Origin of the sequence: Micromonospora sp. NPDC005299, assembly GCF_042872345.1 — a bacterium.
In the GTDB taxonomy this organism is placed as follows: Bacteria; Actinomycetota; Actinomycetes; order Mycobacteriales; family Micromonosporaceae; genus Micromonospora.
In genome coordinates this window covers 306082-363476 of the sequence record NZ_JBIAKG010000005.1, presented here as the reverse complement: position 1 = coordinate 363476, position 57395 = coordinate 306082, and the positions used below count along the sequence as shown (strand labels likewise).

At 71.5% G+C, this 57395-nt stretch carries 47 protein-coding genes and 1 pseudogene; 22 read left to right on the top strand and 26 right to left on the bottom strand.

All coding sequences use genetic code 11. From position 1 onward, the window contains the following. Positions 1 to 52 precede the first annotated feature (52 nt). From ACFYPD_RS17500 to ACFYPD_RS17450, 11 genes are all read left to right on the top strand, one after another. A complete protein-coding gene (locus tag ACFYPD_RS17500) occupies positions 53 to 1240 on the top strand; it encodes a PucR family transcriptional regulator (RefSeq protein WP_387114023.1) in 1188 nt (395 codons plus the stop codon). A gap of 163 nt (positions 1241 to 1403) precedes the next feature. Continuing rightward, on the top strand, positions 1404 to 1784 hold the full coding sequence (locus ACFYPD_RS17495; protein ID WP_387114021.1) for a YccF domain-containing protein: 381 nt from the start codon (positions 1404 to 1406) through the stop codon (positions 1782 to 1784). A 637-nt stretch (positions 1785 to 2421) separates the two neighbouring features. Further along, the gene (locus ACFYPD_RS17490; protein ID WP_387114019.1) at positions 2422 to 3234 is read left to right on the top strand and encodes an FkbM family methyltransferase; all 813 of its coding nucleotides are present in this window, start codon (positions 2422 to 2424) and stop codon (positions 3232 to 3234) included. A 273-nt stretch (positions 3235 to 3507) separates the two neighbouring features. Further along, positions 3508 to 4509, top strand: coding sequence for a LacI family DNA-binding transcriptional regulator (locus ACFYPD_RS17485; protein ID WP_387114017.1), 1002 nt, complete (start codon positions 3508 to 3510; stop codon positions 4507 to 4509). Between the two features lie 120 nt (positions 4510 to 4629). Continuing rightward, the gene (locus tag ACFYPD_RS17480; RefSeq protein WP_387114015.1) at positions 4630 to 6306 is read left to right on the top strand and encodes an ABC transporter substrate-binding protein; all 1677 of its coding nucleotides are present in this window, start codon (positions 4630 to 4632) and stop codon (positions 6304 to 6306) included. Between the two features lie 71 nt (positions 6307 to 6377). Next, positions 6378 to 7538 carry an ABC transporter ATP-binding protein gene (locus tag ACFYPD_RS17475; RefSeq protein ID WP_387114013.1) on the top strand — a complete coding sequence of 387 codons (1161 nt, stop codon included), beginning with the start codon at positions 6378 to 6380 and terminating at the stop codon, positions 7536 to 7538. Next, a complete protein-coding gene (locus ACFYPD_RS17470) occupies positions 7535 to 8512 on the top strand; it encodes an ABC transporter permease (protein WP_387114011.1) in 978 nt (325 codons plus the stop codon). Before ACFYPD_RS17475 ends, ACFYPD_RS17470 begins: the two co-directional genes overlap by 4 nt. 3 nt (positions 8513 to 8515) lie before the next feature. Further along, positions 8516 to 9553 (top strand): ABC transporter permease, encoded by a 1038-nt coding sequence (locus tag ACFYPD_RS17465; protein ID WP_387114009.1) that lies wholly within the window; start codon positions 8516 to 8518, stop codon positions 9551 to 9553. Beyond that, on the top strand, positions 9550 to 10548 hold the full coding sequence (locus ACFYPD_RS17460) for an ABC transporter ATP-binding protein (RefSeq protein WP_387114007.1): 999 nt from the start codon (positions 9550 to 9552) through the stop codon (positions 10546 to 10548). Before ACFYPD_RS17465 ends, ACFYPD_RS17460 begins: the two co-directional genes overlap by 4 nt. Positions 10549 to 10594: 46 nt before the next feature. Next, on the top strand, positions 10595 to 12007 hold the full coding sequence (locus tag ACFYPD_RS17455; RefSeq protein ID WP_387114005.1) for a GH1 family beta-glucosidase: 1413 nt from the start codon (positions 10595 to 10597) through the stop codon (positions 12005 to 12007). A 180-nt stretch (positions 12008 to 12187) separates the two neighbouring features. Beyond that, positions 12188 to 14083, top strand: a complete 1896-nt coding sequence (locus tag ACFYPD_RS17450) for a ricin-type beta-trefoil lectin domain protein (protein ID WP_387114003.1) — start codon at positions 12188 to 12190, stop codon at positions 14081 to 14083. Between the two features lie 43 nt (positions 14084 to 14126). Here the strand turns inward: ACFYPD_RS17450 and ACFYPD_RS17445 are convergent, their stop codons facing one another. After that, positions 14127 to 15434 carry an ROK family protein gene (locus ACFYPD_RS17445; RefSeq protein WP_387114001.1) on the bottom strand — a complete coding sequence of 436 codons (1308 nt, stop codon included), beginning with the start codon at positions 15432 to 15434 and terminating at the stop codon, positions 14127 to 14129. A gap of 89 nt (positions 15435 to 15523) precedes the next feature. Between ACFYPD_RS17445 and ACFYPD_RS17440 the strand changes: the two genes are divergently transcribed. Together ACFYPD_RS17440 and ACFYPD_RS17435 are read left to right on the top strand one after the other, a co-directional pair. Next, on the top strand, positions 15524 to 16882 hold the full coding sequence (locus ACFYPD_RS17440) for a glycosyl hydrolase family 18 protein (RefSeq protein ID WP_387113999.1): 1359 nt from the start codon (positions 15524 to 15526) through the stop codon (positions 16880 to 16882). A gap of 266 nt (positions 16883 to 17148) precedes the next feature. After that, the gene (locus ACFYPD_RS17435; protein WP_387113997.1) at positions 17149 to 17748 is read left to right on the top strand and encodes a hypothetical protein; all 600 of its coding nucleotides are present in this window, start codon (positions 17149 to 17151) and stop codon (positions 17746 to 17748) included. Between the two features lie 22 nt (positions 17749 to 17770). On the opposite strand, the gene ACFYPD_RS17430 is transcribed toward ACFYPD_RS17435, so the two are convergent. The 4 genes from ACFYPD_RS17430 to ACFYPD_RS17415 all read right to left on the bottom strand — a co-directional run bounded on the left by ACFYPD_RS17430 (position 17771) and on the right by ACFYPD_RS17415 (position 22393). After that, positions 17771 to 18397 (bottom strand): DUF4304 domain-containing protein, encoded by a 627-nt coding sequence (locus tag ACFYPD_RS17430; protein WP_387113995.1) that lies wholly within the window; start codon positions 18395 to 18397, stop codon positions 17771 to 17773. Positions 18398 to 18932: 535 nt separating this feature from the next. After that, positions 18933 to 20726: a glycoside hydrolase family 15 protein gene (locus ACFYPD_RS17425; RefSeq protein WP_387113993.1), complete on the bottom strand. Its 1794-nt coding sequence runs from the start codon at positions 20724 to 20726 to the stop codon at positions 18933 to 18935. Positions 20727 to 20793: 67 nt separating this feature from the next. Then, entirely contained in the window at positions 20794 to 21249 is a 456-nt protein-coding gene (locus ACFYPD_RS17420; RefSeq protein ID WP_387113991.1) for a hypothetical protein, read from the bottom strand. Positions 21250 to 21655: 406 nt separating this feature from the next. Then, positions 21656 to 22393, bottom strand: a complete 738-nt coding sequence (locus tag ACFYPD_RS17415) for a TioE family transcriptional regulator (RefSeq protein WP_387113989.1) — start codon at positions 22391 to 22393, stop codon at positions 21656 to 21658. Positions 22394 to 22451: 58 nt separating this feature from the next. On the opposite strand from ACFYPD_RS17415, the gene ACFYPD_RS17410 reads away from it, so the two are divergent. Next, positions 22452 to 23681, top strand: coding sequence for an erythromycin esterase family protein (locus tag ACFYPD_RS17410; protein ID WP_387113987.1), 1230 nt, complete (start codon positions 22452 to 22454; stop codon positions 23679 to 23681). Positions 23682 to 23753: 72 nt separating this feature from the next. On the opposite strand, the gene ACFYPD_RS17405 is transcribed toward ACFYPD_RS17410, so the two are convergent. The 4 genes from ACFYPD_RS17405 to ACFYPD_RS17390 all read right to left on the bottom strand — a co-directional run bounded on the left by ACFYPD_RS17405 (position 23754) and on the right by ACFYPD_RS17390 (position 27026). After that, the gene (locus ACFYPD_RS17405; protein ID WP_387113985.1) at positions 23754 to 24587 is read right to left on the bottom strand and encodes an ABC transporter permease; all 834 of its coding nucleotides are present in this window, start codon (positions 24585 to 24587) and stop codon (positions 23754 to 23756) included. Continuing rightward, a complete protein-coding gene (locus ACFYPD_RS17400; RefSeq protein WP_387113983.1) occupies positions 24584 to 25543 on the bottom strand; it encodes an ATP-binding cassette domain-containing protein in 960 nt (319 codons plus the stop codon). The genes ACFYPD_RS17405 and ACFYPD_RS17400 overlap by 4 nt, the downstream gene beginning before the upstream one ends. A gap of 28 nt (positions 25544 to 25571) precedes the next feature. Next, positions 25572 to 26417, bottom strand: a complete 846-nt coding sequence (locus ACFYPD_RS17395) for a DUF4097 domain-containing protein (protein ID WP_387113981.1) — start codon at positions 26415 to 26417, stop codon at positions 25572 to 25574. 75 nt (positions 26418 to 26492) lie between these two features. Further along, positions 26493 to 27026: a YlcI/YnfO family protein gene (locus ACFYPD_RS17390; protein WP_387113979.1), complete on the bottom strand. Its 534-nt coding sequence runs from the start codon at positions 27024 to 27026 to the stop codon at positions 26493 to 26495. Between the two features lie 193 nt (positions 27027 to 27219). On the opposite strand from ACFYPD_RS17390, the gene ACFYPD_RS17385 reads away from it, so the two are divergent. Further along, on the top strand, positions 27220 to 27687 hold the full coding sequence (locus tag ACFYPD_RS17385; RefSeq protein WP_387113977.1) for a hypothetical protein: 468 nt from the start codon (positions 27220 to 27222) through the stop codon (positions 27685 to 27687). Positions 27688 to 28036: 349 nt separating this feature from the next. On the opposite strand, the gene ACFYPD_RS17380 is transcribed toward ACFYPD_RS17385, so the two are convergent. Continuing rightward, the gene (locus ACFYPD_RS17380; RefSeq protein ID WP_387113975.1) at positions 28037 to 29023 is read right to left on the bottom strand and encodes a 1-aminocyclopropane-1-carboxylate deaminase/D-cysteine desulfhydrase; all 987 of its coding nucleotides are present in this window, start codon (positions 29021 to 29023) and stop codon (positions 28037 to 28039) included. Between the two features lie 110 nt (positions 29024 to 29133). On the opposite strand from ACFYPD_RS17380, the gene ACFYPD_RS17375 reads away from it, so the two are divergent. After that, the gene (locus ACFYPD_RS17375; protein ID WP_387113973.1) at positions 29134 to 30468 is read left to right on the top strand and encodes a phospholipase; all 1335 of its coding nucleotides are present in this window, start codon (positions 29134 to 29136) and stop codon (positions 30466 to 30468) included. Between the two features lie 105 nt (positions 30469 to 30573). Here ACFYPD_RS17375 and ACFYPD_RS17370 read toward each other — a convergent pair whose 3' ends face one another. From ACFYPD_RS17370 to ACFYPD_RS17330, 9 genes and pseudogenes are all read right to left on the bottom strand, one after another. Then, on the bottom strand, positions 30574 to 30750 hold the full coding sequence (locus ACFYPD_RS17370) for a hypothetical protein (RefSeq protein ID WP_387114395.1): 177 nt from the start codon (positions 30748 to 30750) through the stop codon (positions 30574 to 30576). A gap of 183 nt (positions 30751 to 30933) precedes the next feature. Next, positions 30934 to 32325, bottom strand: coding sequence for a pyridoxal phosphate-dependent decarboxylase family protein (locus ACFYPD_RS17365; protein ID WP_387113971.1), 1392 nt, complete (start codon positions 32323 to 32325; stop codon positions 30934 to 30936). A 57-nt stretch (positions 32326 to 32382) separates the two neighbouring features. After that, positions 32383 to 33255 carry an alpha/beta fold hydrolase gene (locus ACFYPD_RS17360; RefSeq protein ID WP_387113969.1) on the bottom strand — a complete coding sequence of 291 codons (873 nt, stop codon included), beginning with the start codon at positions 33253 to 33255 and terminating at the stop codon, positions 32383 to 32385. Positions 33256 to 33375: 120 nt separating this feature from the next. Further along, the gene (locus ACFYPD_RS17355) at positions 33376 to 34371 is read right to left on the bottom strand and encodes a glycoside hydrolase family 11 protein (RefSeq protein ID WP_387113968.1); all 996 of its coding nucleotides are present in this window, start codon (positions 34369 to 34371) and stop codon (positions 33376 to 33378) included. 284 nt (positions 34372 to 34655) lie between these two features. Further along, a pseudogene (locus tag ACFYPD_RS17350) lies at positions 34656 to 35622 on the bottom strand (acetylxylan esterase). A 150-nt stretch (positions 35623 to 35772) separates the two neighbouring features. After that, positions 35773 to 38097 (bottom strand): beta-glucosidase, encoded by a 2325-nt coding sequence (locus tag ACFYPD_RS17345; RefSeq protein ID WP_387113967.1) that lies wholly within the window; start codon positions 38095 to 38097, stop codon positions 35773 to 35775. 39 nt (positions 38098 to 38136) lie between these two features. Continuing rightward, complete coding sequence (locus ACFYPD_RS17340) at positions 38137 to 38952, bottom strand: carbohydrate ABC transporter permease (protein WP_387114392.1); 816 nt, start codon at positions 38950 to 38952, stop codon at positions 38137 to 38139. A 46-nt stretch (positions 38953 to 38998) separates the two neighbouring features. Continuing rightward, positions 38999 to 39997 carry a carbohydrate ABC transporter permease gene (locus ACFYPD_RS17335; RefSeq protein ID WP_387113965.1) on the bottom strand — a complete coding sequence of 333 codons (999 nt, stop codon included), beginning with the start codon at positions 39995 to 39997 and terminating at the stop codon, positions 38999 to 39001. Then, positions 39994 to 41304, bottom strand: coding sequence for an extracellular solute-binding protein (locus tag ACFYPD_RS17330; RefSeq protein ID WP_387113963.1), 1311 nt, complete (start codon positions 41302 to 41304; stop codon positions 39994 to 39996). The genes ACFYPD_RS17335 and ACFYPD_RS17330 overlap by 4 nt, the downstream gene beginning before the upstream one ends. Before the next feature lie 66 nt (positions 41305 to 41370). Between ACFYPD_RS17330 and ACFYPD_RS17325 the strand changes: the two genes are divergently transcribed. Then, positions 41371 to 42447, top strand: coding sequence for a LacI family DNA-binding transcriptional regulator (locus ACFYPD_RS17325; RefSeq protein ID WP_387113961.1), 1077 nt, complete (start codon positions 41371 to 41373; stop codon positions 42445 to 42447). Between the two features lie 57 nt (positions 42448 to 42504). On the opposite strand, the gene ACFYPD_RS17320 is transcribed toward ACFYPD_RS17325, so the two are convergent. Continuing rightward, a complete protein-coding gene (locus ACFYPD_RS17320; protein ID WP_387113959.1) occupies positions 42505 to 43542 on the bottom strand; it encodes a LacI family DNA-binding transcriptional regulator in 1038 nt (345 codons plus the stop codon). Between the two features lie 394 nt (positions 43543 to 43936). Between ACFYPD_RS17320 and ACFYPD_RS17315 the strand changes: the two genes are divergently transcribed. Next, positions 43937 to 45130 carry an endo-1,4-beta-xylanase gene (locus ACFYPD_RS17315; RefSeq protein WP_387113957.1) on the top strand — a complete coding sequence of 398 codons (1194 nt, stop codon included), beginning with the start codon at positions 43937 to 43939 and terminating at the stop codon, positions 45128 to 45130. 70 nt (positions 45131 to 45200) lie between these two features. On the opposite strand, the gene ACFYPD_RS17310 is transcribed toward ACFYPD_RS17315, so the two are convergent. Then, entirely contained in the window at positions 45201 to 45662 is a 462-nt protein-coding gene (locus ACFYPD_RS17310; RefSeq protein ID WP_387113955.1) for a YdeI/OmpD-associated family protein, read from the bottom strand. A gap of 127 nt (positions 45663 to 45789) precedes the next feature. Here ACFYPD_RS17310 and ACFYPD_RS17305 point away from each other — a divergent pair, with 127 nt between their 5' ends. Then, on the top strand, positions 45790 to 47385 hold the full coding sequence (locus ACFYPD_RS17305) for an FAD-binding oxidoreductase (protein WP_387113953.1): 1596 nt from the start codon (positions 45790 to 45792) through the stop codon (positions 47383 to 47385). 9 nt (positions 47386 to 47394) lie between these two features. Here ACFYPD_RS17305 and ACFYPD_RS17300 read toward each other — a convergent pair whose 3' ends face one another. Next, positions 47395 to 48312 (bottom strand): AraC family transcriptional regulator, encoded by a 918-nt coding sequence (locus ACFYPD_RS17300; protein ID WP_387113951.1) that lies wholly within the window; start codon positions 48310 to 48312, stop codon positions 47395 to 47397. An 84-nt stretch (positions 48313 to 48396) separates the two neighbouring features. On the opposite strand from ACFYPD_RS17300, the gene ACFYPD_RS17295 reads away from it, so the two are divergent. The 3 genes from ACFYPD_RS17295 to ACFYPD_RS17285 all read left to right on the top strand — a co-directional run bounded on the left by ACFYPD_RS17295 (position 48397) and on the right by ACFYPD_RS17285 (position 52039). Next, a complete protein-coding gene (locus ACFYPD_RS17295) occupies positions 48397 to 49371 on the top strand; it encodes an SDR family NAD(P)-dependent oxidoreductase (protein ID WP_387113949.1) in 975 nt (324 codons plus the stop codon). A 43-nt stretch (positions 49372 to 49414) separates the two neighbouring features. Further along, positions 49415 to 50212, top strand: coding sequence for an inositol monophosphatase family protein (locus ACFYPD_RS17290; RefSeq protein WP_387113947.1), 798 nt, complete (start codon positions 49415 to 49417; stop codon positions 50210 to 50212). A 393-nt stretch (positions 50213 to 50605) separates the two neighbouring features. Continuing rightward, positions 50606 to 52039, top strand: a complete 1434-nt coding sequence (locus ACFYPD_RS17285) for a non-reducing end alpha-L-arabinofuranosidase family hydrolase (RefSeq protein ID WP_387113945.1) — start codon at positions 50606 to 50608, stop codon at positions 52037 to 52039. A 79-nt stretch (positions 52040 to 52118) separates the two neighbouring features. On the opposite strand, the gene araA is transcribed toward ACFYPD_RS17285, so the two are convergent. Genes araA through ACFYPD_RS17265 form a run of 4 tightly spaced genes read right to left on the bottom strand, consistent with a single transcriptional unit; the run spans position 52119 to position 57239 of the window. Beyond that, positions 52119 to 53621 carry an L-arabinose isomerase gene (gene araA / locus ACFYPD_RS17280; RefSeq protein ID WP_387113943.1) on the bottom strand — a complete coding sequence of 501 codons (1503 nt, stop codon included), beginning with the start codon at positions 53619 to 53621 and terminating at the stop codon, positions 52119 to 52121. Between the two features lie 26 nt (positions 53622 to 53647). Beyond that, positions 53648 to 54637, bottom strand: a complete 990-nt coding sequence (gene yjfF, locus ACFYPD_RS17275; RefSeq protein WP_387113941.1) for a galactofuranose ABC transporter, permease protein YjfF — start codon at positions 54635 to 54637, stop codon at positions 53648 to 53650. After that, the gene (locus ACFYPD_RS17270) at positions 54634 to 55704 is read right to left on the bottom strand and encodes an ABC transporter permease (protein ID WP_387113939.1); all 1071 of its coding nucleotides are present in this window, start codon (positions 55702 to 55704) and stop codon (positions 54634 to 54636) included. The genes yjfF and ACFYPD_RS17270 overlap by 4 nt, the downstream gene beginning before the upstream one ends. Continuing rightward, entirely contained in the window at positions 55701 to 57239 is a 1539-nt protein-coding gene (locus ACFYPD_RS17265) for a sugar ABC transporter ATP-binding protein (RefSeq protein ID WP_387113937.1), read from the bottom strand. The genes ACFYPD_RS17270 and ACFYPD_RS17265 overlap by 4 nt, the downstream gene beginning before the upstream one ends. Between the last annotated feature and the right edge of the window lie 156 nt (positions 57240 to 57395).

Sequence of the window (57395 nt, the reverse complement as noted above, 5' to 3'; positions counted from 1 at the left end):
GCGCATGATCCGCCACCGAGTTTGTCACCGCGATGACAAAAGGGAGCCGACCATGGCGGACACGCTGCTCGACATCGAGCGCGGCCTGGCGCACCTCGCGCCGGCGGTCGGCGAGCAGCTGCGCGGGCTGCGCGCCCCCCTGCACGGGCGGATCCTGGAGACCGTCCGCACCGCCATGCGGGCGCAGGGCCGCTCGCTGACCGGCGGGCAGGGTCGCGGCCTGGCCCTCGGCGTGCGGACCGCGGTGGACGCCTTCGTCGACGCGGTCGCCGACCCGGCCCGGGACCTGGCCGCCACCCGGGCGGTCTTCCACGCGCTGGGCCGCACCGAGTACCGCGAGGGGCACCGGGTCGACGCGCTGCGCGCCGTGCTCACCCTCGGCGGCCGGGAGATCTGGGCCTTCCTCGTCGCGCACACCACGCCCGTCGGCCCCGCCCCGGCGGACCTGTACGTGGTCGCCGGCGCGCTCTTCGGCTACGTCGACGCGCTGGCCGGCGCCGCCGCCGAGGGATACCTGGACGAGCAGCGCGACGCCGCGCAGGACTGGGCCACCACCCGGCGGCGGCTGATCACCCTGCTCGTGCAGCCGGAACCGCCGGCCGAGGCCGCGCTGCGCGCCGCCGCCGACGCGGCCCGCTGGCCGCTGCCCCGGACGGTCGCCGTGCTCAGCGTCGACGGCGACGACGCCGACCACCTGGGCCGCACCATCGGCGGCGGCGCGATCGCCACGGTCATCGACGACGTGGTACGGATCGTGCTGCCCGACCCGGCCATCCCGGGACGGCTCGACCGGGCCCGCCAGGCGCTCGCGGGCCGGCGGGCGGCGCTCGGCCCCAGCGTGGCGCTGGCCCGGGCCCGGCTGTCGTACCGGATCTCCGGGCGGGCCCTCGCGTTGCGCCGCGACGGGGTGCTGCGGAACGACCCGGTCACCGGCGACGAGCACCTGCTCACCCTGCTGCTGCGCTGGGAGCCGGGGCTGGCCGACCACCTCGCCGACGCCTGCCTCGCACCGCTGGGCGACCTGCGGCCGGCCGCCCGGCGGGCCCTGGCCGAGACCCTGCACGGCTGGCTGCGCCGGCAGGGGCAGGTCGTCGCCGTGGCCGAGGACCTGCACACCCACCCGCAGACGGTGCGCTACCGGATGCGCCGGTTGCGGGAGCTGTTCGGCGCGGCCCTCGACGACCCCGACCAGCGGCTGGTGCTCCACCTCGCGCTGCGCCACCGGCTGGGCAGCGGCTAGGGATTGTCGTACCGGTGGCCCGGGCGATCGCCGCGCGCTGCTTGCTCGCCGCCGCAGAGCTGGGTCGGTGGATGCGCGGGCGCTCGGGAGGCGCGAGATCGTGGAAAGTTCCCGTTCGACACGAGTGGGCGGTGGTGTTGCGGGGTGCGGCCACGATGGGAGCGTGCTTCGGTTTCTGCTGAACCTGTTGTGGCTCGTCTTCGGCGGCGGTTTCGTCCTGGCCCTGGGCTACGGCGTGGCGGCCCTGATCTGCTTCGCGCTGGTGATCACCATCCCGTTCGGGGTGGCCTCGCTCCGCCTCGCCTCGTACGCGCTGTGGCCGTTCGGCCGCACCCTCGTGCCGAAGCCCGGCGCCGGCGTCGCCTCCGGCCTGGCGAACGTGCTCTGGGTGCTGCTCGCGGGTTGGTGGCTGGCCCTGTCGCACATCCTCGCCGGCGTCGCGCTCTGCGTGACGGTCATCGGCATCCCGTTCGGGGTGGCCAACTTCAAGCTCGTCCCCGCGGCGCTCTGGCCCCTCGGCCAGGAGGTCGTCGAGACGCCGTGAGTCCGTCCGACCGTGCCGCGCGAATGCTCGGGGCCGGACCAGGGCCGCCCCCGAGCTGCTACCTCCAGCGACGCGCCGCCGTCCCTTCCCGCCCTCACCGCCCCGGGCCGCCGGCCGACGCGCGACCTCCGGCCAGGCACGGCCGCCCGGCTGAAGCCGACCCGCACGGTGGTGAGTGGAACGCCACGGGTGTCACCGGAGCGCTGAGGCACCATGGGGCGTTCCACTGACGCTTGAGACGCCGGGTGTCCGCGCGGCAAACCCTCGCAGCCGGCCTGCAGCGGCAACCAGTCGCGAAAGGTGTCGGACCCGTCCGCCAGCCGGCTGGCGGCATTCGGACTCGAAGTGCGGGGCGAAACAGTCCGTCCGCTCCCCCAGCCGGACGCCTGGTCCGGACGGCCCGATCCACGCGGAGCGGCGCGGTGTGTGGTGTGCCCCCTGTCCGCGGAGAGGGACGCTTCCTGGGCTGGCGCTGCTCGGCGCCGGCCAGGCCGGGAGATCGTTGCAACGGCAACGCCACAACGGCTGGCTCGCCGTTGCGCACACCGCCGGCGACAGCCAGAGACCGGACCCACGTCCCCTAAAGCGTCCTAGGAGGCTGGGTGGTGGGCACCCGCGGTTCATCCGAAAGAGGCTCATGACCAGGGCCGGCGCGGCTAGCGTCGGCATGGTGGGCGGTCATATCGGGGTGATCGAGGCACTCAAGGCAGACCCCACCATGTCGGGCCTGCGCCGGTCCCTGGAGGCGTACTACGGCGACCCGGCCCGCGACGCGGCGATGGACGCGTTCTACGCGCCCCTGGTCCGCCCCGGCGACCTGGTCTTCGACGTCGGGGCGCACGTGGGCGACCGGCTCGGCAGCTTCCGGCGACTGGGCGCCCGCGTGGTGGCCGTCGAGCCCCAACCACTCTGCACCCGGGCCCTGCGCGCCCTGTACGCGGGCGACGACCGGGTGACCGTGGTGGAGGCGGCGTGCGGGGCGCGTACCGGGCCGGTGCGGCTGCACGTGAACTCGGCGAACCCGACGATCTCCACCGCGTCGGCGGGGTTCCTGCAGGCCGCGCACGGGGCCGGCGGCTGGGCGCACGAGGTCTGGGACGCCGAGATCGAGGTGGCCGGCACGACGCTGGACACCCTGGTGGCGGCGCACGGCGTGCCGGCGTTCGTGAAGATCGACGTGGAGGGCTTCGAGGACGCCGTACTGGCCGGGCTGAGCCGGCCGCTGCCGGCGCTGTCGTTCGAGTTCACCACCATCGAACGCGACCTGGCCGCGCGCTGCCTGGACCGGCTCACCGGGCTGGGGTTCACCTCGTTCACCGTGGCGCTCGGCGACGAGATGGCGTTCGCCCTGCCCGGCTGGCGGCCGGCGGACGAGGTCGCGGCGTACCTGCGGTCGCTGCCGCACGAGGCCAACTCGGGTGACGTCTACGCCCGCGGCCGCCCGTCCTGACCGGCCCGCCCTGAGCCGGTGGGACCGTCGATTGCCACCGTGCAGGCCGCACGCTGCCACGGCCGCGGCCACCCGGTCCGGAGCATCGACGCTGCTCACACCCTCGATCGCCCGCGCTGTCCAGGGCCACTTTTTTCAGGTTTCGAACTTAGCCATGTTTCGTTACTCGCCCGTTATTGACGTGACCGCCGCCACTTCGGTTGACTGCGACGGAACCGCTTCCGCAACCGGTTCCGAAACATCCGCCTCACCCCTCCGACCCGGGAGCGTCACGTGCCGATCACCATCGCCGACGTCGCCACCCGCGCCGGCGTGAGCAAGACGACGGTGTCGCGGGTGCTCAACGGCAAGGGCGAGGTGCACGTGCGCACGGCCGACCGGGTCCGCGCCGTCATCAACGCCCTCGGGTACGTGCCGAGCGCCCGCGCGGTCGGCCTGGCCCGCGGGCGTACCCGGGTGGTCGGCATGCTGGTGCCCGCCCTGACCTGGCCCTGGATGGGCGAGGTGCTCCAGGGCGCGGCCGACGTGGTCGAGGCCGAGGGCTACGGCATGCTGCTGTTCACCTGCACCCAGGGCGACGAGTCGATGCGGCGGTTCGCCTCCCAGGTCTCCGCGAAGTCCTTCGACGGCCTGCTCGTGGTCGAGCCGGAGGGCACCCTCGACTACATCACCGAGCTGCACGAGCGCGGCCTGCCGGTCATCCTCATCGACGACCGCGGCCACCAGCCCGGCTTCCCGTCGGTGCGGACCACCAACGAGTCCGGCGCGCGGGCGGCCGCGGCGCACCTGCTGGCGCACGGTCGGAAGCGGCCGCTGGTCGTCACCGGCCTGCGCCGCTTCGGCTGCACGCGGGAACGGCTCGCCGGCTTCGCGGACGGCTACGCCGACGCGGGCCTGCCCATCGACCCCGCCCTCGTCGTGGAGGGCGACTTCACCTTCGAGTGCGGGCGGGTCGCGGTGGAACGCCTGCTCGCCGACGGCGTGCCGTTCGACGCCGTCTTCGCCCACAACGACCTCTCGGCCGCCGGGGCGCTGCAGGCGCTGCGGGACGCCGGCCGGCGCGTCCCGGAGGACGTGGCGGTGGTCGGCTTCGACGACCTGCCGCTGGCCGGGCACACCCACCCACCGCTGAGCTCGGTCCGCCAGCCGTTGCGGGAGATGGGGGCGGCTGCCGCCCGTACCCTCATCGCCCACCTCGCCGGCACGCCGCTGCCGCACACACCGACCGTCATTCCCACGAGCTTCACCGTCCGCGCCTCGACCGGCACCACCTGACCTCGCCACCGCTGAATCTCCACCCGCACCGGCGGGCGCCCCGCCCGCCGGTGGTAACACCGCACACCCTTATCCACCACATCCCGCTCGAGGATTGCGGGAGCACCGAGGGAGACCTCCATGAGAAGAAGGCAACTCCTCGCCGTCGCGCTGGCCGGCGCGATGGCCACGGGCGTCGCAGCCTGCGGCGACAGCCCGAACGCCAACAAGAAGAACGGCCAGGCGGCCACGGTGCTGAACGTCGGCATGCCGAACGGCCCGCAGGCCGAGAACAACAACCCGTTCCTCACCACGTCCGCCGCGGCCTCGCTGGGCTACCGCTGGCAGATCTACGAGCCGCTGATGATGTGGAACCCGGTGAAGCCGGCCGACCCGTTCAAGCCGTGGCTGGCGACCAAGGCCGAGTGGTCGGCGGACTACACCTCGGTGAAGGTCACCATCCGCGACAACGCCACCTGGTCGGACGGGCAGAAGGTCACCGCCGAGGACGTCGCCTTCACCTACAACCTGGTGAAGAAGTACCCGGCGCTCAACGACCAGGGCGTGCCCTACACGGACGCGACCGCCAGCGGCAACGACGTCACCATCAAGATGGAGAGCCCGCAGTTCGTCAACCAGCAGAAGGTGCTGTGGCGGGTGCCGATCGTGCCCAAGCACATCTGGGAGAAGATCAGCGACCCGACGACCGACACCGTCAAGCAGCCGGTCGGCAGCGGCCCGTACACCCTGAAGTCGTTCACCCCGGCCAGCATGACCCTGTCGGTGCGCGACAAGGGCTACTGGCAGGACCTGCCGAAGGTCAAGGAACTGCGCTACACCTCCTACACGGACAACAGCGCGCAGACCACCGCCCTGGCCAACGGCGAGTCGGAGTGGAGCTTCGTCTTCATCCCCAACTACCAGGCCGTCTTCGTGGCCAAGGACCAGGAGCACCACAAGGTGTGGGCGCCGGCGATCCTCGGCATCCACGGCCTCTACCTCAACACCACGAAGAAGCCGTTCGACGACCCGGCGCTGCGCCGCGCCATGAACATGGTCATCGACCGTGCCGACATCTTCACCACGGCCGAGGCCGGCTACTTCCACCCGCAGGTGAAGAGCGTGACCGGCCTGCCCAGCCCGGCCGGTGACTCGTTCGTCGCGCCCGACTTCAAGGGCCAGGAGCACAAGGTCGACATCGACGGCGCCAAGGCGCTGCTGACCGGCGCCGGCTACAAGCTGGAGGGCAACACCCTCAAGGACAAGACCGGCAAGGCCGTCACCATCAAGCTGACCGACCCGGCGGGCTGGTCCGACTACCAGACCAGCCTGGAGATCGTGAAGGACAACCTGTCGAAGATCGGCATCGCGGCCACGGTCGACAAGGCCAACCAGGACGCCTGGTTCCGCAACGTCGAGCAGGGCAACTTCGAGGCGACCTTCCGGTGGACCGAGGGCGGCGCCACGCCGTACGACATCTACCGGACCATCATGGACGGCCGGCAGCTCAAGCCGATCGGCACCGCCTCCCCCGCCGGTAACTTCGGCCGCTTCAACAACAAGGAGGCGACCGACGCTCTGGTCGCCTACGCGAACGCGACCGACGAGGCCGCGCGCACCACCGCCATGAACGCGCTGCAGAAGATCTTCGTCGAGCAGATGCCGATGATCCCGGTCGGCGCGGACAACATCGGCGGCGCGTACAGCACGAAGAACTGGACCGGCTGGCCGGACGACTCGAACCCGTACGGCGCCATGCAGCCCACCCAGCCCAACGCGCTGGACGTGGTCCTGCACCTCAAGCCCGCCAACGGCTGACCTCTCGACCGCCTCCCCGGCCGGCTTTCCGGCCGGGGAGGCGCACCCCCACGCTCAGACAGGAACTCGGCATGACGTTGAGCGAGAGCGCGGCGGCGCCGGCCGACGAGGTGGTGCTGGAGGCCGTCGGCCTGACCAAGCACTTCTCCGTCCGCAGGCGGCTGCGTGACCTCTTCTCCCGGACGCCGGCCGTCGTGCACGCCGTCGACGACGTATCGTTCGCGCTGCGTCGCGGCCGGGTGACCGCGCTGGTCGGGGAATCCGGCTCCGGCAAGTCCACGGTGGCCCGGCTGCTGGCCCAGATCTATCCCCGCACCGCCGGCGACGTCCGCCTGCACGGCACCTCGACCAGGGTGCGCGGCGGCCGGCCGTTCCGGTCCTACGTGCGGCGGGTCCAACTGATCCTGCAGGACCCGTTCGCCTCGTTGAACCCGGTGCACACCGTGCGCTACCACCTCACCCGGTCGCTGCGGATCCACGGCAACGCCGGGCGCGGCGCCGAGGACCTGGAGGCGGCCCTCGGTAAGCTGCTCACCCGGGTCAGCCTCACCCCGCCCGAGCGCTACCTGGACGCCTTCCCGCACGAGCTCTCCGGCGGCCAGCGGCAGCGCGTCGCCATCGCCCGGGCGCTCGGCGCGGACCCGGAGGTGCTCCTCGCCGACGAGCCGGTCTCCATGCTCGACGTCTCGATCCGCCTCGGCGTGCTGAACCTGCTGCAGGACCTCAAGCAGCGGCTCAACATCGCGATCCTCTACATCACCCACGACATCGCCTCGGCCCGCTACTTCGCCGACGAGACGATCGTGATGTACGCCGGGCGGATGGTCGAGGGTGGCGACAGCGAGACCGTCACCCAGAACCCGGCCCACCCCTACACCCGGTTGCTGACCGATTCGGCGCCGGATCCCGAGCGGATCACCGGCGACGCCGCCGACACGGCCGCCGGTGCGGACCGCGGCCGGGGCGAGCCGCCGAGCCTGATCGCCCCGCCCGCCGGCTGCCGGTTCCACCCCCGCTGCCCGCACGCCATGCGGCGCTGCACCGTGGACCTGCCGCCGCGGCTGGACATCGGCGACCGGCCCGACCACTGGGCGGCGTGCTGGCTCTACGACCCGGACACCGTCGCGGCCGACGCCCCCGGCTCGGCCGCGCCCGACGCCGACCCGGCCGTGCCACCGCCACCGGCGGCGGTCGACCGGGCCGGCACCGCGACCTCCGGGGAGGCACGATGAGGTTCCTCCTGCAGCGCACGGCCTTCTACCTGTTCACGGCGTGGGCGGCCATCACGCTCAACTTCTTCATTCCGCGGCTGGTGCCGGGCGACCCGGTGCAGTCCCTCATCTCGCGCAACCAGGGCCGGATCAGCGCCGACGCCATCCAGTCACTGCGCGTGCTGTTCGGGCTGGACGCGCACGAGAACATCTGGCAGCAGTACCTCGACTACTGGCGGCAACTGCTCCACGGCGACCTGGGCCTGTCGTTCACCTTCTTCCCCACGCCGGTGTCGACGGTGATCGGCGACAGCCTGCCGTGGACGGTCGGCCTGGTCGGCATCACCACGATCATCAGCTTCCTCCTCGGCACCGCGCTCGGCGTCGGCGCCGGCTGGCGGCGCGGCTCCTGGGTCGACGGGCTGCTGCCGGCCACGACGTTCCTGTCCTCGATCCCGTACTTCTGGCTGGGCCTCGTCGCCATCGCCGTGTTCACCGGGCCGGGGAGCTTCTTCCCCTCCTCCGGCGGCTACGAGGCGGGCCTCGTGCCGGCGTTCGACGGGTACTTCATCCCGAGCGCGATCAAGCACAGCGTCCTGCCCGCCGCCACCATCCTGGTCTCCTCGATGAGCGGCTGGATCCTCAGCATGCGCAACATGATGGTCACCGTCTCGTCGGAGGACTACATCACCGTCGCCCACGCGAAGGGCCTGTCGGAGCGCCGGGTCGCCCTGAGCTACGCCGCCCGCAACGCGCTGCTGCCGAACGTCTCGGGCTTCGCGCTGTCGCTCGGGTTCATCGTCGGCGGCACGTTGCTCGTGGAGATCGTGTTCTCCTACCCGGGCCTCGGTTACCAGCTCTTCCAGGCGGTCGGCTACAAGGACTATCCGCTGATGCAGGGGATCTTCCTGATCATCACGATCTCCGTGCTGGTGGCGAACCTGCTCGCCGACGTCGCGTACCTCCTTCTCGACCCGCGGACCCGAAAGAGCTGAGCGATGACCATCTCACCGTCGAGCATCGAGCAGGTCATCCCCGGTCAGGGAGCGATGGCCCAGCCATCGGCCGCGCCGGGCCGGGCGAAGCGGCGCCGGTTCCGGTTCGTCGCCAACGCCAAGGCCGCCACCGGCCTGGTCATCCTGGGCATCTACTGCCTCTTCGCGGTGATCGGGCCCTGGGTGGCGCCGTACGACCCGGACGCGCGCAGCGCCGACGTGCTCCAGGCGCCGTCGGCGCGGCACTGGTTCGGCACCACCCACCTCGGTCAGGACATCTTCAGCCAGATCCTGGTCGGCGCGCGCAGCGTCATGCTGGTGGGCCTGCTCGCCGGCGTGCTGGCCACGATCCTGTCCATCCTCATCGGCGTGACCGCCGGCTACATCGGCGGGGCGGCCGACGAGGGCCTGTCGGCGCTGTCCAACGTGTTCCTCGTCATCCCCGCCCTGCCGCTGATCATCATCGTGACGTCGATCGTCGAGCAGGCCAGCGACACGCTGGTCGCGCTCATCATCGGCTTCACCTCGTGGGCGTGGGGCGCCCGCGTGCTGCGCGCCCAGACGCTGTCGTTGCGCCGCCGCGACTACGTCGAGGCGGCCCGGGCCACCGGCGAGCGGACCTGGCGCATCATCCTGTTCGAGATCCTGCCCAACCTCACCGCGATCATCGCCTCCGGCTTCGTCGGCACGGTCATCTTCGCGGTCATGTCGGAGATCACCCTGGCGTTCATCGGCATCTCGTCGATCTCGTCGTGGAACTGGGGCACCATCCTGTTCTGGGCGCAGGGCCAGCAGGCCCTCGCGCAGGGCGCCTGGTGGTGGTTCGTGCCGGCGGGGCTGGCCATCGCGGTGCTCGGCACCGCCCTCGCCCTCATCAACTTCGGCATCGACGAGTTCGTCAGCCCGCGGCTGCGCAGCGCCGGCAAGACCCGGATCCGCACCGCCGACGGCCGCACCGTCCGGATGCGAGTCGGCTTCACCCCCGTGCTGGCCCCGGCCTCCCGCCCGGTGCCGGCCCCCCGAGAGGAGGTCGCACCATGACTGATCCGGTGCTGGAGATCCGTGGGCTGCGGGTCGACTACGGGCTCGGTGACGCGGCGGTGCACGCCGTCCGGGACGTGGACCTGACTCTGCACCGCGGCGAGGTGCTGGGGCTGGCTGGCGAGAGCGGCAGCGGCAAGTCCACCCTGGCGTACGGGCTGACCCGGCTGCTGCCGCCGCCCGGCGTGGTCAGCGGCGGCCAGGTGATCTACCACCCGACCGACGGCCCGCCGGTCGACGTGCTGGCCCTCAGCCCGGCGCAGCTGCGGCAGTTCCGCTGGGCGGAGACCTCGATCGTCTTCCAGGGCGCCATGAACTCGCTGAACCCGGTGCACAAGGTCTCCACCCAGCTGCTCGACGTGATCAAGGCGCACGAGCCGACGAGCACGCCGGCGGGCCGGCTGGCCCGGGCCCGGGACCTGCTCCGCCTGGTCGGCATCGCCGGGGACCGGCTGGACAGCTACCCGCACCAGCTCAGCGGTGGCATGCGGCAGCGCGTGATGATCGCCATGGCGCTGGCGCTGGAGCCCCAGGTGGTCATCATGGACGAGCCGACCACCGCGCTGGACGTGGTGATGCAGCGGCAGATCCTCGGGCAGCTCGCCGAGCTGCGGGAGCGCCTCGGCTTCGCGGTGCTGTTCATCACCCACGACCTGTCGCTGCTGGTCGAGTTCTCCGACCGGATCGCCATCATGTACGGCGGCCGGATCGTCGAGGAGGCGCCCGCCGCCCAGCTGTACCGGCGGGCGCTGCACCCGTACACCGAGGGGTTGCTGCACTCCTTCCCGGCGCTGCGCGGACCGCGCCGGGAGCTGACCGGCATCCCCGGCTCACCGCCGGACCTGCGGGCCATGCCGAAGGGCTGCGCGTTCCACCCGCGCTGTCCGAAGGCGTTCGACCCGTGCGACAAGGAGGTGCCGGCACTGGGCGCCGCCGAACCGGACCGGGACGTCGCCTGCTGGCTGCACCCGGTCGCCGCCCCGGTCCCCCACTGACCCCGCTCTCCGTCCGACCGAACGACCCGCTACCGCGAGGAGAACCATGGACACCGACCTCACCCGCCCCGTCGCCACCGGGCAGGCCGACCCGATCGACACCCTCCCGCCGACCTTCCGGTGGGGGGTGGCGACCTCGTCGTACCAGATCGAGGGCGCGGTGGCCGAGGACGGCCGGACGCCGTCGATCTGGGACACCTTCTGCCGGGTGCCGGGCGCGGTGGCCAACGGCGACCACGGCGACGTGGCCTGCGACCACTACCACCGGATGCCGCAGGACGTCGCGCTCATCGCCGACCTGGGCCTGGACACCTACCGGTTCTCGGTGGCGTGGCCGCGGGTGCAGCCGGGCGGGCGCGGGCCGGCGAACCCGGCCGGGCTGGCCTTTTACGACCGGCTCGTGGACGAGCTGCTGGGCCGCGGGGTCGACCCGTGGGTGACCCTCTACCACTGGGACCTGCCGCAGGAGCTGGAGGACGCGGGCGGCTGGCCGAACCGCGACACCGCCCACCGCTTCGCCGACTACGCCGAGCTGGTCTTCGGCGCCCTCGGCGACCGGGTGAAGACCTGGACCACGCTGAACGAGCCGTGGTGCTCGGCGATGCTCGGGTACGCCTACGGCCTGCACGCGCCGGGCCGGCGGGACCTGGGCGCCGGGATCGCCGCCGCGCACCACCTGATGCTCGGGCATGGGCTGGCGACGCAGCGGCTGCGCGCCGCGGCGGGCAGCCCGATCGAGCTGGGCATCACCCTCAACATGGCCACCGCCGACCCCGCCACCGACAGCCCCGCCGACCGGGACGCCGCCCGGGCGGCGGACGGCCTGGGCAACCGGATCTACCTGGACCCGCTCTTCCGCGGCCGGTACCCGGAGGACGTGGTGGCCGACCTGGCCGCCGAGGGGGTGCGCATCCCGGTCGAGGACGGCGACCTGGAGGTCATCTCGTCGCCGATCGACGTGCTCGGGGTGAACTTCTACTTCGGGCAGCTGCACTCCGGGGTGGACGAGCAGGGCCGCGAGCGGGACGACGACGGCCGGCCGGTGCGCCGGGTGATTCGCCGGGACCTGCCGCGCACCGCGATGGACTGGGAGATCGTGCCGGACTCCTTCACCGAGCTGCTGGTCCGGCTGCACCGGGACTACCCGGGCGTGCCCATGGTGATCACCGAGAACGGCGCGGCCTTCGACGACGAGCCGGACGCCGACGGGTTCGTGGCCGACGACGACCGGGTGGCGTACCTGACCGAGCACCTGCGGGCGGTGGCCCGGGCCCGGCAGGCCGGCGCGGATGTGCGCGGCTACTTCGCCTGGTCGCTGCTGGACAACTTCGAGTGGGCGTACGGCTACGACAAGCGGTTCGGCATCGTGCGGGTGGACTACGACACCCAGCGGCGTACGCCGAAGCGCAGCGCGCAGTGGTACCGCGACACGATCCGGCGGGTGCGCGGGGAGCGCTGACCGGGCCGCTCGGGGCAACCGCGCCGGAACCTTCCTGGCGGTTGCCCCGACCTGTCCATATACGCAGGTGGCGAGGGTTTTTCGCCACTTGACACAAGCGTGCCTCTATGCCTTGACGAAAGGGGGTGTGAGGCGTTCTCTCCTTCGCGGATGTCGAGAAAGCTCCGAAGGGAGGCATCCATGTCCTCCACCCGATCCCCCACCACCGCCAGCCGCGCCAGCCGCGCCGCGCTGGCGCTCTGCCTGTCGGCCGGCGCCCTCGCCCTGTCCCCACCGTCGGCCGCGCATGCCGCCGGCGAGACCGTCAACGTCTGGCTCACCACCACCTCCGACAGCGGCGGGCGGACGGTCACCCGCGGCCTGCAACCGCAGAACCCGCTCAGCTTCGCCGCCAGCAGCCCCGCCGCCACGTACACCATCACCGTCAACGAGAACACCAGCTACCAGCCATTCGAGGGTGGCGGCGCGTCGATCACCGACACCACCGCGTACCTGCTGCGCGGCGGGCCGGTCACCGCCGCCACCCGGGACGACGTGATGCGCAAGCTGTTCAGCCCCACCGACGGCATCGGCCTGTCGTTCGTGCGCAACCCGGTCGGCGCCTCCGACCTGTCCCGCCCCGGCATGATCTCCCTCGACGACACCTGCTGCGATCTGAGCGACTTCGGCATCAACGGCTACAACACCGACGTGGAGCTGCTCACTGCGCAGGCCAAGCAGCTCAACCCGGCGCTGCGAGTGAAGGTGGTGCCGTGGAGCGCGCCCGGCTGGATGAAGACCAACGGCCGGATGGACCAGATGGGCTCGCTCAGGTCGCAGTACTACGCCACCTACGCCCAGTACCTCGTCAAGACCATTCAGGCGTACGCGGCCCGCGGCGTGCCGGTCGACTACGTCTCGGTGCAGAACGAACCGAACTGCTGCCAGGCGAGCAACCCCACCGCGATGAACTACCCGGGCATGGCCTGGACCTCCGCCAACCTGGTGAACCTGACCAAGAACTTCGTCTACCCGGCGTTCCGCACCGCCGGCATCCCAAGCAAGGTGATGGTGCACGACTTCAACTACGGCGACTACGGCAACTTCGGCGCCGTGCTGCTCGCCGACAGCGGCGTCCGCACCGACCCGCTCTTCGGCGGCATCGCCTGGCACGGCTACTTCGGCAGCCCCACCGTGGGCACCCAGGTCCACAACGAGTACCCGACCGTGCCGCAGTTCAGCACCGAGCACTCTGGCGGCACCTGGATCACCAACCAGCACAACGAGGACATGGCCGACATAGTGAACTACGCCCGCAACTGGAGCCGGAGCCTGGTCAAGTGGAGCCTCGCGCTCAACCAGAACCACGGCCCGCACAACGGCGGCTGCGGCACCTGCACCGGGCTCATCACCGTCCATGAGGGAGACTCGCGGACCGGGCAGGTCGACTACACCATCGAGTACTACACCACCGGACACCTGACGAAGTTCGTCCAGCCCGGTGCGTTCCGGATCGACTCCACCGCCAACAGCACCGTGCCGAACGTCGCGTACCGCAACCCGGACGGCTCGAAGGCGCTCATCGCGCACAACGGCGGCACGTCGTCGCGGTCGGTGAAGGTGGTGTGGGGCGGGCAGTCGTTCACCTACACCCTGCCGGCCCGAACGACCGCGACCTTCACCTGGTCCGGCTCCCAGTCCGGTGGCGGCGCGCCGAGCGGGTGGATCACCGGCATCGGCGGCAAGTGCCTCGACGTCACGAACAGCGCCACCTCCGACGGCACGCCGATCCAGATCTGGACCTGCCACGGCGGCTCGAACCAGCAATGGACCCGGGCAACCGACGGGACACTCCGGTCGCTGGGCAAGTGCCTCGACGTCTCCGGCGGCGGGACCGCCAACGGCACGAGGGTGCAGCTGTGGACGTGCAACGGCACCGGCGCACAGCAGTGGGTGTGGACGGCCGTACGGGACCTGGTGAACCCGCAGGCGAACAAGTGCCTGGACGTCACCGGCAACACGTCCGCCGACGGCACGAAGACGCAAATCTGGAGCTGCACAGGCGGCGCCAACCAGAAGTGGACGCTCCCGTCCTGAGCCGGGGCCGGGCCGGCGGCGCTCCCGCCGCCGGCCCGGTGGCTCAGCGGGTCCGCGAGCGCGGCCGCCGCGCCGGCCGCGCCGGCGCCGGCACCATCCGGGCGACCGGTTCGCGCGGCACGCCGCCGTCGCGCAGCAGCCGGGCCATGGGCAGGGTGGCGGCGCCCATCGCGACCGCGTCCGGTCCGAGCCGGCACAGCTCGATCGAGGTCTGGGCGTACGGCTGGCGCAGCGCGTGCCGCGCGGTGACCTCGCGGATCTGCGGCAGGTAGCGCTCGCCCAGGGCCAGGCCGGCCCAGCCGCCCAGCACCACCCGCTCGGGGTTGAACAGGTTCACCAGGTTCGCCACCCCGGCGCCGAGGTAGCCGACCGTCTCGTCGAGCACCTTCGCGGCGGTGCGGCTGCTGGCGCGCAGCAGCTCGCCGAAGGCGCTCTCCTCGTCGCTGCCGGCCGCCGGGCGGCCCCGGTTGGCCTGCCGGAACCGGTCAAGCACCCCTTCGGCCCCGACGTACGCCTCCAGGCAGCCGAGGTTGCCGCAGCGGCAGCGGCGGCCCCCGTACACGATGGTGGTGTGCCCCCACTCGCCGGCGCTGCTGTGCGCGCCGCGGTAGCCCACGCCGTCGGCCACCACACAGGCCCCGACGCCGGAGCCGACCAGGGCGACCACCGCGTGCCGGACGCCGCGGCCGGCGCCGAACCACATCTCGGCCTGGCCGAGGGTCTTCGCCCCGTTGTCGATGTGCACCGGGATGTCGGTGCCGGCGCGCAGCATGGCGCCGAGCGGCACGCCGTCCCAGCCGAGGGTCTGCGCGTGCACCACGGCGTCGGCGGCGCGCTCGACGGTGCCGGAAACGGCGACGCCGAAGCCGAGCACCGCCGTCGGGTCGACGCCGGCCTGCGCGATCACCGCGGCGAGACCGTGCAGCAGGTGGTCGGTGACCTGCCGGGGGTCGGGCTCGGCGGCGGCGATCGGGTACTCCGCCTTGGCGAGCGCGGTCATCGCCAGGTCGAAGAGTTCGACCTGCACGCGGGTCTCGCCGACGTCGGCGCCGACCAGGTAGCCGTAGGCGGGGGCGACGCGGAGCAGCACCCGGGGGCGGCCGCCGTCGGACTCGACCGAGCCGGCCTCCTCGACCAGGCCCTCGGCGATCATCTCGCCGACCAGGTTGCTCACGCTGGCCAGGCTGAGCGCGGTGGACTGCCCCAGCTCGTGCCGGCTCAGCGGGCCGTCCAGCCAGATCCGGGTGAGCAGGACCGACCGGTTGGCACGACGCATGTCGCGCACGGTGGTGCGTCTGGCGTCCACGTCCGCCGCCGTCCTCTCCCGGCCGCCGCCGGCGGCCTGCTTCACGCCGTGAACCAAGTGCTGACAGACTACTGCGCATTTACATTTAACAAAGTTAACTGCTAGCCTCCGGCGCATCGATGAGGAGGTATGTCATGCGACTTCGACGTCGGCTGACCGCCGTGCTCGGCGGCGCCCTGCTGCTCGCCGTACCCACCGCCCTGCCGGCCGCCACCGGGCTGGCCGCCTCCGCCGCGGAGACCGCGCTGGTCTCCTGCGCGGGCGTACCGGCCTGGGCCGAGGGGGTGACCTGGACCGCGGGTAGCCGGGCCACCTACGCCAACCGGCTCTACCAGGCGCTGGTCACCCACACCCCGCCGGCGGGCGCGGGCTGGACGCCGGCGGCCACGCCGGCGCTCTGGACCGACCTCGGCGCCTGCGGCGGCGGCACCCCGTCACCCACCCCCACCACCAAGCCGCCCTCGCCCACTCCCACGCCCACCCCCTCCCCCACGGCGACGCCCACCCCGACCCCGACCACGCCGCCGCCCGGCGGGACCACCTGCGCGCTGCGGTCGCGCCCGGCCGGCAAGGTGCTCCAGGGCTACTGGGAGAACTGGGACGGCGCGGCCAACGGCGTGCACCCCGGCATGGGCTGGATCCCGGTCACCGACTCCCGGATCACCGCCCACGGCTACAACGTGGTCACCGCCGCGTTCCCGGTGATCCGCTCCGACGGCACCGTGCTCTGGGAGAACGGCATGGACGCCGGCGTGAAGGTGCCCACCCCCGCCGAGGTGTGCCAGGCCAAGGCTGCCGGACTGACCGTGCTGCTGTCGATCGGCGGCGCCACCGCCGGCATCGACCTCGGCTCCAGCGCGGTCGCCGACCGGTTCGTCGCCACCGTCGTGCCGATCCTCAAGCGCTACAACTTCGACGGCATCGACATCGACATCGAGACCGGGCTCACCGGCAGCGGGAACATCAACCAGCTCTCCACCTCGCAGGCCAACCTCGTGCGCATCATCGACGGGGTGCTGGCCCAGATGCCCGCCGGCTTCGGCCTCACCATGGCACCGGAGACCGCGTACGTCACCGGCGGCAGCGTCACCTACGGCTCGATCTGGGGCGCGTACCTGCCGATCGTCAAGCGGTACGCGGACAACGGCCGGCTCTGGTGGCTGAACATGCAGTACTACAACGGCTCGATGTACGGCTGCGCCGGCGACTCGTACCCGGCCGGCACCGTGCAGGGCTTCGTGGTCCAGACCGACTGCCTCAACACCGGCCTGGTCGTGCAGGGCACCACCATCCGCGTCCCGTACGACAAGCAGGTCCCCGGGCTGCCCGCGCAGACCGGCGCCGGCGGCGGATACCTGAGCCCGGCGCTGGTGGCGCAGGCGTGGAACACCTACCGGGGCGGCCTCAAGGGGCTGATGACCTGGTCGGTCAACTGGGACGGCTCGAAGGGCTGGACCTTCGGCGACAACGTCAAGGCTCTCCAGGGCCGCTGAGGCCGCGCGGGGCCCCGCAGGCGCGCGGGGCCCCGCCGTGCGGTTCACTCCTGCCGCTGCGGGGCGCACAAAGCGGACCCGGCCTCCGCTCCCACCGTCGGGTCTCGTCTCCTGCCGACTGCGGCGGAAGGAGTGCGCAGGCGGAGAAGGGCGGAAGTTGGTTGCCGTCTACGCTCGCCGCCATGATCCGACGCCTGCCCGCTCCGGTGGCATTCCTCGTCGTGCTCGCCTCCGCAGCCGCCTGCGCCCCGGCTCCAGCCACAGGTATGTCGACACCTACCGCGTCCGCCACGCCCCTGGTCGCTCCCTCACCCACCGACGGCGGCGCCGCGCGGGACCTCCGAGACCGGTACGCCGCCAACGGGAGTCTGGCCGGACTGGCCGAGGATCCTGCCCACCGGGACGAGAAGCTCGATTCCGACGGGGTGGCCTGCGGCCGTCCACTGCCGCTGCTGGACCGGCGCCTGGTCGCGGTGACGCACGTCTTCGGCACCCCCGACGGCACCGAGCCGGAGGAGTTCGTCGAGCTCGCCCAGGAGACCGTGGTCTACCCGACCGACGCGGTGGCGGCCCAGGCCGTGCGGCGGCTCTTCGACCTCTTCGACACGTGCGACCGGGACATGGAGGCGGGCCAGGTGACCGACGGGCATGCCGCCGCCGACCTGCCGGCCGGGACCGGCATGCCCGGCCGCGCGGTGACCGCCACCATGAGGCTCCCGGACGGCACGCTATTCCCCCACCGCTACGGCTGCCTGCACCATGGCCGGGTGGTGCAGTGCGTGGCCGTCTGGACCCGGTCGAAAGGACACACCGCAGCCTGGTTCGAGAAGGCGATCATTGCCACCGGGCAGGGCCTGCGCGGCTGACGCCCTCCCTGCCTCCCCAGAATCAGCGGATGCTGACACTCCCGGCACGTGGGTCATCGGTCTCCCCCGCGCGCTGTGATGCCAGCTCGCGCATGGCGTGGAAGAGGGGATGCTCCTCATCCTCATCCTCATCCTCGTCCTCGTCGTCGTCCACCAAGGACTGAAGAAGCGCCTCCAGCTCCCCGGTTCTGCCGTCCTCGGCCAGCAGCCATGCCCGTACCTGCCATGCCGCATATCCCATGCGGACGTCCTGATCGTTGAGATCGCGCAGCTGACGGCGATCGAGCAGTTGCAGGAGGCCGGGTACCTCCTGGTGGAGAACCTGGGTCATCTCGTCGACAACGATGCGGAGCGCCGCTTCGGAATCGATCACCCACCGCTTGGACCGGTCGCCACGTGGAGGGTCGATCCGCTCCCTCCAGAGGCAGTCTGGCACCGACGGCCCGGCCTGCCTGTTCGTCAGCGCGCTGCGGACCCAGTCCCATCGGGCGCCGATGGTGAAACCTACGTTGATGAAATAGAGGAAGCTGGAACCGCTCGACGCATCCGAGATCTGCACATCGAGGACGATCCAGTCACCGTGCGGCGACCGGAGCCTGAATTCGGTGCCGTCAGCGTCGAATTCGTATGCGGCAAGGACTCGACCCATCTCACCGAGGACAACGCCGACAGGCGAATGAGAACCCACGCGACCCAACCCCTTTCGGCAGCTCGTCAGCTCAGACCCACCAGGGGCGCTCCCAGCAGAATCGCATCAGGAGGTCCTTGGGTTCGGCCCCGTGGCTTCGCCGGCATCAACGGCACCGGGGCTGGGGAGCTGAGCGTTGTCCGTCTCCGCCGCCCGTCGTCGCAGCGCCGCTCGCCCATTCAGGTTCCCGAGGGCCAGAGCGCAGAAGATCAGGGCCGTCACCGCAGCGGTACGAGGAGCGGTCTCGGCGCGTCCGCGGCTGGTCACCCCTTCGAGCCCGACCCGCCGGCTCCCGATCAGCCGGACCACCAGAGACGGCGGTCCTGAGCGGGTTCACGCACCACGGGCTCTCCGCGCGCCTGCGGGACCGGCGCGTCGACCGCGTGCACCACCCGCTCGACCCGGTCATCGTCGCCGCGCCCTGGGTGCTGGCCGGAGGCGTCGCCCACCTGGCCCTCCGGCGGATCGCCGGACGCGGACGCCGGTAGAGGCAACCTCAACGAGGGCTGTCCCGAATCGCGAGTGCGGCCTGGACGAGCGCGGCGTGGGTCAGCGTCTGCGGATAGTTCCCGAGGTGGGCACCGGTCGTGGGGTCGAGCTCTTCGGCGTAGAGGCCCAGCGGGCTGGCGTGGTCGAGCAGCGCCTGGAACAGCTCCTCCGCCTCGCGGCGTCGCCCGGTGCTGGCGAGGGCCTGGACGAGCCAGAACGAGCAGGGCAGGAAGGCGCCTTCGGTGCCGGGGAGGCCGTCGCGTCCCGGCGGGTAGCGGTAGAGCAGCGGGCCGCCGGCGGAAAGCCGCTCCCGGACGGCGTCGATGGTGCCGCGCACGCGGGAGGACTCGATGCCGTCGATGCCGAGCAGAGGAAGAACGAGCAGAGCCGAATCCAGGTCCTGGACGCCGTAGCTGCGCACGTAGCTGGCCTGCGCCGGGTCGAAGCCACGCGTCCGCACTTCGGCGGCGATGGCATCCCGGGCGTCCCGCCAGCGCCGACGTTGCCGGTCGGAAAGCCGGTGGGTTTCGGCGATGCGCAGAGCCCGGTCCAGGGCGAGCCAGCCCATGAGCTTGGAATGCACGTGCTGACCGGGTTCGCGCACCTCCCAGATGCCGGCATCGGCCTCCCCCCATCGGCCGGCGACGACGTCGGCGAAGCCGCGCACGGCCCGCCACGTCTCGGAGTAGAGGCGGTGCCCGGCCTGGACGAACACCCATGCGGCGTCGACCACCCAGCCGTAGCCGTCGAGCTGGTGCTGGTCGGCGGCGCCGTTGCCGAGCCGCACCGGCACGCTGTCGAGATAGCCGGGCCAGCCGGCCAACTCCCGTTCCCGTGGCACGCGGCGGCCGGTCAGGGTGAACAGTGCCGGCAGGCGCGGCCGATCCAGCCGGCTGGCGTGCAGCAGCCAGGCGAGGAAGCCGTGGGCCTCGTCGAGTTTGCCGACGCCGAGGAACGCGTTGACGCCGATGCTCGCGTCCCGGGGCCAGACATAGCGGTAGTCCCAGTTCCGCCCCCCTCCGGGATCCTCGGGCAACGACGTCGTCGGTGCGGCGACCGGAGCCTGCGACGGGGAGTAGGTCAACAACCGCAAGGTCAACAAGCTGCGTACGACGTCCCCCCGGAACGGCAGCGAACCGTCGATTCCGGCCGCCCAGTCCCGCCAGCGGGCCTCGTCTCCGAGGACGAGCTCCCAGGCCGCCTCGGGCTCGACGTGGATCAGCGGTTCGCGGAAGGCCACGCCGAGGGCGAGGGTGACCGGACGGCCCGGCGCCACCTCGACGGCGGTGGGTCGGCCCGGTTCGACCGTGACCTCGGGTGTGCAGCTCAGGGACACGGCCAGCGCCCCCCACTCACACACCAGGATTCCGGCGCGGTGGCGGATCCGGGGTCGGCGGTGCCGCACGCCGAGGCGGGGGTCGAACTCGACGACCGCGTCCACCGCTCCACCCTCGGCCGAGAGACGCCGCACGAGCAGCGTCGCGGGCAGCAGCCGCCCCGTGACCTCGGCCACCATGGACTCGGCGAGGGTGAGCCGGCGGTCGCCCACCGCCCACGTCGTCTGGAGCGTCGCGGTGTCCTGCCGGTAGCGCCGCTCGACCACCGTGGCGGGCGGGACCGGGCCGACCCGGAACGTGCCCGCCGCCGAGCCGCCCACGAGGCGTCCGAACAGAGGTTCACCGTCGAAACGGGGTACGCAGAGCCAGTCGATCGCGCCCTCACCGCTCACGAGGGCAGCGGTGCGGGTGTCGCCCAGCAGCCCGTAGTCGCTGATCGGTGCCGGAGGACGGGGGCCGGTCATGGCGGGCTCACCGGTCGCCGGGATCCCGTCTCGGCGGGTCGCACCCGATGCCGAAGGCCGGTGAAGCTCAACTGGCCCGGAGGAGCAGTCCGAGGACGACCCCATAGATGACGTGGACGACAGCCGCGACGGCGGGCGTCTGGACGCCGTAGTTGAGGGCGAACAGACCGGGTGGCTCCAACACGGCCGTGCTGGACGGGCCGGCCCGCTGCGAGGCCATCCGCGGATGGACACCCGGGAGCAGCGGTAGGAGCACCGTCAGCGCGATCGCGACGTGGAGGCTGCCGAACAGCGCACCGATCCACCAGGTGGAGCGGTGCAGCAGGGCGAACGCGGCCGCGTACCCCAGGGCGAAGCCCTGACCGGCGATGAGGTGGATGAAGAACCCGACGACCCGGGCCCGGTCGGGGTCCTCGGTGACGAGGGTCCCCAGCACCAGGGGAAGGTCGAGGCGGGTGAACCCGGCCATCTGTGCCGTGATCATCGCCGCCGTGAGTGCGGCGGTGGCGACCAACCCGAACACTGCCCATCCGGCCCAGTCCATCTCAGCGGTGGCCGCCGGGGCACACCCTGGCGGTCGGGGTGGAGGGCACCCGGTGCCGGGACCCGGCGGCCCTCCCGCCGGATGACCGACCGGGTGCAGCCGGCCGGAACTCCCTCAGGCACGCCGGCGCGCGCAGGCGACCGTGTTCGGACCTGTCGAGCAGTGGCCGTCCGGCTTTCGGTACGCGGCCCGGCGCGGTTGTCTCGGCCATCGCTGCCTTCCGGCTGTCCGCACGAGGCCGTGTGCGGCCCCGGACCGGGAGCCCGCCTCGCAACGGTCTCCACCCTAGGCGTACCAGACCTCGACGCCGATGGCTTGCCGGAACAAACTGTGCAAACAGACCGACCGGGTGAGCCACAGCGCCGCAGGGTGGCGTCCGGGAGGCTCAACAGTCGTCCTCGTCTGCGGGCGGGGCCGGTCGGCAGTCGAGGTAGGCGTCCAGTGCGGCGGCGCCGGTGAGCATGGCGCGGCTTCTGGCCGAGAGGCGGGCGCGCCAGTCGCGCAGCATCGCCTCGAGCGGCGCGACGCCTCCGGCGGAGCGGACCTGGGCGATCAGCGGGGCGATCTGCTCCAGCAGGTAGCCGCCCCGTCTGAGCTGGTGGGCCAGCCGGGCGTCGCGTACGTCGGCCGCGCTGTAGACCCGGTAGCCCGTCTGCGGGTCGCGGCGCGGCTGGACCACGCCGGCGCGTTCCCACTTGCGGAGGGTGGCCGGGCGGATGCCGAGCCTTCTCGCCAGGGCGCCGACGAACGTGTCGCCGCGCTCCTGCGGCACCGGCTCCAGGTCGCGAAGCGCGGCTTCGACGGCCTGGAGGGTGCGGCGGTCGTCGAGAAGCTGGGCGTGGCTCTCGTCGATGAGTCGGAGCGCGTCCTCGGTCGCGTCCCGGTTGATCGCCTGCATGATCGACGTGGCCGTCTGGTGGCCGTGCCCGGGCACGAGGGCGAGGAACGCGCGCAGGGCTTGAGCGTGCCGCGGCGTGTAGGTGCGGTAACCATGCGGGCTGCGTTCGGCGCCCGGAAGGATGCCGGCCGCCTCGTAGTTCCTGATCGCCTGCGTGGACAGACCGTGCCCCCGCGCCAGGTCAACCGGCCTGAGCCGTCCACCGTCTTGAAGGTTTCGCCTCATCACCCTGCCAATGTCGTGCAGAAGTCTCAACCGATGGTTCAACGATAGCGTTCAGGGCATGACTGCTGGCATCCCAGACACCGCCCACGCCGTTGACGCCGCTACCGCGCTGAGGCTGCTCCCGACCAGGCCACGGCTGCTCGCCCTCGGCGAGCCCACCCACGGCGAGGACGTTCTGCTCGACCTGCGCAACGAGCTCTTCCGGCAACTCGTCGAGCAGGAGGGCTACCGGACGATCGCGATCGAGAGCGACTGCATGATGGGCCTGGTCGTGGACGACTACGTCACCTCGGGCGCCGGCACCCTCGACGAGGTCATGGAGCGCGGCTTCAGCCACGAGTGGGGCGCCTTCGCGGGCAACCGCGAGCTGGTGCGCTGGATGCGTGCGTACAACGACGGTCGACCCGCGTCACAGCAGCTCCGCTTCGCCGGTTTCGACGGCCCGCTGGAGATCACCGGCGCCGCGAGCCCCCGGCAGGCCCTCGCCGCACTCCACGCCTACCTCACCGCCTGGGTCGGCGCCGACCTGCTCCCCTGCACCGCCGAAACGCTCGACCGCCTCCTCGGGGCCGACGACCGCTGGCCGAACCCTGCCGCCATGATGGACCCGTCGCAGTCCGTGGGGCAGACGCCCGAGGCCAGGCAGCTGCGGCTGCTCGCCGACGACCTGGTGGCCCTGCTCGACGCGCAGACACCCCACCTGATCGCGGCCTCCCCGTCGGAGGACTGGCACCGGGCACGCCTGTACGGGCGTACCGCCACCGGGCTGCTGCGCTACCACTTCTGGATGGCCGACACGTCACCGAACCGCATGGCGTGGCTGCTCGGCGTACGGGACTCGATGATGGCCGCCAACCTGTTCGCCCTCGCCGAACGCGGGCCGACGCTGGTGAACGCCCACAACGGCCACCTCCAGCGGAACCGGAGCACGATGCGCATGGGCAACCTGCCGGTGGAATGGTGGAGCGCCGGCGCGATCGTGAGCGCCCACCTGGGCGACGGGTACGCCTTCCTCGCCACCGCCCTCGGCACGATCCGCCACCAGGGAGTCGACACCCCGCCCCCGGACACCGTCGAAGGGCTGCTGTACGCGCTGCCGGAGGACCGTTACCTCGTCGACGCCCACCGACTGGCCACCGCCCTCGCCGACATGACGCCCGCTGCCCGGGTGTCCCCCTGGTTCGGTTACGCCCCGCTCGATCCGGCGCACGTGGCCAGCACCGACGGGATCGTCTTCGTCAAGGACGCCCGGGGCAGCCAGCCTCCCCCGCCGTTCGGCAACGACTGACAGCGCCTGCCGGGCGCCGTCGGCTACTCGCCGACGGCGCCCGGGCTACGCGGCCTCCGATGTCTCCCAGGTTCAGGACTCGCGGTTGAACAGTCGCTTCGACCAGAGGTATCCGACCAGCGCGATGGCGGCACACCAGGCGAGCGCGATCCACGCGTTGTTCCCGATCGGTTCGTCCATCAGCAGGCCACGCAGGGTTTCGATGATCGGCGTGAACGGCTGGTACTCGGCGAACCACCGCAGACCGGCCGGCATGGAGTCGGTGGGGACGAACCCGCTGCCGAGGAAGGGCAGCAGAACAAGGGGCATGGGCAGGTTGCTCGCGGTCTCGACGCTCTTGCTCACCTGGCCGAGCGCGACGGACAACCACACGAGCGCGAAGGTCACCGCCAGCAGGAAACCGGCCGCGGCCAGCCACGCGCCGAGCCCGGCGGTGGGCCGGAAGCCCACCAGCACGGCCACGCCGATCACGATCGCCAGGCTGAACACCGCCTGGATCATGCTGCCCAGGACGTGCCCGGTCAGCACCGAGACGCGGGCGATGTGCATGGTGCGGAACCGGGTGATGATGCCTTCGGTCATGTCCATGGCGATCGAGATCGCGGTGCCCTGGACCGTGGCCGCCACGGTCATCAGGATGATCGCGGGCGCGACGTAGTTGGCGTACGCGGCGCGCCCGCCGGCCGCGCCGCTGTGCACCGTCCCGCCGAGCCCGGCGCCCAACGTGCCGCCGAGCACGTAGACGAACAGCAGCAGGAAGACGACGGGCATGCCCACGAGCATCAAGGTCATCGACGGATACCGCAGCATGCGCTTGAGGTTGCGGCGCAGCATCGTCGCCGAGTCGCGCAGCGGATGGAAGCGGAGGTCGGCCGGACGGGAGCCGGTGAGGGCGGTGGTGCTCATCGGGTGGTCACCTTCTCGTTGGCGGAGTTGCCGGTGAGAGCGAGGAAGACGTCGTCGAGATCGGGGGTGTGCACGGACAGCTCGTCGACCTCGATGGCCTGGTCGTCGAGCCGGCCGATCAGGGTCTTCAGCGAGCGCAGACTGCCGTCGCTGGGCACCCGCAGGGCGAGCGCGTCGTTGTCGCGCGAAGCCTGGTCCAGCACGCGCCTGGCCGCGTCGAGGCCCTGCGGGTCGGCGAACCGCAGGCGTACGTGTCCACCGGGGATGCGCCGCTTCAGTTCCTCCGCGGTTCCCTCGGCGACCACCCGGCCGCGGTCGAGGACCGCGATGCGGTCGGCCAACTCGTCGGCCTCCTCCAGGTACTGCGTGGTCAGGAAGATGGTGACGCCGCCGGCCACCAGGTCCCGGACGATCTGCCACATGGCCCGGCGGCTGCGCGGGTCCAGTCCGGTGGTCGGCTCGTCGAGGAAGATCACCTGAGGGCTGCCGACCAGCGTCATCGCCAGGTCGAGCCGGCGCAGCATGCCCCCGGAGTAGGTGGACGCCGGCTTCCTGGCCGCCTCGGTCAGGTCGAACTGCTCCAGCAGCTGGGCGGCGCGCCGCCGGCCTTCGCCCCGGGCGAGCTGGTGCAGATCCGCCATCAGCCGCAGGTTCTCCTCGCCGGTGAGCAGCTTGTCCACCGCGGAGAACTGACCGGTGACACCGATCGCGGCGCGCACCGCGTCCGGCTCGCGGGCGAGGTCGTGTCCGGCAACCTGGACGTCACCGGCGTCGGCGCGGAGCAGAGTGGACAGAATCTTGACCGTGGTGGTCTTCCCGGCGCCGTTCGCGCCGAGCAGCGAGAAGACCGTTCCCCGTGGCACGTACAGATCGAGACCGTCGAGCACGACATGGTCACCGAACGATCTCCGTAGCCCGGTGGCGGCGATCGCCGGCGGGGGTTGCGTGATGGTCATGGTGTGCCTTTCCGGGGCCGGAAGCGGATCAGGAGCGGTGGATGATGATGTCTCCGCAGGAGGTCCGGCCACGGACCTCGACGGTTTCGTCGGCGCGGTCGGGTCCGGTGGCGTCGTCCAACTGGTTGCGCACCTGTCCGAATCCGGTGTTCACCTCCAGCCAGGCGGCGGTGCCTGCGGCGATGCCGACGTCCAGGTCACCGAGGGCGGTGCCGAGGACGACCGCGCCACGGACCACCTCGCCGAGGCGGACGCTGCCGTTGGAGGTCTTCGCGTCGACACCCGCGCCGGCCCGTTGGATGTGGATGTCGCCGTTGGCCGCGCGCACCCGCACGTCGCCGGTGACCGTGTCGACCGTGGTGTCGCCGTTGGAGTTCTTGACCACCGCGGTGCCCTGGATCTCGCCGATCCGGACCTTGCCGGAGCCGGTGGAGATCTCGGCGTGGCCCGAGATGGTGTCGGCGGTGACGTGGCCGGCCGACGTGCTCACGTGCAGCGGGCCGGTTCGTTCGAGCCAGATCTTGCCGACGGAGGTCTTGAGGCGGCACTGCCCGAGCCGGCCGGCACAACGGTAGTCGCCCACCTGCATCTCGGCGGACACCTGGGAGCCGCTGGGCAGTTCGATGGACACGTTGACCGACCTGGTCTTGCGGGAGAAGTCGAAGGCACGCGACTTCGGACCGGTGATCCGCAGCGTGCCGCTGGTGTAGTCGACGCGGACCTGCTGAGCGGCTTTCACGTCGGACTCGTCGGCTTCGTCGCTCGGGCGGACCTCGACGACGGTGTCGGTCCGGTCGCTCGCGACGATGCGCACGTCGCCGACGCCGAGTTCGAGCGTGACGGAAATCGGTTCGGGAGTCTCGAAATTGGGCATGGTCGTCCCCGCATCATGGGTAGGTGAGCCGTCCCCGCAGGTCGGGGACGTGAGTGAGGAGAGCGTGCGGTGCGGCTAGCGCACCCAACCGGTGAAGTGCTGCTTGGCCCTTCTCCCGCCGGCGGGTGACGCGGCACGCTGATCGCGGTCGGACCGCTGCAGGCCGGCGGCGGCCGCCCGGACCAGCCAGGCGTTGACCGAGCGCCCCTCCTTGGCCGCGGCCTCCTCGACCGCGGCCTTGAGCTGCTCGGGCAGGCGTACGTTGATCCGCGCGGCGGGGCCGTCCTCGGCGATCAGCAGCTCGCTGGCCGGCGTGCTGCCGGCCGTCGCCGCAGCGTGCTGGGCCGCGAGTTCGAGCGGCTCGGCGGGTGGCGAGGTCACGACGAAGTTCGGATCGCGTCCCCGCAGGCGCAGCTCCACCGAACCCGGAGCCAGGTCCCGGGTGATCTCGTCGGCGGCGGCCGACAGCGCGTCCAGCAGCGTCATCCGGATCGCCGACTCGAGCGACCCGGTCAGGCGCTCGACCAGCGCACGTGCCTCCTCGCCGCCGGCTTCGGCGAGCGTGGCGAACTCACGTCCGAGGTTGTTCACATACGGGGTCAAGTCCATGGTGCCAGTCTGGCACACCGATGGCACACACACAAGCCACGATGGCTCAGCAAGGCGTCATGCCGGCATCACCTGGTGCCGGCGGCCAATGAGCAGCGGGAGCGCTGAACGGGGTTGCGCAGGTAGACGATCTTCGTGACACTCCCCCTGCCGCTCCGCCGACAACGGCGGGCCTGACCGCGCAGGGGATCCCATGCAGCCGTTGCACCCGGAGCCGACCTCACGGCGCCCGGTCTGGATGTGGGCCGGCGCGGCTGCGGGGCTCGGCCTCGCCCTCACGATGTTCGTCAACAACAGCGGACCGAGCATCCGTGCCGCGGCGAGCCGGCCGACCACCAGCGCCTTCGTGGTGTCCGGCGCGGTGGTGCTCGGCGACGGAGCATCCTTCAGCAGGGACGACCACGGCGGCTGCGCCGGCACCGGCGCCCGCGCCGACGTCATCGACGGCGCCCCGGTGCTCATCATGACCACAGCCGGGTTGGCCGCCGGGAAGTTGACCGGCGCGCGGGCGCTCACCGACGGCACCTGCCGATTCTGGTTCTCCGTCCCCGGGGTGCCCACCGGGCAGGACGGCTACCTGGTCATGATCGCCGACCGGGACCCACGCCAGTACGCCGAACCGGAGCTGACCGGTGCGCTGGTGAGCCTGCGCGTCGACTGAAACCGTGCCCGGCGTACCCCTGGGGTGCCCGGGGTAGTCCGTCGCATGGGGTGCGGACGGATCGCGGACCACGGCTTCCTGGCCGATGGCCGTAGCGCGGTGCTGGTGGACCGCTTCGGGGCGGCGAACTGGTGGTGTCCCGCGCGGTTCGACGCTCCGTCGGTGTTCGCCCGCCTGCTCGAGCCGGGCGCCACGACGTGCCACCCGCGCCGGACCGGCTCATCCCCGCCGGCCAGGACGGCCCACGGCCACCACCGCACCGCTGACGTCAGACCGGCAGTCGCGCCTCGACATCGACCACCGACCGTGACGGATCCGGGCGGCTAGCCGTCGCTTTCATGATCACCGGTCAGTGGCCGGTGGCGCCGGGCGCGGTGTGCCAGTAGAGCGTCGGGCCGGACGCGTCCCATCCTCCGCACAGCTGACGGATCGCCGCTGCCGCCTTGGCCGTGTAGACCGGGTCGGCGGCCAGTCCGGCGTGTTCCCGGAGCCACCCCGCAGCCTCGACGCTCGGCCCGGACGGTATCCCGTACCCGGGCCCGAGCCACTCGCGGCGCAGGTCGAACGGCGCGAGGGGCACCGTGTCGGGAACCGGCGCACCGTGGCGGCGCAGCAGTCGCGCGGTCGCCGTGGCCAGGCGGCGGACCTGTGCCGGACCTACCCGGGTCCGGTCGTTGACGAGGATTCCCACCACCTCGCTGTCGAGCCCGGCGAGGGCCAGCCCGAGGATCAGCCCGGCGGCCGTGCCACCCGAGCCGACCGGGACGACCACCCGCCGGGGCGCGGGCAGCTCTCCGGCGGCGACCTGCTCGGCGACTTCCAGGGCCGCCTCGACGAAACCCAGGCAGCCGTGCGCGTTCGACCCGCCGACCGGCAGCAGGCCGGGACGCCGCCCGCGCAGGGCCGCGCCGATGAACAGCCGGCCCGCCGTCGCATACGCTCCGGCCACGGTGTCCACCCGGTGCATCGTCGCGCCGGCCGCCCGGACGGCCACCATCTGCTCCTCGACGTGCTCGTCGTACGGCTGCTCGACGGCGACGACGTGGGCCTGGATTCCGGTGTCCGCGGCATAGCGGGCCACGGCCACGGCGTGGTGACTTCCGGTGCCGCCACCGGTGACCACGACACCGCACCGTCGCCGCAGCAGGTCCGCCAGGCTCCACTCGAGCTTGCGGACCTTGTTGCCGCCATACCGGTCGCCGTATCGGCTGTCGTCCTTGATCCACAGATCGTGCGGGTCGATCCGGCGGACCGCGGTCGGGCCCGTGCCCAGCGGCAGGAACGGCAGTCGGGGCGCGACCGAGGGATAGCGGGAGTGCAGGCGGGGTCCCGTCATGCCATCCGTCCTTGCTCCACGGGGGATCGACATCTGTTCACAAGCCGCGCCTAGCATAGACGCGAGACGATCGAATCCGAGGTCGGCGCGGCGGGCTGCGGGAGGCTGCGGTGTTCGGACGTCGCGAACGGGGCGTGATCCTGGTGGTCCTGGCCTGCCTCGTCGGCACGGGCACACCCGCCGCCCGCGCGGACGCGGCCGCCGCCCCCGGCGGGACGTATTACCTGCAGAGTGTCCGCAGCGGACTGAACGCGGCGGAGCGCGACGGTGTGATCGTCCAGCGGTCCCCGCGCGGCGACGAGGACCGGCAGCAGTGGCGGCTGCGCACCAGCGGCGACGGGCAACTGCTGGAGAACACGGTCACGCCGGGGTGGTGCCTGGGCCGCCGGGACGCCGTCGCGGTGGCCGTCGGTTGCGCCGAGCCGGCGGCCCGATGGGTCGTCACCGCCGCGGGACCCGAGCGGTACACCCTCGCCGAGCCCGGCACCGATCGCTTCCTCACCGCCGTGCCCGGGCGGGCGGAGCTGAGCCTGGAGCCGGCCGGCACGAGCTGGTATCTCACCCCCGTCGAGCCGGTGACCCGCCCGCTGCCGCCCGAGGACGAGCGCCGCCTCGACCAGCTGACCTTCCTGACCGCGCACAACGCCTACGCCAACGGTGTCGACGGTGGCTTCGCCCCGCCCGTGATCGACCTGCTCCCCAACCAGGTACGGGGCATCGAACGGCAGCTCGCCGACGGCGTACGCGGCTTCCAGCTGGACATCCACCAGACCCGCGACGGCGCCATCCTGTGTCACAACGGCTGCTTCCTGGTGTTCCGGCCGGTGGCGCTATGGGTGGACCTGCACCGGATCGTGGACTTCCTCCGGCGCAACCCGCGCGAGTTCGTCACCGTCTTCCTGGAGGACTACGTCAGCGCCCAGGTGCTCCGCGCCGAGCTGGCCCGCGTCCCGGGCCTGACCGACCTGCTGTACCGGCCGGACCTCGACGGGGTGCCGGCCACCGGCTGGCCGCGGCTGCGCGAGCTGCGCGAACGCGACCGGCGACTGCTGATCTTCACGGACCGCCGCCGCGAGGACGACCAGGCCGGCGGGCTCACCCGGGACACCTTCGGGGTGCTCTACCAGCGCGAGTGGACGGTGGAGAACTACTGGTCCATGGGACCGGGCGTCGGCGAGAGCGACTGGACGTGCGTGAGCCGGTGGCCGGACCGGCCGCTCACCCACGGCGGCGAGTCCGCGTTCCGGCCGCTGTTCGTGATGAACCACTTCCGGGACGCCCCGGTGCCGGTGACCGTCGCGATCGACAACGGCCGCCTGCTCAACCGGGCGGGCCGGTTCTGCCAGCCGGCCGCCCGCAAGAAGCCGAACTACGTCGCGGTCGACCGGTACGACCTCGGCGGACCCGCCGCCGCCGTGGGCGCGCTCAACACGTACTGGTACTAAGCGATCATCGAGCGGCGCGGGTCGGCTGCGCCCGGCTGCGGGTCAGCACCGCGCTGACGTCGAGCGGCGCCGGCTGTGGCTGGCCGGCGCCGCTCATGTCATCTGTTAGAGGGTGGTTTCGCCGGGCAGGCCGAAGTAGTCGTGCCATTTGGCGCCGCCGGTGAAGGTGGTGCCGGTGGACAGGCCGACGTAGACGTCGTTGGTGGCGCCCTTGGTGAACACGATGATGTCGTCCTTGCCGTCGCCGTTGACGTCGCCGAGGTAGGGGAACTCACCGGCCAGGCAGAAGAACTCGTTCCACTTGACGGTGGTACCGGCGAACGACGTCCCAGACGGTCACCTATCCGAACTCCGGCTGGGAGACCTGGCGGCAGGTACGGGCCGATGTCACGTTGAACGCCGGTTACAACACGCTACGACTGACCCACCTGACCGGTGGGCCGAGATCGACTTCATCGAGGTCGCCTAGGGCCGGGAGTCTCGCACGCGGGCGCCGGCGAGGCGCGTGATCGCCGCGACCGAGCGGTCCACGTCCGCCTCGGTCGTGGTGGCGTTCGACACCGAGAGGCGCATGAGGCGTCGCCCCCGCCACGTCGTGCCGCCCGCCCAGCAGGTGCCGTCCGCCTGCACTGCCGCCACCACCCGGTCGGTGCGCGCGTCGTCGCCGAAGCCGACCAGCACCTGGTTGAGGACCACCTCGTTCGCCACCTCGAACCCCGCCGCGGAAAGGCCCTCGGCGAACCGGCGGGCCAGCGCGCAGCACCGGTCCACCACGGCCGCGACCCCGTCGCGACCCAGCTCCCGAAGCCCGGCCCAGACGGCGAACCCTCGCGCCCGCCGCGAGGACTCGGCGGTGAGATCCGCGCCCACCGCCGCGCCGCCGGACCCGACCAGGTACGCGGCGGCGTACGACATCGCCGCCGCGTGCACGTCGGGCCGGGCGCAGAACGCGAATGCCGAGTCGTACGGCAGGTTCAGCCACTTGTGGCCGTCGCAGGCCCACGAGTCCGCCAGTTCCAGCCCGTCCACCAGGTGCCGCGTGGTCGGGCTCGCCGCCGCCCACAGTCCGAACGCCCCGTCCACATGCGCCCATCCACCGTGCCGGTGAACCAGCTCGCACGCCTCTCGCAGCTCGTCGCAGGCGCCGGTGTTCACGTTGCCGGCCTGCAGACACACGATGGTGAGGCCCGGGGAGCCGGCTCGCAGCACGGCCCGGAGCGCGGCGAGGTCGATGGCGCCGTTGGGGCCGGCGGGCACCGGCTCCACCACGTCCGTCCCGAGACCGAGCAGACGCAGCGACCGGTCGATGGTGCCGTGCCGCTCCTCCCCCGCGATCACCCGGATCGGCGGCGCCCCGAGCAGCCCGCGCCGCTCCACGTCCCAGCCCGCGTCGGCCAGCACCTGGTGCCGGGCGGCGGCGAGCCCGGCGGTGTTCGCCGCCTGGGCGCCGGTGACGAAACCCACCGATGCCGACGCCGGGACCCCCAGTAGCTCCTTCAGCCAGCCGCCGGCGGCCGCCTCGGCGGCGATGGCGGCCGGCGACGTGACCGCGTTGAACGCGAGCTGGTCCCAACCGGCGGCGAGGATGTCGGCCGCGGTCGCCGCCGGCAACGCGCCGCCGACCACGAACCCGAAGTACCGCGGGCCGGCGCTGGCGACCAGGCCGGGCTCGGCCGCGGCGAGCAGGTCGGCCAGCACCTGCTCAGGTGGGCAGGAGGCGGACGGCAACGGGCCGGAGAAGGCGACGGTCAACGCGGCCTGGTCGACCGGCACGCCGACCGGCCGATCCGGCAACGACCGCCGGTAGCCCGCCGCCTGGTCGGCGGCCAGTCGGAACAGGTGACTCAGTTGCTCCACCGCCGCACCCTATCCCCCGGACCCCACCGGCTCCGGCGGGCGCGATGCCGGATACCGTCAGCGGTGCACGCGCCCTAGGAAGTCGCGCATCAGTGCCACCACCTCGTCGAGGTGGGTCTCCAGCAGCCAGTGACCCCCGTCGAGCAGGTGCAGCTCCGCATCGGGGAGGTCCCGGAGGTACGCCCGCGCCGCGCCGGCGGGCATGTAGCCGTCGTGCGGCCCCCAGAGGATGAGCGCGGGTGGGCGGTGCCGGCGCAGGTACGCCTGCTGGCGCGGGAACCAGTCGACGGTGGTGCGCTGGTCGGCGAGCAGACGGGCGAGGTTCTGCGGGCCGGGCGGGCGGCCCACCTGCGCCCAGGACAGGACCCACAGGTCGGGGCTGACCCGGTCGGCGATCTCCTCCGGCAGATCACCCACGAACTCGTCGCGGAATCCCCGTTCCGAGACGGTGGGGGCCACGGTCGCCAGTGCCTGCGGGTACGGCTCGGCCCACATCTCCTTGAGGGGCGCGTACCTCGGGCCGTGCTGGTCGGGATAGATGTCGCCGTTCTGGATGACCAGCGCGGCGACCCGCTCCGGCGCGCTCATGGCCAGGCGCAGCCCGAACTGCGAGCCGTAGTCCTGGAGGTAGATGGCGTACCGCTGCAGGCCGACGGCCTCGGCGAACCGGCGCAGGAAGTCGGCGTACGCGTCGAAGGTGTAGGCGAATCGCCCCTCGTCCGCTCGGGTGTAGCCGAAGCCGGGCAGATCGGGGGCGAGCAGTCGCCAACGGTCGCCGAGCGCCGGCATCAGGTGGCGAAACTGGAGGGACGACGACGGGTAGCCGTGCGGCAGGAGCACGACCGGAGCGTCGGCCGCGCCGGCCTCCCGGTAGAACGTCCGGATCCCGTCCACGTCGACGGTGCGGTGCGCGACCGGCGCGGCTGCCATGGCGCGGGCTACCCGTCCGGTCCCCCGCCAAACGGGGGACGGTGATCGTTGGGCTGGCCCTGGTCCCGAGGAGGCGGGTGGGGTGGCGGCCCGCCGACGGCACCCCACCCACGGACCAGGTCAGCCGGTCGCGCAGCTCGCGGTGGGCGTGGTGTTGGTGCCGTTCTTGTAGAGCGTGATGCCGAAGTTGTTGCCGTTGCCATTGGGACGGGCCGTGAGGGTGCCGCTGGTGCCGCTGATCGAGGCGTTCCAGCTGTTCTGCAGGGTCTGCCCGCCGTTCGTGCGGATGGTGACGACCCAGTTGCTGCTGCCGCTGACCGAGAAGCTCACGTTGAACCGGTCGCTCCACTCGTCGCCGCGGCTGACGCTGACCGTGCAGCCGCCACCGGGCGGCGGGGTGGTGGGGCCGGGGGCGGCGCCGCCCACCGTGATGTTGGAGCTGCCGCTGCTCTGGTAGCCCTCCGTGGCCAGAATCTGGTAGTCGTGGGTGCCCAGGTTCATCCCGTACCGGGACCACGCGTCGAAGTGGTTGCCGGTGGGGATGATGCCGCCCACCCGCTTCGACTGCCGGACGCTCCAGTACTGGTAGAAGGTCCTGGTGCCCTCGATGGAGGGCGCGTTCACCCGCTGGGTCCGGTAGATGTCGTACGTGCCGCCGTCGCTGCTGACCGTGCCCATGAACCCCTGGCCGCCCGGAGGCCGGTAGGTGCCCCAACTGTCGACGATGTAGTACTCGACGAGCGGGTTTCTGGTCCACCCGTAGAGGGTCAGATAGGCGTTGCCGGACGGACTGAAGGTGCCGGAGTAGGTCACCGTCCGGCGTGCGCCCGGATTCCAGCCCTTGCCGGCGACGAAGTTGTTGACGTTGCTCCACTGGGTGCTGTACTGGCCACCGCTACCCATGTTCATGGAGACGTTGCCACTGTCCTTCCAGAAGGAATAGAAGTAGCCGTTGTTCGTCCCGGTCGAGTTGGACGTCACGGTCTCGGCCTGCGCGGGGCTGGACAGCAGGGCCGTGGCGCCGGCGGTGACCAGGACGGCGGCGCAGGCACCGCCGATGAGCGTTCGGAGGCCTCCGCGTCTGGGGGTCCTCGCGCGGACGGGGGCGTCGGTCATGTGCGTGCTTCCTCTCTCGACGGCCGGCGGAGGGGCAGGTCGCGGGCGGTCCGCATCGGCGGGGATGGATAGATTTCGATGGCGAAAGCATCGACCGCGCGCCGTCACATTGTCAACAACTTCCGGAAAGGTTGCGGAGATCCCGTCGCAAGGCGGGATCTCGGACCGAGGGCATCACCGCTGGTCAAGAGGCATCGGCGGGCGATGGCGATTCGAGGACGACGGGCCGAGCCTCGAATGCGAGGCTCACCGAGCTCGCGACGATTCCGGAACTTCCGGGAAGGTCAGCCGTCCAGGGCACTACGGAGGAAGTCGGGCGCCGCCGCGTCGTCGTCGATGCCGCCCGCCTCGTGGCCGTTGTACCGCCACACCGCCAGCTCGACCGGTCCCCGGTAGGCGTTGACCGCGGCGAAGACCGTGGACGGGGGCACGATCTCGTCCATCAGCGCCACGGAGAAGCGGGCCGGCACGGTGGCCCGGCGGGCGAAGGCGACCCCGTCGACGTAGCCGAGGGTGCGCAGCACCTGCTCCTCCCGGTCCCGGTGCACCGCCAGGTAGTCCCGGATCTCCCGGTAGGGCGCGGCGTCGGTGATGGTCACGGCGCGCGGCATGTCGCAGAGGAACGGCACGTACGCCACCGCCGCACGCAGGTCCGGCACCAGGGCGGCGGCGGCGAGCGCGGCACCACCGCCCTGGCTGTGGCCGAGCACCGCGACCCGGGCGGCGTCGACGGCCGGCAGGCGGCGTGCCGTGTCGACGGCCCGGACGGCGTCGGTGAGGAAGCGGCGGTAAGTAGTACCGGCGCGGGTCCTCGACGCCCCGGGTGGTCATCCCGGGCGCCTGCGGGCCGGCCCCGGCGATGTCCGGGGTGTCGCCCCGGCTCCACCCGGACCCCTGGCCGCGGGTGTCCATCTGGAGGTGGGCGAAGCCGGCGGCGGCCCAGAGCAGGTTCTCCAGCGGGTGGCCGCGCCCGCCGCCGTAGCCGACGTACTGCACGATCGCCGGCAGCGGCCCCGGCGCGTCCCGCGGCACCCGCAGCCACGCCTTCACCGGCTGCCCGGCGAAGCCCGGGAAGGTCACGTCGAAGACCTCCAGCCCGACCAGCGGGGTGGCCACCGCCGTCACCTCGACCGGGTCGCCGCAGGACCGGGCCTCGGCCAGGGTGTCGGCCCAGAACGCGTCGAAATCCGGCGGCTCGCGCAGGTCGCTGCGGTGGGCACGCAGCTCCGCCTCGGGCAGGTCGGTGTACACGGCCGCCTCTCAGCTCGTCGGGTGCGGGGTTGAACGGGTAGACGTGGCCCTACTTCTTACGCAAGTCAGGGGTGCCGGACCGAGGACGGCCCCTCCACTGAGCGTGTGCTGGTCCGCCGGGCGTCCACGGGGACGCCCGGCGGACCGGCCTCACCTGATCTCGGACGTCGTCCAGCGCGGCGAGTCGGTGGTGACCGGCACGGTGTCACCGACCAGGGTGGTCAGCGCCTCCGTGTCCCGCCGAGCGCTCGTGCCGACCCAGAGTTCGACCTCGCCGGGCTCCACGACCCGGGTGAGCGTGCGGTCGGAGAAGGCCAGGCGAGTGGTGGGGACCGTCAGCTCGACGGTGACCGACTGGCCCGGGTCCAGGTGGACCCGCCGGTAGCCGAGCAGCTGCGCCACCGGCCGGGTCACCGAGGCCACCAGGTCGCGGCCGTAGAGCTGGACCACGTCGTCGCCGGCCACCGCGCCGGTGTTGGTCACGCACACCGTCACCTGCAGCGCACCGTCGGTCGGTGCCGTCGCCGGTGCGCTGAGGCCGGTGTGCGCGAACGTCGTGTAGGACAGGCCGTGGCCGAACGCCGCCGCGGGCGTCGCCGGCAGGTTGGTCACCTCGCTGCCCTCGCCGAGCGTGGGGTGCAGGTAGGAGTACGGCTGCGCCCCCGCCGAGCCGGGCAGGCTGACCGGCAGCCTGCCCGACGGGTTGACCCGCCCGGAGAGCACGCCCGCGATCGCTCCGGCCCCCTCCTCACCGGGGAAGAACGCCTGCACCACCGCCGCGCAGCGCGACAGCGCCCAGCCGACCGCGTACGGTCGGCCCGTGAGCAGCACGAGGACGACCGGCGTGCCCGTGGCCAGCACGGCCTCCACGAGCTCGCGCTGAACTCCGGGCAGCTCCAGGTCCTCCCGGTCGCAGCCTTCGCCGACCGTGCCGCGCCCGAAGAGGCCGGCGTGGTCACCGACGACCAGTACGGCGACCTCCGCGGCAGATGCCGTGGCGACGGCCTCCGCGAAACCGGACCGGTCGTCGGTGTCCACGTCGCAGCCACTCGCCCAGGTGACGAGATCGGCGCCGAACTCGACGCGCATCGCGTCGAGGGCGGTCGACACCTCGATGCCGGTCTCCACGCCGGGATGCTGGACGAGCACGTGGTTGAGGAAGGAGTAGCACCCGAAGAGCGCGGCCTGCCGGTCCGCGTTCGGACCGATGACCGCCATGCGCCGGCCCGCGGGCAGCGGAAGGACGCCCCGGTTGGCGACCAGGACGACCGACTCCTCGGCGAGGCGGCGGGCGATCGACCGGTGCTCCGGTGAGTCGAGGTCGACCGCCCGGGGCGGCTCGTCCGTGAACGTGGCGTCGAGCAGCCCGAGTTCCAGCTTCTCGCGCAGAACCCGCAGCACCGCCCGGTCGATGAGCGCTTCGTCGAGCTTGCCGGCCCGCACCCTGTCCCGCAGGGCCAGATAGGCGTCGCCCGTCGGGAGCTCGATGTCGACACCCGCGGTCAGCGCCTGCACGGCCGCCTCCGCGTGGTCGGCCGCGACGTGGTGCAGCAGATTCAGGAAGGCGACGCCGTAGTAGTCGGACACCACCGTGCCGTCGAAGCCCCACCTGTCCCGCAGCACGCCGGTGAGCATCGTCGGATCGGCGGCCACGGGCACGCCGTCGATCTCGGTGTAGGAGTGCATGATGCTGCGGGCGTTCCCGTCGAGAATCGCCATCTCGAACGGGAGGAACAGCACGTCGGCGAGCTCCCGAGGGCCGGCGTGCACCGGGGCGAAGTTGCGCCCGGCGCGCGACGCGGAATAGCCCGCGAAGTGCTTCAGCGTGGCGTGCACGCCCTGCGACTGGAGACCGCGCACGTAGGACGTGCCGATGGTGCCGACCAGGTAGGGGTCCTCGGCGATGCACTCGTCGACCCGGCCCCAGCGCGGGTCCCGGATCACGTCGAGCACCGGGGCGAGACCCTGGTGGATGCCCAGCGCCCGCATCGAGGCCCCGATCGCCGCGGCCATCTCGGTGACGAGCTCGGGATCGAACGCGGCGCCCCAGCCCAGCGGGGTGGGGAAGGTGGCCGCCTTCCACGCCGAGAGCCCGGTCAGGCACTCCTCGTGGACGATCGCCGGTATCCCCAACCTGGTGCCCGTCACCAGGTCCCGCTGGAATTGCCACAGCCAGGCCGCGCGGGCTGCGGCGTCGACCGGACGGGTGCCGTAGGCCCGGGTGAGGTGGCCGAGTCCGTGCCGGGCGAAGTCCTCAAGCTTGACGGCGTCGCCGAACTCGCCCTGCAGGGGTGCGACCGCCTCGCCGTCCTCCTTCTCCCAGAAGCCGACGAGCTGCGCGATCTTCTCCTCGATCGTCATCCGGCCGAGCAGCTCACGTACGCGCGCCTCGCCGGCGTACCCGTGCGGCCGATCGTGGTCGGGAGCTGCCTGGGCCGGCGCCGGCCCGCCCACCACCGCGTGGACCTCAGTCATGCTGTGCCTTTCCTCTGGTTGTGCTGGTACCGCTGTCGCTCAGCCCTTGACCGCGCCCTGCAGGCCACCGACGATCTGCTTCTCCGCGAGCGTGAAGAAGAACAGTGCCGGCAGCATCGCCAGCGACGTGAAGGCGAGTACGCCGGCGGTGTCGGTGGAGAACTGGCTCGAGAAGTTCTGCACCCCCAGCGGCAGGGTGTGCAGGCTGACATCGCCGAGGACGAGCAGCGGCAGGAGGAACGCGTTCCAACTGGCCACGAACGCGAGGACGCCGACGGTGACGAGCGCGGGCCGCGACAGCGGCAGCGCGATGCGCCAGAGGAAGCCGAGCCGACTTGCGCCGTCGATCGCCGCCGCGTCCTCCAACTCGCGGGGGATGGCGGACAGGAAGGGCCGCAGGATCACGATCGTCAGCGGCAACTGGAAGGCGACCTGCGGAAGGATCACCGCGTAGTAGGAGTTGATCAGGTCCAGGTCCCGCAGCATGAGGTAGAGCGGCAGGATCGCCGCCCCGGCCGGGAAGAGCAGGCCGAGGGTGAAGAACGTGTAGAGCGCCTCACGCCCCCGGAAGGCGTACCGGGCGAGCACGAACGCGGCGGCCATGCCGAGCACCACGACGCCGAGGGTGGTACCGAGAGCGATCACCCCGCTGTTGAACGCCTGCTGCCAGAACCTGCCCTGCGTCAGCACCCGGGTGTAGTTGTCGAAGACCCACGGGTCGGGCAGGCCGGCCGGGTCGGCGACGATCTGCGGGGTGGTGCGGAAACCGCCGACGATCACGTAGAGGATCGGGGCGATCGACACGGCCGCGACGGCGAGCGCCAGCGCGTACGTGAGCGGCGTGCCCCACGACATCGGCCGGCGCGCGGCGGACGGGGAAGGAACGGGGTTCGCAGCCACGTCAGTTCGCCCTTCTGGTGATGGCGCCCTCGATGTCCCGACGGAGGATGAAGCGTTGGAACAGCAGCGCCGCGACGAACGAGATGACGAAAAGGATCACGGCCACCGCGTTGCCGTAGCCCCACAGCCGGGCGAAGAAGCCGTTGTCCACCATGTACGTCGCCATGGTGCCCGACGCCCCGAGCGACCGGACCGCGGGCACCGAGGTCACCCAGATCACGTCGAAGACCTGCAGCGAACCGATCATCGACAGGAACATCCAGATCCGGATCGTCGGGCCGAGCAGCGGGAGCGTGACATGGCGCTGGGTCTGCCACCAGCTCGCGCCGTCGATCGCCGCGGCCTCGGTCAGCTCGTGCGGCACGTTCGACAGGCCGGCGAGCAGGAGGATGATGGCGAAGCCCACGTACTTCCAGGTGAGGACGAACAGCATCGTCCAGATGACGATGTCGAGGTCGGCGAGCCACGCCTGCACCAGGCTGCCCAGTCCGAGTGACCGCATCAGCGCGTCGACCGTGCCGCCGTCGGTCAGGATCAGCTTCCACATGATGCCGACGGTGACCTCGGCGAGCACGTAGGGCACGAACACCAGCAGGCGGAACACGGAGCGCCCGCGGAAGCGACGGTTGAGCAGCAGGGCGATGCCCAGGGCGACGGGGCCCTGGATCAGCAGCGACCCGACGACGATGATGGCGTTGTTGCGCAGCGCGTCGAGGAAGATCGGGTCCTGGAAGGCGAGCGTGTAGTTCCTGAAGCCGACGTACTCGGTGGGGGGTCCGACCCCACGCCACCGGAACAGGCTGTAGTAGACCGCGAAGCCCATCGGCACCAGCACGAACATCACGTAGACGACGAGCGCCGGCGTGGTGAGCCCGACGATCTCGTACCACTTACGGCGGGTCTCGGCCCGGCGGGAGGACGAGCTTCCGGCGGGCCGGTGACCCGCCAGCGGCGCGGAAGCGCCGCCGGCGGGGAACCGGGTCTGGTCGGTGGAGGTCACTTGCTTGCGGCTGCCTTCATCCCCGAGACGACCTTCTCAGGCGTCCCGTTGCCCGCGAAGATGCCGACGATCCCGTCGTTCATCGCGGTGCCGACGGTGCTGCCGTAGGCCGTGTCCAGCCAGAGCTGGACGTAGCTCGCCTCGGACGTGGCCTGCAGGATGGACTTCAGCGCGGGGTCCTGGACGCCGGCCTCCGCGCCCTTGACGACGGGGAGCCCGGTGCCGGTCTCGGCGTAGCCCTTCTGCACGTCGGGGCTCGCGATGTACTTGAGGAACTCGACGCACTCGGCCGGGGCGTTCTTGGCGCAGGCGAACCCGTCGCCGCCGCCGAGCGCGGCCTTCGGGTCACCGGCGGAACCGGAGATCGCCGGCACGGGGAACCAGCCGAGGAACTTGGCGAGCTTGGCCTTGTCCGTGGCGACGTTGTCCAGCGTGCCCCGGTTCCAGTCGCCCATCAGCTCCATCGCGGCCTTGCCGTTGGCGAGCAGGCCGTTTGCGCTGGTCGGGTCGTTCTGGCCCGGCGTGGCGATGAAGTTGTTCTGGAACGGCTTGGTGTCGATGAAGGCCTTCAGGTCCTGGCCGGCCTTCACGAAGCACGGATCGTCGAAGACCTTGTCGGTGGACGCCTTCTTCAGGGTGTCGACCGAGCAGTCGCGCAGCGCGAAGTTGTACCACCAGTGCGCGGCGGGCCACTTGTCACCGGCGCCGACGGCGATCGGGGTGACGTTGATGGCCTTGAGCTTCGTGACCGCCGCGTTGAGCTCTTCGAACGTGGTCGGCGGAGCGCTGATGCCCGCCTGGGCGAACATGTCCTTGTTGTACCAGATGCCCTCGATGCCCATCCGGAACGGCAGGCCGTACTGCTTGCCGTTCACCTGCCAGATCTCGGCCGCGCTGCCGATGTTGGCAACCTCCGTCTTGACCTGATCGGTGATGTCCTTGAGGTAGTCGGCCTCCACCTGCTCACGCAGCTCGCCGCCACCCCACGACATGAAGACGTCCGGCGGGTCGTTGCTCAGCAGCGCGGCGGGGATCCGGGTCCGCTGCAGCTGGTTGGTCTCGATCGCCTCGATCTCGATCTTGACGGTCGGGTGGAGCGCGGAGAAGTCCTTGGCGACCTTCTCCCAGTAGGTCTTGCCCGGCCCGTCCTGGGGCGCGTTGTGCCACCAGGTCAGGGTCACCGGGTTCTTGTACAGCTCACTTTCGCTGGACGCCTCGTCGTCGCCGCCGCTGTTGCAACCAGCGACGACGAGAACGCTTGCCATGAGCAGTGCCAGGGCGGCACCTGCACGGCGCTTCGTCGCCATCGATGTCTCCTCCGTCAGGCTGTCGCGGTACTCGGCCTGCGGGGAGTTTTACAGCCGTGAAAGGGGGTGTCAATCGGTATCGATAACGTTTTCGAGCCGCTGCTGACCGGATCCGCGCAGCGGCTCTATCATCGTCGGGTGGTGTTCCCGGAGCGCGTCAAGATGTCGGATGTGGCACGTACCGCCGGCGTCTCGGTGGCAACCGTATCGAAGGTTGTCAATGGGCGGTACGGCGTGGCCCAGGCGACCGTGGAGCGCGTCCAGCAGGTCATCCACGAGCTCGGCTACGAGGCCAGCCTGGGGGCGCAGAGCCTGCGCAGTCACCGCACGAATGTGCTGGGCATCCTGGTCGCCGAGTTCGAGCCGTTCTCGACCGAACTGCTCAAGGGGGCGTCCCGGGAGGTCGCCGGCAGCGGATACCAGCTGTTGGCCTACTCCAGCGGCGACGGCGAGGGTGCCGCCATAGGCTGGGAACGGCGCTCGCTGGCCCGTCTGTCCGGAACCCTCATCGACGGCGCCGTGATCGTCACGCCGACCGTGATCGAGACCAAGCACGGCTTCCATGTCGTGGCCGTCGACCCCCATACCGGCCCATCCGGTCTGCCCACCGTCGACTCGGACAACTTCGCCGGCGCCGTGCTCGCCACCAACTACCTGCTGTCGCTCGGCCACCGCCGCATCGGGCACATCAGCGGACGCCCCGACCTCGAGTCGGCGCGCCTGCGCGAGGCGGGCTTCCGCAAGGCCATGGCCGACGCCGACGTGGCGGTGGACGAGAGGATCGTGCGCGTCGGCGGGTTCCGGACCGAGAGCGCCGCTGGTACGGCCGCGGAACTGCTCTCGCTCCCGGACCGACCGACGGCGATCTTCGCGGGAAACGACCTTTCGGCGATCTCCACGATGAACGTCGCCCGCGGCATGGGCCTCACGGTGCCCGACGACCTGTCCGTCATCGGCTTCGACAACGTCCCGGAGTCGGCGCTGGTGAACCCCCCGCTGACGACGATCATGCAACCGCTGCAGCGCATGGGCGCCGAGGCATTGCGCCTGCTCATCGACCTGATCGCCGGCGTCGAGCGTGACACACACATCCGGCTCCCCACCGAGCTGGTCATCCGGGCCTCGTGCCGCCCCTACCGGTGATGCCGCGGCCCGAGGTCCACCCGCAGCCACTCGCACCGGATCGGCCGTCGGTGGGAGTCAGGCGACCAGCGGGGCTGCGCTGTCGCGGACGACGAGCTGGGTGGCCAGTTCCACCCGTGGACTCTCGATCCGCTCACCCCGAGCCAGGCGCAGGACCGTGCGGGCGGCGAGCAGGCCCATCTTCGCGAGGGGCTGCCGGACGGTTGTCAGCGGCGGGGAACACCACCGGACCTCCGGCAGGTCGTCGAAGCCGACGACGCTGACGTCGTCGGGCACCCGCAGGCCGCGTCGTCGGACGGCCTCGTAGACCCCGAGGGCCATCTGATCACTCGCGGCGAAGATCGCGGTGGGCGGGTCGGGCAGGCGCAGCAGTTGGTTACCGGCGGCGAACCCGGCCTCGTGGTAGAAGTTGCCCGGGTGGATCAGCTCCTCGTTGACGCTGAGGCCGGCGGTCTCCAGCGCCGCCCGGTAGCCGTCGAGACGCACCCGGCTGCACATCAGCTGCGGCGGCCCGGCGATGAAGCCGATCTGCCGGTGGCCGAGACCGAGCAGGTACTCGGTCGCGCGCAGGCTGCCCACCCAGTTGGTCGCGCCGATGGTGTGCGCCTCCTGCGGGGGCACCCCGGCGGGGTCCACGATGACGACGGGGATGTTGAGGCGGCGCAGCTCGGCCTGCAGCGGCGGCTCCAGGGTGGAGGTCACGAAGATGACCCCCTCGGTGGAGCGGGTGCGCAGGTTGTCCAGCCACTGCCTGGCCGACGAGCTGCGCCGGTGGATCGCGGAGACCACGGTGCCGATGCCGGCCGCGTGTGCGACGTCCTCGACCCCGCGGATGATCTCGACCGCCCAGGGGCTGTCCAGGTCGTTGAAGACCAGGTCGATCAGACCGGAGCTGGGCCGCATGCTCGGCCTGCGGCGGCGGTAGCCGTGCCGGGTCAGCAGCTCCTCGACCCGTTCCCGGGTCCGCGGGGCGACGTCGGAGCGGCCGTTGACAACCCGCGACACCGTGGGCACCGAGACGCCGGCGAGCCGCGCGATCGCCGCGATGGTGACTTTCCGGGAGTCGTCCGAGGCCACCGGTCGCCCTTTCGTCATCGCTGGAGCGTAGGAGGGGAAGTTTCCCGGGCCGGCAGCCCGCTCGGAGCCCAGGGACTTTCGGTCGGATGCCGGTACTTTTCCATCGCTTGAAGGGCACGTTATGACCTGCCCTGTTCCGGGTCAAGGCCCGGCCGCGCCTGGTCCGCCCTTACCGGGACCCCGTCCACCGACCGGCCGAGCCGGGCCTCCGGTGGTTGACGAGGGGGATCGACGCTCGTATTGTTCCGGCCCAGTTATCGGGAATTTGCTCGGAAGTATCGGCTCGACCGCGCTCGAACGACCGTTTCCCGCACCGTCCCTCTGATCGGCGTCCGGCGCTGCCACCTGCGCGCACCCCGCGCCCTCCGGGTCAACGCCCCGGTCGACCCCCGTTTCGCACCGGAGGAAGCTCATGAAACTGCGACGATGGATAGCCGCCGGCGCGGTCGCCGTGGCCACCGCCGCCACTCTCAGCAGCGCGCCGGCCACGGCGGGCCGCCCGTACGACCCGACCGACCAGAGCCTGCGCAACCTCGCGCTCCGCCACGGCCTGGCCATCGGCACGGCCGTCGACATGGCCGCCCTCAACGACCCCGCCGACCCGCGGTACCGCCAGCTCGCGGCCTCGGAGTTCTCCACGGTCACCGCCGAGAACGAGATGAAGTGGGAGAGCCTGGAGCCGACCCGCGGCACCTACAACTGGGAGCCGGCCGACCGGCTGCTCGCCTTCGCCAAGCAGAACAACCAGCGCGTACGCGGGCACGTGCTGGTCTGGCAGAACCAGCTGCCCGGCTGGCTGACCGACGGCGTGGCCGACGGCTCCATCAGCGACGCCGAGCTGCGCGACATCCTGCGCAGGCACATCACCGCGGTGGTCACCCACTTCAAGGGCCGGATCTGGCAGTGGGACGTGGTCAACGAGGCGGTCAGCGACCCCTGGGACACCCCGTCGACCCTGCACTACAAGGGGTTCTGGGCCCAGCACCTCGGTCCCGGCTACATCGCCGACGCCTTCCGCTGGGCCCGCGCGGCCGACCCGCACGCCCTGCTGTTCTACAACGACTACAACATCGAGGCCTTCGGCTCGCGCGACCCGGCGAACGACAAGACCCAGTTCGTGTACGACATGACCAAGGGCCTGCTGGCCCAGCGCGTGCCGATCGACGGCATCGGCAGCCAGGGCCACCTCGGCACCCAGTACGGCAACTACGACACCCTCCAGGTCGCCGAGGCCCTGCGGAGGTTCGCCGGGTTGGGGCTGGCCACGGCGTTCACCGAGGTCGACGTGCGCAGCCAGCTCACCGAGGGCGTTCAGGCGGGCGACTCGAACGAGATCAACCCGCGGTTGCAGGCCTCGGCGGCGAACTTCAGCGTGCTGCTGCAGGCCTGCCTGGCCGAACGGCACTGCCTGTCCTTCACCGTCTGGGGATTCACCGACAAGCACTCCTGGGTGCCCGGCTGGTTCTCCGACCCGCCGGAGGGCCTGGCCACCATCTACGACGAGAACTACCAGCCCAAGCGGGCGTACCACCTGATGAAGGCCGACCTGATCTACAGCGGACCGCCGTACGTCCTGCCGCGCGTCCCGCAGCGGCCGCGCCGCTAGGCGCAGCGGTCGGGCGGGGCGGGTCGGTCGACCGGTCCCGCCCGACCGCAACGAGGGCGGTGTCGCGTGCTCACCGGTGCCGGCCGGCGCGGAGCATCTCGATGGTCTTCGTGACGCGCTGCGCCCGGGTGGCCTCCCGCTTGGCCTCGGTGACCCAGCGGACGAACTCCTTGCGATGCGAGGGGGCCAGCGCCCCGAACGCCGTCTGCGCCTGGGCGTCACCGGCGAGAGCGGCGGCCAGGTCCTCGGGCACCTCGACGCTACGGGCCTCCGCGTCGAGGGCGATGGCGACCTCGTACGTCGACCCGATGCTCACCCCGGCTTGTGCCCGCGCCGCACGTGACAAGCCGATCAGGTTCTCCCCACCCATCCGGGCCAGCCGCAGCGGGAGCGTCACCCCGTTGACACTCACGCGCACGGGGAACGTCTTGCGCCCCTCCCCCACGACGGACACCTGCTCGTCGGACAACACGAACGCTCCAGCCGGACCACGCTGCTCCAACGTCAACGGCAACGCGAGGGTCTCGGCCATGACGTCATCGTAATCGTCAGCACCCCGACGGGCGATCAACGACCGCCGCCGACTCACCGACGACGGCCGCGCTCCGCGGTCGATCACCAACCGGCAATCCCGGTGTTCGATGGATACCGTGATGGCCATGGCCGATGCTGCGACCGCCCGCCGCACTGCCCGCGCCCGCTCCTGGTGGGGCTGGGGCTGGGCGGACGAACACCCCGACGACGCCGAATGCGCGGCGCTGGGAGCACTCCTCCCCGGTACGCTCCCGCGCCCGCTGCCCGTTCCTCAGGTCGCCGACCTGCGGATCGCCCGGCCCGCCGTCGAGCCACCGCGGAGCCTGGCGCATCTGGTCACCGCCGACCCCGAGGCGCGCGCCGCGCACGCCATGGGCAAGGCGTACCGGGATGTCGTCCGCGCCCTGCGCGGCCGTCCCGCGCGGATGCCCGATCTGGTCGCCTGGCCGGCGAAGGACCAGGACGTGGCCGACCTCCTGGACTGGGCCGGCGACCGCGGCGTGGCCGTGATTCCCTACGGCGGGGGCTCCTCGGTGACCGGCGGCGTGGAGTACCGCGGCGACGCGCACCGGGCGGTGGTGTCCCTCGACCTGACCGCGATGGACCGGGTGCTGGAGGTCGACACCGACAGCCGGGCCGCCCGCATCCAGGCCGGCGTCCTCGGCCCGGCGCTGGAGAACCAGCTCAGGCCGCACGGCTTGACGCTGCGGCACTTCCCGCAGAGTTTCGAGTTCTCCACCCTCGGCGGCTGGCTCGCCACCCGGGCAGGCGGTCACTACGCCACCGTCCACACGCACATCGACGATTTCGTCCAGTCCCTGCGGTTGGTCACCCCGGCAGGCGCCGGCACGTCGTGGCAGGTGCCCGCCTCCGGCGCCGGACCGTCTCCCGACCGGCTGTTCCTCGGCTCCGAGGGCACCCTCGGCGTCATCACCGAGGCGTGGATGCGCCTGCAGGACCGCCCCCACCACAAGGCTTCCGCGTCGGTCCGTTTCGCCGACTTCGCCGCCGCGCTGCGCGGGGTCCGGGCGATCGCCCAGTCCGGCCTCTCCCCCGCGAACTGCCGCCTGCTCGACCCCGGCGAGGCCGCCCTGTCCGGCGCCGCCCGGGACGGCTCCTCCCTCCTCGTCCTCGGCTTCGAGTCGGCCGCCGTACCGGTGGACGGTGCTCTCGCCCAGGCGCTGGACCTGGCGCGCGCCCACGGCGGCACGCCCTCCTCCGGCTCCGGCGGTCGGGGCGACGAGGCGGTCGGCGCCTGGCGCTCGGCGTTTCTCCGGATGCCGTACCTGCGCGACGGGCTCGCCCGGATGGGAGCGGTCGTCGAGACCTTCGAGACGGCTGCCACCTGGAAACGGCTTCCTACTTTGATCGACGCCGTCCGCGAGGAGGTCGGCGCCGCAGCGCGCGAGGCCACCGGCCATCCGGCCGCCGTCAACTGCCGCCTCACCCACGTCTATCCCGATGGAGCGGCGCCCTACTTCACCGTGCTGGCCGGAGGCCGCCCCGGCGACGAGGTCGCGGTCTGGGACCACCTCAAGGACGTCGCGACCGAAGTCCTCCACCGCCATCACGCCACCATCACCCACCACCACGCCGTCGGCCGCGACCACCGCCTCGGGTACGACCGGCAGCGCCCCGAACCGTTCGCCCTGGCCCTGCGCGCCGCGAAGGCCGCGCTCGATCCGCACGGGATCCTCAACCCCGGTGTGCTCGTGGACTGAGCCGCGCTCCTACTCCGCCCGTGCGGCGGCCGCGCGATAGGCGCGCGGCGAGAGACCGATGGTGCGTTTGAAGGCGACGCTGAAGGCGCTCTCGGAGCCGTACCCCACGTCGCGGGCGATGGTGGCGATGGTGTCGTCGCCGCGGCGGATCCGGTCGGCGGCACGTTCGACGCGCCATGCGGTGAGGTACTCCAGGGGGCCCTGACCGACCACCTGCTTGAACCGGGCCGCCAGGGTGGATCGGGAGACCGCCGCGCTGCGGGCCAACTCGGCGACTGTCCAGGGGTGGGCGGGCCGGGCGTGCATCCGTCGCAGGACGGTCGCCACGGTGGGATCGGTCAGGCCGGCCAGCCAGCCGGAGGTGTGATCGGCGTCCCGCGTGAGGTACAGGCGCAGGATCCGGACCAGCATGACGACGGCCAGGTGCTCGGCGACCAGTCTCGCCCCCGCCGCGTCCTGCCGCAGTTCCGCGTCGATCTCGTCGACCGCCCGTCGCACGGTCGCGGCCTCCGGCGTCGCGGCCGCCACCCGGACGACCGGCGGCAGGCCGTCGAGCAGCAGGGCCTGGGCGCGGTCGGTGAAGGAGAACGCGCCGCCGATGAGGAACACCTCGTCGCCGTCGCCGGCGCGGGCCACGCCGTCGACGGCCGCGGTGAACAGGGGCCCCGCCGGCTCGGTCGGCAGGCTCAGGTCACTTGCCAGGGTGAACGCGACCGGCCGGGTCAGCAGGAAGCAGTCGCCCTCTCCGAGCCGGAGGGGATCCGGCACCCCGTCCACCCGAAGCCAGCAGGCACCCCGGCGTACGACGTTGAACTTCATGCCGGCGGGCGGCTCGAACCGGACGGCCCAGGCTCCTCCGGCGGACATGCTGGCGGAAAGGTGACTCGTCGCCTCGATCAGCGAGAGAACGTCCTCCAACGGGTCCACGCACACCCCCTTCGGACGCTCGCTAAACTTTCCCGGACGGCAAACTATAGGCCGTCCAGACCCGTCGGTCGTAGCGTTGCCGTCATGACACAGAGCACACGCCTGACCACGCGATTCACCGCCCGCGCCACCGCCGAGGACGTCATCGAGGGCGTCGACCTCACCGGACGCCGCATGATCGTCACCGGCGGCGCCTCCGGCATCGGCCTGGAGACGGTTCGCGCCCTCGCCCGCGCCGGCGCGGAGGTCACCGTGGCGACGCGTGACCCCGCCCGCGCGGACGACCTGGTTGCCGAGTTCGCCGGACCCGGCCCGGGCACGGTTCGGGCAGCCGCGCTCGACCTCGCCGACCTCGACTCCGTCGACACCTTCGTCGCCGGCTGGACCGGACCGTTGCACGCGTTGGTCGCGAACGCCGGAATCATGGCGGTACCGCACCGCCAGCTGACCCCGGAAGGCTGGGAACTTCAGCTGGCCACCAACTACCTCGGCCACTTCGCGCTCGCCCGGGGCCTGCACGACAACCTCCGATCCGCCGGCTCCGCGCGGGTCGTCGTGGTCAGCTCGGGCGCCCAGCTCCGCGCCGGAGTCGACTTCGACGACCCCCACTTCGCCCGCCGCCCGTACGACCCGTGGACCGCGTACAGCCAGTCCAAGGCCGCCGACGTCCTACTGGCCGTCGGTATCGCCCGGCGGTGGGCCGCCGACGGGATCACCGCGAACGCCCTCGCCCCGGGCGTCATCATCACCAACCTGCAACGCCACCTCGGCGCGGACACCCTGCGCTCCTTCGGGGTGACGACCGACGAGGCGGGCACCGTGACGGTGCCGGACCACTACAAGACCCCGGCCCAGGGCGCCGCCACCACCGTGCTGCTGGCCGCGTCGCCGCTGGTCGAGGGGGTCACCGGCCGCTACTTCGAGGACAACCAGGAGTCGGAGGTGGTCCCCGGCGGTCCGGAACCGATGACCGGGGTGGCCGAGCACGCGGTGGACGTCGCCGCCGCCGACCGGCTCTGGGCGTACGCCGAAAGCACCCTCACCTCTCGCCGAGCCTGACCGCACGCTGATCGACCGGTCGAGCGGCGGATAGCCTCCAACGGTGGCCAACTGGTACGAGCAGGACCTGAGCCTTGCACTGGAACTCGCTGAACTGGCCGACCGGATCACGGCAGCGCACTTCGTCGCGGGCTCAGTCGTCACCGTCAAGCCGGACCGCAGCTTGGTGACGCAAGCCGATCTGGAGACGGAACGAGCCCTCGCCGCTGTGGTGGCCGAGCGCCGGCCGCACGACGCGATCGCGGCGGAGGAACTGCACGGCGATCAGGTCAGCGAGGGCCGCTGCTGGGTCATCGACCCCATCGACCACACCAACAACTTCGCTCGTGGCCTGTCGTACTACGGCACGTTGATCGCGCTCCTCGAGGATGGCCAACCGGTGGTCGGTGTGGCCAGTGCTCCCTCGTTGAGGCGTAGGTGGTGGGCTTCCCGCGGTGGCGGTGCTTTCGCCGATGGTCATCGGATCCGGGTGTCCGCGGTGGGTGAGCTTTCCGAGGCGCACCTGAGCTTCGCGGAACTGGAGGTGTGGAATCGCCGTGGCCTGCTGAGTCCACTGGTCGAGCTGGTGTCGGAAGTGCGGTGGACGTTCGGATCTGGCGGTTTCCTGGCACAGATGGCGGTCGCAGAGGGGAAGATGGACGTTGCCCTCGATCCCACCGGGCATGTCTGGGACCTGGCCGCGAGTCAGGTCATCGTCCAGGAGGCCGGCGGCATCTTCACCGACGTGCACGGCCGCGTTGACGCCACGCGCGGAACCGCCGTGGTCACCAACGGCCTCCTGCACGAGAAGGTTCTCTCCTGGCTGGCGGGTGACCAGGATAAGGCCGTCCGAGCGTTGTGAGCGATAACAGCACTGATTCTTGAGGCGGGCGCCCGCCTCCCGTTCACTCCTCGCTTCCACAACGGACGCTTCCTGACGGGGTCGCCTGAAGCTTGAGGATGTTATCGATAACCTGCTATGTTCCGGCTCCAGGAGCCGAAGGCATCTCCGGCCACTCGGGATCACCGACCGTCGCAGGGCACCGGGCACATCCGGGTCGACGGGTGACAACCCCCGGAGCCGTCGTACGCCGCCAGGTCATGAACGCCGTGAACGTCGCCGCTCGCCCGCCGGCCAAGCCGGCGAGCGGCGACCACGGTGGAGCGGCTCACCGCTGGCATCCCCGCGCACACGTTCTCCTCAACGTCTGCCGTCTCTCCGTCCGGGCCCTCACCCCACCAGGAAGGATCCTCGATGCGGACCACTCGCAAAGCCAGAGCGGCAGCCCTCGCGGCCACCACGGGCCTGGTCGCCGCTGCCGCAGCCGTGACGCTGCCCGCCGAGGCGGCCACCGCCGGTTGCGCGGTCACCTACCAGGTGTCCTCGCAGTGGCAGGGCGGCTTCGGCGCCAACGTCGCCGTCACCAACCTCGGCGACCCGGTCAACGGCTGGACGCTCAGCTGGACCTGGGGCGCCGGCCAGCAGGTCACCCAGTACTGGAACGCCACCATCACGCAAAGCGGCAGCCAGGTGCGGGCATCGAACGTCAGTTACAACGCGAGCATCGGGAGCAACGCCGGCGTGTCGTTCGGCTTCAACGGCTCGTGGACGGGGAGCAACCCCGCGCCGACCAGCTTCACGCTCAACGGCACCACCTGCACGGGTGGCACCGCCACCCCGCCGCCCACCACCACGCCGCCGCCCAGTTCTCCCCCGCCCAGTTCTCCCCCGCCGACAGGAAGCCTGCCGAGCAGCTTCCGGTGGAGTTCCAGCGGCGCGCTCATCGGGCCGAAGAACGACGGCCGCGGCATCGCCGGGATCAAGGATCCCTCCGTCGTGTACTACAACGGCCGCTACCACGTCTTCGCCAGCACCGCGAAGTCCTCCGGCTACAACCTGGTCTACACCAGCTTCACCGACTGGTCCCAGGCCGGTACGGCGCCGTTCACCTACCTCGACCAGACCCCGGTCGGCGCCGGGTACCGCGCCGCGCCGCAGGTGTTCTACTTCGCATCGCAGAGGCTGTGGTACCTCGTCTACCAGACCGGCAACGCGTCATACTCCACCAACCCGGACATCAGCAACCCGGCCGGGTGGAGCGCACCGAAGAACTTCTACCCGTCGATGCCGGCGATCATCCAGCAGAACATCGGCAACGGCTACTGGGTCGACATGTGGGTGATCTGCGACAGCACCAACTGCTACCTGTTCTCCTCGGACGACAACGGGCACCTGTACCGGTCCCAGACGACGCTGGCGAACTTCCCCAACGGCATGACCAACACGGTCATCGCCATGCAGGACAGCGACCGCAACCGGCTGTTCGAAGCCTCCAACGTCTACCGGGTCGGCGACCGGTACCTGCTGCTCGTCGAGGCGATCGGCAGTGACGGCCGCCGGTACTTCCGCTCCTGGACCGCCCCGGCCGTCGTCGGACCGTGGACCGCCCTCGCCGACACCGAGAGCAACCCGTTCGCCCGGGCCACCAACGTCACCTTCCCCGGTGGCGCCTGGACCCGGGACATCAGCCACGGCGAGATGATCCGCAGCGGCCACGACCAGACCCTCGCCGTCGACCCCTGCCACCTGCGCTACCTCTACCAGGGCCTGGACCCCAACGCCGGCGGCGACTACAACAGCCTGCCCTGGCGGCTCGGCCTGCTCACCCAGACCAACTCCACCTGCTGACCCCGTCGCAGCCGCCCCTGAGCCCGGCCGGCGGTCACCGCCAGCCGGGCTCCACCGGCAGAGGCGGCCGCCCGCCGGTTCAGAGCCCTCGGGCGAGCCGGTAGTAGGCCTGATTCCAGCGGATCTCCTCGGCGAAGCGACGCGGGTCCGTGTCGGCGTCGATGACGACCAGCTCGGTGCGGCTCATCTCGGCCAGGTCGTGCAGCTCCTCCACCCCCACCGCCCGCGACAGCACGGTGTGGTGCGGGGCCCCGGCGGTGATCCACGCCTCGGCGGAGCCGGCCAGGTGCGGGCGGGGGCGCCAGACGGCCCGGGCGACCGGCAGCCGGCGCAGCGGATGTGGCGGCGCCACCACGTCGACCTCGTTGGCGACGAGCCGGAACCGCTCCCCCATGTCGGCGAGGCCCAGCACGACCGCGGGACCGGGCGCGGCGTCGAAGACCAGCCGGACCGGGTCCTCCCGCCCACCGATGCTCAGCGGGTGGATCTCGACGGAGGGGATGTCCGCGGCGATGCTCGGGCACACCTCGAGCATGTGTGCGCCGAGGACCAGCTCCCGGCCCGGGGTGAGGTCGTAGGTGTAGTCCTCCATGAACGAGGTGCCGCCGTCGACCCCGACCGCCATCGCCTTGAGGGTGTGCACGAGGACGGACGTCTTCCAGTCACCCTCACCGCCGAAGCCGTAGCCGTCGGCCATCAGGCGCTGCACGGCGATGCCGGGCAACTGGCGCAGCCCGCCGAGGTCCTCGAAGTTGGTGGTGAAGGCACGGAACCCGCCGGCTTCGAGGAAGGCACGCAGGCCGAGCTCCAGCCGGGCGGCATAGCGCAGGGACTGGTGGCGGTCACCGCCGGGGCGCAGCTCGGGCACCATTCGGTAGCTGTCGTCGTACTCCTTGACCAGGTCGTCCACCCGCGCGTCGGTGACCTCGCCGACCACCTGGACGAGGTCGTTGACGCCGTAGGTGTTCACGGAGACACCGAAGCGCAGCTCCGCCTCCACCTTGTCGCCCTCGGTCACCGCCACGTCGCGCATGTTGTCGCCGAAGCGGGCCAGCCGCAGCGACCGCATGGCCGACCAGCCGATCGCCGCCCGTGCCCAGGCACCCACCCGGGACACCACGCGCCGGTCGCTGACGTGCCCGGCGACGGTCTTGCGGGCCACCCCGAGGCGGGTCTGGATGAACCCGAACTCGCGGTCGCCGTGCGCCGCCTGGTTGAGGTTCATGAAGTCCATGTCGATCTCGTCCCAGGGAAGCAGGACGTTGGCCTGGGTGTGCAGGTGCAGCAGCGGCGTCCGCAGCGCGTCCAGGCCGGCGATCCACATCTTCGCCGGTGAGAAGGTGTGCATCCAGGCGATCACGCCGACGGCCCCGTGCACGGCGGCGTCCCGGCAGACCCGCAGGATGTCGCCGCTGGTGGTCAGGACCGGTTTCCAGACGATCCGGGCGGGGATGTGCGGCGAGCCGTCGAGCGCCGCCGCGATCTGCCGCGACTGGTCGGCCACCTGGCGAAGGGTGTCCTCGCCGTACATGGCCTGACTGCCGGTCAGGAACCAGATCTCAGGCTCAGCGTGCGATGCCATGGGGTTGCCTTCCGCGAGATGGTCGGTCACTTGTAGCGGATCCCGATCAGACGTTGGAGCAGGATGAACGCGAAGAGCAGGCCGCCGATCACGATCTTGGTCCACCACGAGTTGAGGCCGCCGTCGAAGGTGATCAGTGTCTGGATGACCCCGAGGACCAGCACCCCGAGCACGGTGCCGAAGACGTAGCCGGAGCCGCCGGTCAGCACCGTTCCGCCGATGACGACGGCGGCGATGACGTCGAGTTCCATGCCGACGCCGATCAGCGGGGCGCCGGAGAGCGTGTAGAAGGACAGCAGGATCCCGCCGATCGCCGCGCAGAGGCCACTGATGGTGTAGACGGCGATCCGGGTCCGCCCCACCGGCAGCCCCATCAGCAGCGCCGACTGCGAGTTGCCGCCGATGGCGTACACGTTGCGGCCCAGCCGGGTGTAGGCCAGCGTGTACGCGGCGACGGCGACCACGGCGAAGGCGATGAGCACGCTGATCGAGACGAAGTTGCCACCGGGGTTGCCGATGCGTTGCTGGGACATCCTGGTCCAGAACCCGTCGGTGATCGGGATGGACGAGCCGCTGATGAAGGTGCACATGCCGCGGGCGAAGAACATCCCGGCAAGGGTGACGATGAACGGCTGGATGTCAAAGAAGTGGATCACGCAGCCCATGAGGAAGCCGAGCGTCGGCCCGATGAGCAGCGCGACGAGCAGCACCAGCGCCGCCGGCAGCCCCTCCCTCAGCAGGAACGCCGACACCATCGCGGTCATCGCGACGACCGAGCCGACGGAGAGGTCGATTCCACCGGTGAGGATCACGAAGGTCATCCCGACGGCGACGACCAGCAGGAAGCCGTTGTCGATGAAGACGTTGAAGACGACCTGGATGTTCGAGAACGCGCGGTACTGGGAGACGCCGACGCCGTACAGGACCAGCAGCAGGACGAGGGTGGCCAGGACCGGGACGTGCCGCCGGGGAAGCCGCGACCGGGTGCGCGCGGCCAGCAGGGAGAGGGTCGTCATGCCGGCACCTGCGCCTTCGGCTGTTCGGTGACGGGGGCCGGCCGGGCCCCGGGGGCTCGGCGTCGGGTGAAGCGGGCGCGGAAGCCCGGCGCCTGGATGAGGCAGACCGCGATGACCACGACCGCCTTGAACAGCAGGGAGGTCTGGGGCGAGATGTTCATGGCGTACACCGTGGTGGTGAGGGTCTGGATGAGCAGCGCCCCGAGGATGGTGCCGCCGAGGGAGAACCGGCCGCCGGCGAGGGAGGTGCCGCCGATGACCACGGCGAGGATCGCGTCCAGCTCGACCCAGAGGCCCGCCGCGTTGCCGTCGGCGCTGGACACGTTGGCCGTCATCATGAAGCCGGCGAGCGCGGCGCAGGCCGCGCTGATCACGTAGACGAGGAACGTGATCCGCGCGGATCGGATGCCGGCCAGGCGGCTGGCCTGGGCGTTGCCCCCGACCGACTCGATGATCAGACCGAGGGCGGTCCGCCGGGTCACCGCGGCGACCAGGAGAGCCGCGGCGAGGGCGAGGAAGATGGCCAGCGGCAGGGTCAGCAGGTGACCGACGCCGATCGCCTTGTACGGGTCCGAGTTGACGGTCAGGATCTGCCCCTCGGTGATCAGCTGGGCGAGGCCCCTGCCGGCGACCATGAGGATGAGGGTGGCGATGATCGGCTGGATGCCGATGACCGCGACCAGCACGCCGTTCCAGGCGCCGAGCACCAGGGCCACCCCCAGCCCCAGGGCCAGCGCGGTCAGCACCCCACCGAGGCTGTTCTGGTCGGGCTGCCGGCTGATGTAGAGGCAGGCGATGGCGCCGCTGATCGCGCAGAGTGAGCCGACCGAGAGGTCGATGCCGCCGGTGGCGATCACCAGCGTCATGCCGAGCGCGACCAGGATCAGCGGCGCGCTCAGCCGGAGGATGTCGATCAGGCTGCCGTACAGGTGACCGTCGCGCATCTGCACCGACAGGAAGCCGGGGCGGTAGACGGTGTTGGCGGCCAGCATGCCGACGAGGACGACGACCGGCCAGAAGAGCCGGTGTGTCGTCAGCGCCCGGTAGCCGGCCGTTCGGTTGCTCATGACGGCACCCCCTCGTGCCCCGCGCCGGCGGCGATGGTCTGCATGATCCGGTCGGCGTCGACGCTCTGGTCGTTGGTGAGGTGCGCGACCATCTTCCGGTCGCGCATCACGGCGATCGTGTGGCTGAGGCGGAGCACCTCCTCCAGCTCGGCGGAGACGAACAGCACCGCCATGCCGCCGTCGGAGAGCTGAGCGACCAGCCGCTGGATCTCGGTCTTGGCGCCGATGTCGATGCCTCGGGTCGGCTCGTCGAGGATCAGCAGGCGCGGCTCCGTGATGAGCCAGCGCGCGAGCAGGACTTTCTGCTGGTTGCCGCCGGAGAGGTTGCCCACCGGGATGTCGGGGTCCGCCGGGCGGATGCTCAGGGCCCGTACGTACCGTTCGACCAGCTCGTCCTGCCTGCGGCGGGGAACGGGCCGGAGCCAGCCCCGGGCGGCCTGCAGGGCCAGGATGATGTTCTCCCGCACCGACAGCTCGGCGACGATGCCCTCGGCTCGCCGGTTCTCCGAACAGAAGCCGATGCCGTGGCCGATGGCGGCCACCGGGGTACGCAGCGACGTGGGTGTACCGTGCACCCGGACGCTGCCGTGGTCGGCACGGTCGGCGCCGAACAGCAGCCGGGCGACCTCGGTACGGCCCGAGCCGAGCAGGCCGGCGAGGCCGACCACCTCCCCCTCGTGGATGGTGAGGTCGAACCGTGCGACCGCCGAGCGGCGTCCCAGCTCGCGTACGTCCAGCAGCGGTGCGCTCTCCGCCGGTGCGGTGTCGTGTCGCGACTGCTCGTCCAGTCGCTCCAGCACGCGCAGTTCCTTGCCGATCATCTTCTCCACGAGGCCGAGCTGGGGAAGTTGGCTCGTCGGGTACTCGCCGACGAGCTGGCCGTTGCGCAGCACGGTGATCCGGTCGGCGATGTCGTAGACCTGGTCCAGGAAGTGGGTGACGAACAGGATCGCGAGACCGTCCTGGCGCAGCTGCCGCATGACCCGGAACAGCTGTGCGACCTCGCCCGCGTCGAGGCTGGAGGTGGGCTCGTCGAGGACCAGCACCCGCGCCTTGATGTCGATGGCGCGGGCGATCGCCACCATCTGCTGCACGGCCAGCGAGTAGCTGCCGAGCTGCGCGTTGACGTCGATGTCGAGGTCGAGCCGGGCGAGGAGGGCGCGGGCCCGGCGGCGCATCTCCGCCCACCGCACCGCGCCGAGCCGGCGTGGTTCGCGGCCGATGAAGATGTTCTCCGCCACCGAAAGGTTGGTGCAGAGATTGACCTCCTGGTAGACGGTGCTCACGCCGGCGGCGGTGGCCTGCATCGGGCCGGTGAAGGACACCTGCTCGCCGCCGAGCGTGACGGTGCCGTGGTCGGTGCTGTAGACGCCGGTCAGCACCTTGATCAGGGTCGACTTGCCGGCGCCGTTCTCGCCCATCAGGGCGTGCACCTCGCCGGGGAGGAGGCGGAAGTCCACGCCGTCGAGCGCCAGTACGCCGGGGAAGGACTTGCTGATCCCGGTCATTGTCAGCACTGGATGGCTACCTGTCATGCCACCGGGCCCTTTCCTGGTCGATGGGACGCTGCGCGGTGTGGTTGCGGCGGGGGGGGGCCCGGCCCCCCCCCCCCCCCCGCGGGGGGGGGGGGGCCCCCCCCCGGCCCCGCCACAATTAGGGTGTGGGGGGGGTGAGAACACGCCGGGGAGCGG

Excerpts from the sequence above, each read along its gene's own strand:
- ACFYPD_RS17500 (WP_387114023.1), top strand. The coding sequence starts at position 53 with ATGGCGGACACGCTGCTCGACATCGAGCGCGGCCTGGCGCACCTCGCG.
- ACFYPD_RS17490 (WP_387114019.1), top strand. The coding sequence starts at position 2,422 with ATGACCAGGGCCGGCGCGGCTAGCGTCGGCATGGTGGGCGGTCATATC.
- ACFYPD_RS17480 (WP_387114015.1), top strand. The coding sequence starts at position 4,630 with ATGAGAAGAAGGCAACTCCTCGCCGTCGCGCTGGCCGGCGCGATGGCC.
- ACFYPD_RS17475 (WP_387114013.1), top strand. The coding sequence starts at position 6,378 with ATGACGTTGAGCGAGAGCGCGGCGGCGCCGGCCGACGAGGTGGTGCTG.
- ACFYPD_RS17470 (WP_387114011.1), top strand. The coding sequence starts at position 7,535 with ATGAGGTTCCTCCTGCAGCGCACGGCCTTCTACCTGTTCACGGCGTGG.
- ACFYPD_RS17465 (WP_387114009.1), top strand. The coding sequence starts at position 8,516 with ATGACCATCTCACCGTCGAGCATCGAGCAGGTCATCCCCGGTCAGGGA.
- ACFYPD_RS17460 (WP_387114007.1), top strand. The coding sequence starts at position 9,550 with ATGACTGATCCGGTGCTGGAGATCCGTGGGCTGCGGGTCGACTACGGG.
- ACFYPD_RS17455 (WP_387114005.1), top strand. The coding sequence starts at position 10,595 with ATGGACACCGACCTCACCCGCCCCGTCGCCACCGGGCAGGCCGACCCG.
- ACFYPD_RS17450 (WP_387114003.1), top strand. The coding sequence starts at position 12,188 with ATGTCCTCCACCCGATCCCCCACCACCGCCAGCCGCGCCAGCCGCGCC.
- ACFYPD_RS17440 (WP_387113999.1), top strand. The coding sequence starts at position 15,524 with ATGCGACTTCGACGTCGGCTGACCGCCGTGCTCGGCGGCGCCCTGCTG.
- ACFYPD_RS17435 (WP_387113997.1), top strand. The coding sequence starts at position 17,149 with ATGTCGACACCTACCGCGTCCGCCACGCCCCTGGTCGCTCCCTCACCC.
- ACFYPD_RS17430 (WP_387113995.1), bottom strand. The coding sequence starts at position 18,397 with ATGGGTCGAGTCCTTGCCGCATACGAATTCGACGCTGACGGCACCGAA.
- ACFYPD_RS17425 (WP_387113993.1), bottom strand. The coding sequence starts at position 20,726 with ATGACCGGCCCCCGTCCTCCGGCACCGATCAGCGACTACGGGCTGCTG.
- ACFYPD_RS17415 (WP_387113989.1), bottom strand. The coding sequence starts at position 22,393 with ATGAGGCGAAACCTTCAAGACGGTGGACGGCTCAGGCCGGTTGACCTG.
- ACFYPD_RS17410 (WP_387113987.1), top strand. The coding sequence starts at position 22,452 with ATGACTGCTGGCATCCCAGACACCGCCCACGCCGTTGACGCCGCTACC.
- ACFYPD_RS17405 (WP_387113985.1), bottom strand. The coding sequence starts at position 24,587 with ATGAGCACCACCGCCCTCACCGGCTCCCGTCCGGCCGACCTCCGCTTC.
- ACFYPD_RS17400 (WP_387113983.1), bottom strand. The coding sequence starts at position 25,543 with ATGACCATCACGCAACCCCCGCCGGCGATCGCCGCCACCGGGCTACGG.
- ACFYPD_RS17395 (WP_387113981.1), bottom strand. The coding sequence starts at position 26,417 with ATGCCCAATTTCGAGACTCCCGAACCGATTTCCGTCACGCTCGAACTC.
- ACFYPD_RS17390 (WP_387113979.1), bottom strand. The coding sequence starts at position 27,026 with ATGGACTTGACCCCGTATGTGAACAACCTCGGACGTGAGTTCGCCACG.
- ACFYPD_RS17385 (WP_387113977.1), top strand. The coding sequence starts at position 27,220 with ATGCAGCCGTTGCACCCGGAGCCGACCTCACGGCGCCCGGTCTGGATG.
- ACFYPD_RS17380 (WP_387113975.1), bottom strand. The coding sequence starts at position 29,023 with ATGACGGGACCCCGCCTGCACTCCCGCTATCCCTCGGTCGCGCCCCGA.
- ACFYPD_RS17360 (WP_387113969.1), bottom strand. The coding sequence starts at position 33,255 with ATGGCAGCCGCGCCGGTCGCGCACCGCACCGTCGACGTGGACGGGATC.
- ACFYPD_RS17355 (WP_387113968.1), bottom strand. The coding sequence starts at position 34,371 with ATGACCGACGCCCCCGTCCGCGCGAGGACCCCCAGACGCGGAGGCCTC.
- ACFYPD_RS17345 (WP_387113967.1), bottom strand. The coding sequence starts at position 38,097 with ATGACTGAGGTCCACGCGGTGGTGGGCGGGCCGGCGCCGGCCCAGGCA.
- ACFYPD_RS17340 (WP_387114392.1), bottom strand. The coding sequence starts at position 38,952 with ATGTCGTGGGGCACGCCGCTCACGTACGCGCTGGCGCTCGCCGTCGCG.
- ACFYPD_RS17330 (WP_387113963.1), bottom strand. The coding sequence starts at position 41,304 with ATGGCGACGAAGCGCCGTGCAGGTGCCGCCCTGGCACTGCTCATGGCA.
- ACFYPD_RS17320 (WP_387113959.1), bottom strand. The coding sequence starts at position 43,542 with ATGACGAAAGGGCGACCGGTGGCCTCGGACGACTCCCGGAAAGTCACC.
- ACFYPD_RS17315 (WP_387113957.1), top strand. The coding sequence starts at position 43,937 with ATGAAACTGCGACGATGGATAGCCGCCGGCGCGGTCGCCGTGGCCACC.
- ACFYPD_RS17310 (WP_387113955.1), bottom strand. The coding sequence starts at position 45,662 with ATGGCCGAGACCCTCGCGTTGCCGTTGACGTTGGAGCAGCGTGGTCCG.
- ACFYPD_RS17305 (WP_387113953.1), top strand. The coding sequence starts at position 45,790 with ATGGCCGATGCTGCGACCGCCCGCCGCACTGCCCGCGCCCGCTCCTGG.
- ACFYPD_RS17295 (WP_387113949.1), top strand. The coding sequence starts at position 48,397 with ATGACACAGAGCACACGCCTGACCACGCGATTCACCGCCCGCGCCACC.
- ACFYPD_RS17285 (WP_387113945.1), top strand. The coding sequence starts at position 50,606 with ATGCGGACCACTCGCAAAGCCAGAGCGGCAGCCCTCGCGGCCACCACG.
- araA (WP_387113943.1), bottom strand. The coding sequence starts at position 53,621 with ATGGCATCGCACGCTGAGCCTGAGATCTGGTTCCTGACCGGCAGTCAG.
- yjfF (WP_387113941.1), bottom strand. The coding sequence starts at position 54,637 with ATGACGACCCTCTCCCTGCTGGCCGCGCGCACCCGGTCGCGGCTTCCC.
- ACFYPD_RS17270 (WP_387113939.1), bottom strand. The coding sequence starts at position 55,704 with ATGAGCAACCGAACGGCCGGCTACCGGGCGCTGACGACACACCGGCTC.
- ACFYPD_RS17265 (WP_387113937.1), bottom strand. The coding sequence starts at position 57,239 with ATGACAGGTAGCCATCCAGTGCTGACAATGACCGGGATCAGCAAGTCC.